The following is a 43,226-nucleotide window of genomic DNA, read 5'->3' on the forward strand; positions in this document are numbered from 1 at the left end:
TGCGGGCCCGAGCACGAAGCGCCTGTTCAAGGCCACGGCGGGCTCGGCCATGGAGCCGGCCCGAGGTTGCGGTGAAGCGGCGTACAACCGCGAACGGTTGTACGCCCTACGCTCCGGCGAGCCCGTCGGTGCTTACAAATGCGCCTCGGCGAACTCCGCCAGCACCGAGCGCGGTACCCCCTGCAGGGTCACGTGCACGCCGTGGGGGAAGTCCTTGAAGCGTTCGGTCAGGTAGGTCAGGCCGGAGCTGGTGGCCGACAGGTAGGGGGTGTCGATCTGCGCCAGGTTGCCCAGGCAGATCACCTTGGAGCCGTTGCCGGCGCGGGTGATGATGGTCTTCATCTGGTGCGGGGTGAGGTTCTGGCACTCGTCGATGAGGATCAGGCTCTGCTGGAAGCTGCGGCCGCGGATGTAGTTCAGCGACTTGAACTGCAGCGGCACCTTGCTGAGGATGTAGTCGACGCTGCCGTGGGTGCATTCGTCGTCCGAATGCAGGGCCTCTAGGTTGTCGGTGATGGCCCCCAGCCAGGGCTCCATCTTCTCGGCCTCGGTGCCGGGCAGGAAGCCGATGTCCTCGTCCAGGCCCTGCACGCTGCGGGTGGCGATGATGCGCCGGTAGCGCTTGGTGACCATGGTCTGCTCGATGGCCGCGGCCAGGGCCAGGATGGTCTTGCCCGAGCCGGCGGCGCCGGACAGGTTGACCAGGTGGATGTCCGGGTCGAGCAGCGCGTACAGCGCCAGCGACTGGTACAGGTCGCGCGGGCGCAGGCCCCAGGCTTCCTGGTGCAGCAGCGGCTCCTGGTGTAGGTCGAGGATCAGCAGCTCGTCCTGCTGGATGCCCTTGATCCAGCCGACGAAGCCCTGCTCGTCGACGATGAACTCGTTGATGTGCACCGCCGGCAGGTTGTCGGTGAGCTGCACGCGGTGCCAGGTGCGGCCGTGGTCCTGGCGCGTCTCGACCTTGCTGACGCGGTCCCAGAACGAGCCGTTCAGCGAGTGGTAGCCGCGCGGCAGCAGGGCCACGTCGTCGATCAGCTGGTCGGTGTGGTAGTCCTCGGCCGCCACCCCGCAGGCGCGCGCCTTCAGGCGCATGTTGATGTCCTTGGTGACCAGCACCACCCGGCGGCTGCTGTTGCGGCTCTGCAGCTCGACCAGTTGGTTGATGATCTTGTTGTCGTTGAGGTGCTCCGGCAGCCAGGTGATGGGCTCGGCGCGCTTGCTCATGAGGATCGACAGGCTGCCGCAGGGGCCGCTCTTGCCACGCTGGATGGGTACGCCATCCTCCACCTGCTCCGGGCTCGCCTCGCCGAGCACCTGGTCGATCAGGCGGATGGCCTGGCGGCATTCGGCGGCGACGGAGTGCTTTCCGGTCTTGAGCTTGTCGAGTTCCTCCAGCACCGTCATCGGGATGGCGACGTGGTGTTCCTGGAAGTTGAGCAGGGCGTTGGGATCGTGGATCAGAACGTTGGTGTCGAGGACGTAGAAGATCGGCTGGCTGGTGCTGGAACGTCCGTGGTCATCCATACGCGTGTCACCTCATTCTGGGGGCGTTACGACGGAATGCCGTGACAGCGCTCCGCCGTGCGGTGAGACGCCGGCTCTCGATGCCGGGGCTCGAGAGAGGTGCAAGCAAGGGACGGGCCGGGGCCGCCACCTGTCTGCAGGGTTCGGCGGTCTACGGCTCCAGAAATACAGGAAAAAACATGACGATAAAAAGTCTTTTTGCTTCTCAGAAAACTTTTTTTCGTCCGACGACGAAATACCTTGGCGAGGGCCCCGCGGAGCGCTAGTTTTAAAAGTCCTACCGCCCGCGAACCCCCTGCCATTTTTCGGCAAATCAGTCCCTTAGCCCGCCGAAGAACGCCTGTGCGTTGCGCTCGAGCGTCTGCAGGTGGTAGCCGCCTTCCTGCACGATGACCTGCGGCAACCCCAGCGACGCCACCTCGCGCCCGAGCCGGGCGAAGCCCTCGGTGCTCACCGCCACCTTGGACTGCGGGTCTTCGCGGTAGATGTCGAACCCCAGGGACAGCACCAGCGCCTGTGCCCCGAACTGGCGCACCGCCTGCAGCGCCTTGCCCACCTGGGCGAAGAACTCCTCCTCGCTGGCGCCATGGCGCATCGGCAGGTTGAGGTTGAAGCCCTCGCCGCGGCCCTCGCCGCGCTCGTCGTCGAAGCCGGCGACCACCGGGTAGAAGTTGGTCGGGTCACCGTGGACCGAGACGTAGAGCACGTCGTCGCGGCCGTAGAAGATTTCCTGGATGCCCTGGCCGTGGTGCATGTCGGTATCGAGGATGGCGACCTTGCCGAACCGCGCGCGCAGCTCGGCGGCGGCGATGGCGGCGTTGTTCAGGTAGCAGAAGCCGCCGGCGCCCTCCTCCCGCGCATGATGGCCCGGCGGGCGGCACAGCGCGTAGGCCGATGGCGCGCCGTCGCGCACAGCCCGCGCAGCCGCCACCGCGCTCTGCGCCGACCAGTAGGCCGCGCGCCAGGTGTGCCGGCCCACCGGGCAGCTGCCGTCGGCGAGGTAGCGCGCCGCCTGGGCGAGGATGCCGCGCAGCGGGTTGCCCTCGCGGATGAACACGTTGGACATCACCTCGTCGCCCCAGTCCTCCGGCACCTGGTGCCAACGCTCATAGGCGTGCTCGAGAAAGTCCAGGTAGGCGGCGCTGTGCGCCGCCAGCAGCGGTTCGCGGCCGAAGTCCCGCGGTTCGTCCAGCGCGAAGCCCAGCGCGCGGACGGCCGCCAGCAGGTGCTCGGCGCGCTGCGGGACCTCCTGCGGGGTGCGCATCTGGCCACGGGAAAAGTAGCTGCGCGGCACGTGCAGCAGCTGGTCGGGGTGGAAGAAGGTCTGCATGGCTGTCTCCTTCAGTCGATCCGGCCGGCGCGGGCCAGCACGGCGTTGAGCAGGACGTCGGCGCCCTGGGCGGCGTGGGCGGGGATCACGTCCTCGGCCTCGTTGTGGCTCAGGCCGCCGACGCAGGGGATGAACACCATCGCGGTCGGGCAGTTGCGCGCCAGGTGGATGGCATCGTGGCCGGCGCCGCTGACGATGTCCTGGTGCGAGTAACCCAGCGCCCGCACCGCCTCGCGCACGTGGCCGACGCAATCGGCGTCGAAGGGCGTGGCCGGGCTGAGCCAGTGCAGGCCCGCCTCCAGCGCCAGCCCGCGGCGCGCGGCGATGGCCTCCAGCAGCGCACGCGCCTCCTGCTCCATGGCGCCTATCACCTCGTCCTGGTGGTGGCGCAGGTCGATGGTGAAGTCCACCTGCCCGGCGATGGTGTTGCGCGAGGACTTGGCGATCGCCAGCTGGCCCACGGTCACCAGGCCGTGGGGCGCGAAGCGCTGGGCCAGCGCCTCCAGCGCCTGGATCATCTCGGCGGCGCCGAACAGCGCGTCGTGGCGCAGCGGCATCGGCGTGGTGCCGGCATGGGCGGCCTGGCCGCCCACGCGCACGTCCAGCCAGCGGATGGCCTGGCCGCCGGTGACCACGCCGACGTCGATGGCGTTGTCCTCCAGGATCGGCCCCTGCTCGATGTGCGCCTCGAAGTAGGCATCCAGCCGACGCCCCAGCGGCAGGTCGCCCTGCCAGCCGAGCGCCCGCAGGGCCTCGCCGACGCTGACGCCCTCGGCATCCCGGGCGTTCAGCGCGGCGTCCAGCGCCATGGCGCCGGTGAAGGCCGCCGAGCCGAGCATGGCCGGGGTGAAGCGCGCGCCTTCCTCGTTGGTCCAGACCGCGACCTCCAGCGGGCGGCGGGTGCGGATGCCCTGGTCATTCAGGCTGCGCAGCACTTCCAGCCCGGCGAGCACACCGTACACGCCGTCGAAGCGGCCCCCCTCGGGCTGGGTGTCGAGGTGGCTGCCCATCACCACGGGGTCCAGCCCATCGTCCTCGCCGGCGCGGCGGGCGAACAGGTTGCCCACCGCGTCGCGGCGCAGGCCCAGGCCGGCGTCGCGGCACCAGCCTTCGAACAGCTCGCGGCCGTGGCGATCCTCTTCCGAAAGCGCCAGCCGGCGCGAACCGCCACGGGCGGTGGCGCCCACCCGGGCCATGTCCATCAGGCTCGCCCACAGGCGCTCGGCATCGATCTTCAGCATCAGGGTCTCCTTGGAATCAGGCGGTGGCCGGCGCGGTACGCACGCGCAGCCGGCGGTCGAGGCCGACGATGCACAGCAGCGAGAGGCCGGCCAGCAGGGAATAGAACAGCGCCAGGGGCAGCCACTGGCCGTCGAAGCGGTGCGCCAGCCAGGTGCCGATCAGCGGGGTGAGCCCGCCGGCGATGGCGCCGCAGACCTGGTAGGCGATGGAGATCGCCGAATAGCGCACGCGGGTGTCGAACACCTCGCTGACGAACCCGGCGATCACCGAATAGAAGCTGGCCATGCACACCACGGCGGTCGCGATACCGAGGATGATCGCCAGCGCATGGCCCTGGCTGACCAGCAGGAACATCGGATAGGGCGAGGCCACCGCCAGCAGCGCGGCCAGCTTGAGGAAGCGCGCCGCGCCCATGACTTCGGCCAGCCGCGCGGCCAGCGGCTGCACGCAGAGCTGGATGACCGCCACGTAGAACAGGCAGTCGAGGATCAGCGCTCGGTCGATGGCGAGGTTCTGCGTGGTGTAGGAAATCATGAAGGTGTTGGTGAAGTAGACGCCGGCGATGCCGATGGTGTTGGCGCCGATGCACAGCAGCAGTGGCCGCCAGGCGTTGCGCAGCACTTCCAGTGCCGGCAGCTTGTGCTGCCGGGCCTGCTGCTTCACCCGGGCGAACTCGGGGGATTCGTTGACGCCCAGGCGAATCGCCAGGCCCACCAGCAGCAGCGCCGAGCTGGCCAGGAACGGCAGGCGCCAGCCCCAGTCGAGGAAGGCCGCGCCGTCCAGGCTGGTGACGGCCTTGAATGCCAGCAGCGAGAGGATCAGCCCGGCCGGGCTGCCCAGCTGGGCGAAGGAGGCGAAGAAGGTGCGCCGGCCGCTGGGCGCGTGCTCTCCGGCCATCAGCACCGCCCCGCCCCACTCGCCGCCCACGGCGATGCCCTGGACGATGCGCAGCGCCACCAGCAGCACCGGCGCCAGCAGGCCGACCTGCCCGTAGGTCGGCAGCAGGCCGATGCACACGGTGGCCACGCCCATCATCACCAGGGTGACCAGCAGCGCCTTCTTGCGCCCGATGCGGTCGCCCAGGTGGCCGAAGATCAGCCCGCCCAGCGGACGCGCGAAGAAGCCCACGGCGAAGGTGCCGAAGGCGGCCATGGTGCTGAGGAACTGGCTTTGCGAGGGGAAGAACAGGGTGCCGAACACCAGGGCGGCGGCGGTGGCGTAGATATAGAAGTCGTACCACTCGATCATGGTACCGATGAAGGCGGCCGTGGCGGCACGGACCGGCTGTGGCGCGGGTTGGGACATGTCAGGCTCCCGATCTTGTGGTTTGTTCTGGGCAGCGGCGGTAGGGCTTGGCGCTCTGCGGCGCCTGTGGACGTTATCGCCCCCGGCTGGATAATCAGTCAATTTTCTAATCATTATTCAAAGAATAATTGCTGCTTATAATCAGTGGATTGCCCCACGGAGCCTCGCGATGGAACTCGGCCGCCACCTCAACGACCGCCTGGACTGGAACCTGCTGCGCACCTGGCTGGTGATCGGCCAGGAACGCAGCATCAGCCGCGCCGCCGCGCGCCTGCACCTGACCCAGCCGGCGGTCAGCCAGGCCCTGCGCCGCCTGGAGGAACAACTCGGCGCCGCCCTGGTGCAGCGGCGCGGGCCGCGCTTCGAGGTCACGGCGCTGGGCGAGGAGATCCTGCGCATCGCCGGCGACGTCAACGGCAACGTCTCGCGCCTGGCCGCCGCCCTGGAGCAACCGGCCGACCAGGTGGTGGGCAAGGTCCGCCTGCTGAGCATCAGCCGGATCCAGTCGGACTTCTACGACGGCTTCCTCGCCGACTTCCACCGCGCCCACCCCGGCGTGGAACTGGACATCGAGGTGATGCGCAGCGCCGACGTGCTCAGCGCGCTGCAGCAGAAGACCGCCACCCTCGGCCTGGCCCTGTGCCGCCAGCCCTCGCCGCGCCTGGAGCAGCGCGCCTTCCTGCGCCAGCGCTACGTGTTCCTCTGCGGCCGCCACCATCCGTTCTTCGGGCGCCGCGACCTGCGCCTGGCCGACCTGCAGGGCGAGAACTACGTGACCTTCACCAGCGACCAGATCGGCGAGGTGCTCTCGCCGCTGACCATCTTCCGCGACCAGCAGGGCTTCACCGGCAAGCTGGTGGCCTCCTCGCCCAGCCTGGAGGAAGTCCGCCGCCTGGTGCACTGCGGTTTCGGCATCGGCTGCCTGCCCCGGCACATAGTCGCCGACGACCTGGCCCGGGGCCGCCTCTGGGCGCTGCCGCCGGAGGACGGCGTGGCCGACGTGGACATCCACCTGCTGTGGAACCGCGAGCAGAAACACACCCAGGCCGAGCGCTGCTTCCTCGGCGAACTGCTCAAGCGCATGGAACAGGTGCCGGTGGAACAGCGCCTCCTATCGTCCCCATAGCTGGAGCCGACGCCCGCGACTCCCTACAATCGCCCGACGCTTCGAGGAGACCGCACGATGCTGATGGTGATTTCCCCCGCCAAGACCCTGGACTACGAGACCCCGCCGGTCACCGACCGCCACACCCTGCCGCTGCACCTGGACGATGCCCAGGAGCTGATCGGCGTGCTGCGCGAGATGACCCCGGCGCAGATCGGCAGCCTGATGAGCCTGTCGGACAAGCTCGCCGGCCTGAACGCCGCGCGCTACGCCAGCTGGCACCCCGACTTCACCCCGGCCAACGCCAGGCAGGCGCTGCTGGCCTTCAAGGGCGACGTCTACACCGGCCTTGCCGCCGAGGACTTCGACGACGCCGACTTCGACTTCGCCCAGCGCCACCTGCGCATGCTGTCCGGCCTGTACGGCGTGCTGCGGCCGCTGGACCTGATGCAGCCCTACCGCCTGGAGATGGGCACCAGGCTGGCCAACGCCCGCGGCGCCAACCTCTACGAGTTCTGGGGCGAGCGCATCAGCGCCTGGCTCGGCCAGGACCTCGCCGAGCAGGGCGATGCCGTGCTGCTCAACCTGGCCTCCAACGAATACTTCGGCGCGGTGAAGCGCAAGGCGCTGGACGCCCGCATCATCGACACCGAGTTCAAGGACCTGAAGAACGGCCAGTACAAGATCATCAGCTTCTACGCCAAGAAGGCCCGCGGCCTGATGGCCCGCTACGTGATCAAGGAGCGCCTGACCGACCCCGAGAGCCTGAAGGACTTCGACTACGCCGGCTACCGCTTCGCCGCCGAGGCGTCCTCTGCCGACCGCCTGGTGTTCCTGCGCGACCAGCCCGACGCCTGATTCGCCCCCGAAAGTGGCGGCCAAACGGCCGCCACACCCTCCCCGCGCTACCGTCGATCCCCTTCCGGGCGCCCCGCGCCGTCGAATTACCCACACGGCGAAAATGGTCAAGGCTACCGTTCGTCGGTAACCGTGGGGACTTTGAAAAAATTTTTCTCGCCCCCACGCGCCATCACCGCCGTGAAAAAGCGCCAGTTTTGCCATCGCGGATGTAATCCATTGGCCATTAAAAGCATCCCGCCATTACATGCAATTCAAGATTGCAAGTTGCACGAAATACCTTGAAACACCCTCCCGGGCATCCTGAACGGTAGCTGAACGAAGTGTAAAACGACTGAATCACTGCGGAACTTTTCCCAACCGTTGCATTTTGCAAGCCCGCCGAAAACGACGTTCGCGTTACAAGCTGATATCAAAAGCGCGCTATTTGATGGCCAATGGATATTTAATTCCGACGGCCTCACAGGATGGGTGGCAGGAACTATCGAGCGGCGTCGAACATCCTACTTCCGCAACGCCCAATCATGGGTTTGTTGCCCATAACAGGTTTTTCGAAAACGCATCGAGCGGCGCTCGACGGCCTCGTTCAACCTGAATAATTTCAATGGCTTATGAAATTAATGCAGAACTCCAAAGCAAACTTTAGTGCATCAGAAGAGTGCAATTAGTTCTAACTTTGCAATCCTCCTGAAACATTAAAGTGCATGCCGCGGAACTCTGCCCGAATTGAGTGCAGAAAATTCGAGTCACTCACGGACTGCCTGAAGCGGCGCGCCTGAAAGGGGCGCCGCGACAAAAGGGAATTGGCCAGACGGCCAACTTTTAACAGCTCGACAAAGCAGAGGTGAATACGATGCGTATCAGCATCTTTGGTCTTGGCTACGTCGGTGCAGTATGCGCCGGTTGCCTGTCCGCCCGTGGTCACGAAGTGATCGGCGTGGACGTTTCCACCACCAAGATCGACCTGATCAACCGCGGCAAGTCGCCCATCGTCGAACCGGGGCTGGAGCCCCTGCTGGAACAGGGCATCCGCACCTCGCGGCTGTCGGGCACCACCGACTTCAAGCAGGCGGTGCTGGACAGCGACGTCTCCTTCATCTGCGTCGGCACCCCGAGCAAGAAGAACGGCGACCTGGACCTGGGCTACATCGAGAGCGTGTGCCGCGAGATCGGCTACGCCATCCGCGAGAAGGCCGGCCGCCACACCGTGGTGGTGCGCAGCACCGTGCTGCCGGGCACCGTGAAGAACGTGGTGATCCCGATCATCGAGGACTGCTCGGGCAAGCAGGCCGGCGTCGACTTCGGCGTCGGCACCAACCCGGAATTCCTCCGCGAGAGCACCGCGATCAAGGACTACGACTTCCCGCCCATGACCGTCATCGGCGAGCTGGACGCCCAGACCGGCGACCTGCTGGAGGAAATCTACCGCGAGCTGGACGCGCCGATCATCCGCAAGTCCATCGAGGTCGCGGAAATGATCAAGTACACCTGCAACGTCTGGCACGCGGCCAAGGTCACCTTCGCCAACGAGATCGGCAACATCGCCAAGGCCGTCGGCGTCGATGGCCGCGAGGTGATGGACGTGGTCTGCCAGGACCGCAAGCTGAACCTGTCGCGCTACTACATGAAGCCCGGCTTCGCCTTCGGCGGCTCCTGCCTGCCCAAGGACGTGCGCGCCCTCACCTACCGCGCCGGCCAGCTGGACGTCGAGCACCCGATGATCGGCTCGATCATGCGCAGCAACGCCTACCAGGTGCAGAAGGCCTTCGACATCATCACCGCCCACGGCAGCCGCAAGGTCGGCCTGCTCGGCCTGTCGTTCAAGTCCGGCACCGACGACCTGCGCGAGAGCCCGCTGGTGGAACTGGCCGAGATGCTCATCGGCAAGGGCTACGAGCTGCAGATCTTCGACCGCAACGTCGAGTACGCCCGCGTCCATGGCGCGAACAAGGAGTACATCGAGTCGAAGATCCCCCACGTCTCCTCGCTGCTGGTCTCCGACCTCGACCAGGTGGTGAAGACCTCCGACGTGCTGGTGCTGGGCAACGGCGACGAGCTGTTCGTCGACGTGGTGAACAAGGCGCCCGAGGGCAAGAAGGTGGTCGACCTGATCGGCTTCATGGCCCACGGCTCCGACGAGCGCGCCGAAGGCATCTGCTGGTAAGCGCCACCGGCTCTTCGTAGGAGCGAGCTTGCTCGCGAACGCTGTTCCCCGGCGACAACCGGAGCCGGGGCGGTTCGCGAGCAAGCTCGCTCCTACGGGAGCCACCTGCCCCTTCGACGCAACGACGGACCTCATCATGGATGCATACAAACGAGCCCTCGGCGAAGCCACCGGCTGGCTGGCCTTCCTCTGCCTGCTGATGGGCCTGGCGCTGGTCGTGCCGCCGACGGTGTTCGACCCCAATGCCCGCGACTTCCTGCTGATCATCGGCGCGGTGGGCATCTGGCGCTACTCCATGGGCGGCCTGCACTTCCTGCGCGGCATGCTCTTCCTGCACGTCGTCTACCCGCACTACAAGCGGCGCCTGCGCAAGCTCGGCAAGGCGGCGGACCCGTCCCACGTCTACCTGATGGTCACCAGCTTCCGCATCGACGCCATGACCACCTCCATGGTCTACCGCTCGGTGATCCAGGAGGCCATCGCCTGCGGCTACCCGACCACCGTGGTCTGCTCCATCGTCGAGATGTCCGACCAGGTGCTGATCAAGCAGCAGTGGCACAAGCTCAACCCGCCGGCCCACGTGAAGCTGGACTTCGTGCGCATCCCCGGCACCGGCAAGCGCGACGGCCTGGCCCACGGCTTCCGCGCCATCTCCCGGCACATGCCCGACGAAGGCTCGGTGGTGGCGGTGATCGACGGCGACACCGTGCTCGAACCCGGCGTGGTCAAGGCCACGGTGCGCTGGTTCAAGCTGTTCCCCCGCGTCGGCGGCCTGACCACCAACGAATTCTGCGAGGTGCAGGGCGGCTACGTGATGAGCCAGTGGCACAAGCTGCGCTTCGCCCAGCGCCACATCAACATGTGCTCCATGGCCCTGTCCAAGCGCGTGCTGACCATGACCGGGCGCATGTCGGTGTTCCGCGCCGCGGTGGTCACCGACCCCGACTTCATCGCCGACGTCGAGGCCGACCACCTGGACCACTGGCGCCTGGGGCGCTTCCAGTTCCTCACCGGCGACGACAAGTCCAGCTGGTACAGCCTGATGCGCCTGGGCTACGACACCTTCTACGTGCCGGACGCGGCCATCAACACCGTCGAGCACCCGCCGGAGAAGAGCTTCGTCAAGGCCAGCCGCAAGCTGATGTTCCGCTGGTACGGCAACAACCTGCGGCAGAACTCCCGCGCCCTGGCCCTGGGCCCGCAGCGCCTGGGCTGGTTCACCACCGTGGTGCTGTTCGACCAGCGCCTGTCCATGTGGACCTGCCTGCTCGGCCTGGTGGCGGCGATCATCGCCAGCATCAAGTACAGCATCACCTTCCTGCTGGTGTACCTGCTGTGGATCGGCATCACCCGCCTGATCCTCACCCTGCTGCTGTCGCTGTCCGGCCACCCGATCGGCCCGGCCTACCCGCTGATCCTCTATTACAACCAGATCGTCGGCGCCCTGGTGAAGATCTACGTGTTCTTCCGCCTCGACCAGCAGTCCTGGACGCGCCAGAGCACCAAGCTCGAGCGCGGCCTGAACAGCTACCAGCGCTGGTTCAACACCTGGTCCTCGCGCGCCATGACCTTCTCTGCCGCCAGTGTGTTCGTCGCCGTACTCCTGACGATCGTATGACCCCTTGAGCAACCGGCCCGCGGCCGATCCGACCCGTTTCGAACATAGGACCGACTTCATGAATACCGCCGTCAACGTCAACGTCGTGCACGAATCCGAAGCCCAGCGCCAGCATGCGCGGGTCAAGCTGCCCGCGCGCATCCGCTACATCGGCGCCAACCGCGAGGGCGTCGACGCAAGGCTGCTGGACCTTTCCGCCGGCGGCTTCGCCTTCACCGCCAGCGGCGCGCCGATCCAGGTCGGCGACATCCACAAGGGCAAGCTGCTGTTCCAGATCGACAGCATCAGCTTCGCCCTGGAGGTGGAGTTCCAGGTGCGCTCCTTCGACCCGGACAGCCGCCGCACCGGCTGCGAGTTCCAGCACCTGAAGCCGCGCGAGGTCGCCGCCCTGCGCTACCTGATCACCGCGTACCTGGCCGGCGAGGTGGTCAGCGTCGGCGACATGCTCAACACCCTGCAGCGCGAGAACTTCACCAAGGCCCGCAAGCACGGCGGCGCGGGCGGCGGCATGGGCTTCTTCGGCCGCGTCCGCGCGGTGACCCTGAGCACCGCCATCTTCGTGGTCGGCGTCGGCGCCTTCGCCTTCATCCTCAACCAGCTGTACAACCTGTACTTCGTCACCCATGCCGACTCCGGCGTGGTCAACATCCCCGCCCAGCAGATCACCATGCCCCGCGAGGGCACCGTGGACAGCCTGGTGCAGCTGGACGCCGAGGTGGCCAAGGGCGCGCCCATCGCCACCTTCTCCACCAGCCTGCTGGACCTGCTCAAGGGCAACCTGTCCGACGAGCAGCTCAACCCCGGCAACATCGAGAAGCTCTTCGGCCACCAGCTCAAGGGCACCCTCACCAGCCCCTGCGACTGCCGGGTGATCGAGCAGCGCGTCGCCAACGGCCAGTACGCCAACAAGGGCGACGTGATCTTCACCCTGGCCCCGCGCGAGGCCAGCGCCACCGTCGAGGCGCGCTTCGCCTACCGCAACGCCGCCGAGCTCTCGCCGGGCACCCTGGTGCACTTCCAGGTCGCCGGCGACAGCGAGGTGCGCAGCGGCCGCATCCTGCGCACCGCGCCGGTGGACGGCGACCTGTCTTCGGAAATCCGTGCACAGATCCAGCCCGAGCAGCCGCTGGACAGCCAGCTCGCCGGGCGTCCGGCGGAAGTCAGCATCGGCGGCCTGCCCGGCCGCACCCTGCTGAACAAGGCCATGGCCATGGCCACCGCGCGCTGAGGACCGAACCATGAACGCCATCGCCCACCATCCGCTGCGCGGCGCCGCCCTGGCCCTGGCCATCGGCCTGGCCGCCAGCTGCGCCGGCCTGCCGGACCAGCGCCTGGCCGACGAGGCCATGGCCCGCGGCGACATCGCCACCGCCCAGGCCAACTACCAGGCCCTGGCCACCCTCGGCTACACCGACGCGCAGATCGGCCTGGCCGACATGCAGGCCGCCAGCGGCGACAGCGCCGCCCAGGCCAAGGCCGAGAAGCTCTACCGCGACGCGGCCGAGACCTCGCCGCGGGCCCGCGCGCGCCTGGGCAAGTGGCTGGCGGCCAAGCCCGGCGCCAGCGACGCCGAGCACCGCGAGGCCGAGCAACTGCTCAACCGCGCCTTCGACGAGGGCGAGGACAGCGCCCTGGTGCCGCTGATCGTGCTCTACCTGCAGTACCCGCAGGCCTGGCCGGGGGTCAACCCGCAGCAGCGCATCGACCAGTGGCGCGCCCAGGGCCTGCCCCAGGCGGACCTGGCGCAGATCATCCTGTACCGCACCCAGGGCACCTACAACCAGCACCTGGGCGAGATCGAGCAGGTCTGCCAGCGCTGGCTGACGCGCATGGACGTGTGCTGGATGGAGCTGGCCACGGTCTACCAGGTGCAGGGCGACGCGGATAAGCAGAAGGCCCACCTCGACCGCCTGCGCGCCGCGCACAAGGCCGGCCGGGTGCCGCCCGAGCGCGTGGAATCGGTGGCCCAGGTGCTGGCCGACGCCGACCTCGGCAAGCCCGACCCGCAGACCGCCCAGGCCCTGCTCAGCGAACTGGCGCCGAGCTATCCCGCGGCCTGGGTCGACCTCGCCAAGCTGCAGTACGACTACCCCGAGCTGGGCGACGTCGACCAGATGCTCGACTACCTGAAGAAGGGCCAGGACGCCGCCCAGCCACGCGCCGAACTGCTGCTGGGGCGCCTGTACTACGACGGCAAGTGGATGCCCCAGGACCCGCAGAAGGCCGAGCAGCACCTGCTCAAGGCCGCCGCCAGCGAACCCCAGGCGCACTACTACCTGGGGCAGATCTACCGCCGTGGCTTCCTCGGCAAGGTCTACCCGCAGAAGGCCGCCGACCACCTGCTGATCGCCGCCCGCGCCGGCCAGGCCAGCGCCGACATGGCCCTGGCGCAGCTCTGGTCCCAGGGCCGCGGCGTGCAGCCCAACCGCGTCAACGCCTACGTCTTCGGCACCCTGGCGCAGCGCCAGCAGATACCCCAGGCCGGCGACCTGATGAGCGAACTGCAACCGCAGCTGCAGCCGGCTGAACTGAGCCAGGCGCAGCAGCTGCTCAAGCGCGAGGAACAGGCCCGCGGCGCCAACTGGCAGGCCACCGTCAGCCTCATGCAGAACGAACAGGAACAAGAAAGCCTATGAAGCGCCCCGACCCGACCTCCGCCCCGCTGTTCCAACCGATCCGCCTGGCCCGCGCCATCCGCCGCGCCCGGCTGTTCCCGGCGATGCTCGGCGCCGGCATGAGCCTGGCCGGCACCCTGTTCGCCGCCGGCGCCTGGGCCGACGACACGCCGCCGAAGAACTACGGCATCGACATCAAGATCACCGCCGAGTCCGAGGATGACCGCGACCTGGGCACCGCCCACGGCGGCGACCTCAACGGCATCGGCATCGACCTGCGGCCCTGGGCCTTCGGCCAGTGGGGGCAGTGGAGCGCCTACGTGATGGGCCAGGCGGTGGCCGCCACCGACACCATCCAGACCGACACCCTGCAATCCGACGAAGTCGACGCCAGCGGCCGCGACAGCAGCGACCACAAGCGCGAACCGGACGACGCCTACCTCGCCCTGCGCGAGTTCTGGGTGGACTACGCCGGCCTCACCCAGTACCCCGGCGAGCACCTGCGCTTCGGCCGCCAGCGCCTGCGCGACGACAGCGGCATGTGGCAGGACACCAACATCGAGGCGCTGAACTGGACCTTCGACACCACCCTGCTGCGCGCCCACCTGGGCGCCGCCCAGCGCTTCTCCGAGTACCGCACCGACATCACCGACCTGGCGCCGGAAGACGAGGACCGCACCCACCTGTTCGGCGACATCTCCACGCAATGGGCGCCGCACCACTGGGTGGGCCTGCGCCTGCACCACAGCGACGACAGCGGCAACCTGCCGGACCCGGGCGAGACCATCGACTCGCTGGACAAGCGCTCCACCGGCGACCTCACCTGGGTCGGCGTCGAGGCCAATGGCGACGGCTACAACTACCGCTCGCAGATGCCGCTGAACTACTGGGCCAGCGCCACCTGGCTGACCGGCAACCGCGACCGCCTGACCAGCGCCGCGGTGGACGGCGAGCGCGTGGCCACCGGCAAGCAGAGCGGCGACGTCAACGCCTACGGCATCGACCTGGGCCTGCGCTGGAACATCGACGAGCAATGGCGCGCCGGCGTCGGCTACGCCCGCGGCAGCGGCGGCGGCCACGACGGCGAGGACCAGTACGAGCAGACCGGCCTGCAGAGCAACCGCTCCAACTTCACCGGCACCCGCGCCCGCGTGCACCGCTTCGGCGAGGCCTTCCGCGGCGAACTCTCGAACCTGCAGGACGCAACCCTGTTCGGCGCCTGGCAGCTGCGCGACGACTACGACGCCAGCGTCGTGTACCACAAGTTCTGGCGCGTGGACGGCGACTCGGACATCGGCAACAGCGGCATCAGCGCGCCGCTGGAGAACAACTCTAAGGACATCGGCCAGGAAGTCGACCTGGTGGTCACCAAGTACTTCAAGCAGGGCCTGCTGCCCGCCTCGATGAGCCAGTACATCGACGAGCCCTCGGCCCTGGTGCGCTTCCGCGGCGGCGTCTTCAAGCCCGGCGACGCCTACGGCAGCCACGTCGACTCGACGATGCACCACGCCTTCGTCGATTTCATCTGGCGCTTCTGAGGAGCAGGGCGATGCGAGCTGGCAGTCACTGGTTCCCCGCGTTCGCGGGGATGACGGAAAACCCCTCCCGTGTGCGAACGGGCACGGGGAGCGCGGGGGTTCGTATCCCCCGCCCGGCGACCGTCACTCCCGCGCACGCGGGAACCCAGCGCCTTCCGGCTCCACGCCCACAGGGAGAACCCACCATGAACCGCCCCCCGCTGCCCCTGGCAGCCCTGCTGCTCGGCGGCCTGCTGGTCGCCACGGGCCCCGCCTGGGCCTCCACCCCGGCGGCCAACGCCAAGGACCACGAGGCCAGCGAGCAATCCTCGCCGGCCAACCAGCCCGGCCACGTCCAGGGCCTGAAGGAAACCGGCAACTACACCGTGACCGCGCTGCCCGAGGGCCCGCTGCACCTGGAGCCACCGAAGCTGCCGGACCTTTCCGGCTACACCGCCGCGGCGGTGGAGCAGAAGATCGTGCGCAAGCCCGGCGGCAAGGCCGTGGTGCAGCGCATGGTGCAGCAGCAACCGCTGAAGGAATTCACCGGCGGCCAGAACCGCCTGGCCGAGTGGGTCAAGCGCCAGCGGCAGATGCCCCAGGCCATCTTCATCGAGGGCGGCTACGTCAACCTCGCGCAGCTCGCCGGCAAGCTCGGCAAGGCGCTGGAACAGGTCGAGCCCGGCGTGTTCGTCGCCCGCCTGCCGATCGTGGTCAGCCAGGGCGCGACCCTCGAGATCGACGGCAAGGTCAGGGAACTGCGCCTGTCCCAGGACCGCGGCGCCTTCCTGGTCAACGACGGCAAGCTGTTCGTGCGCAACACCAAGGTCACCGCCTGGAACGAGGCCAGGGGCGAGCCGGCCTGGTTCAAGAGCCCCAACGAGTTCCGCCCCTTCCTGATCTCCTGGGGCGGCGCCGAGGCGTACCTGGTCGACAGCACCTTCCAAAGCTTCGGCTACAACGCCTCCAAGGCCTACGGCATCTCCATCTCGCAGTACAGCCCGGGCATGGACAAGACCATGAAGCGCCCGCGGCCCAAGGGCTGGGTGATCGGCTCCACCTTCGTCGACAACTGGTACGGCTTCTACTGCTACGAGGCCGACGACCTGGTGGTGCGCGGCAACACCTACCGCGACAACGTCATCTACGGCATCGACCCGCACGACCGCTCGCACCGCCTGATCATCGCCGAGAACACCGTGTACGGGACGAAGAAGAAGCACGGCATCATCGTCTCGCGGGAGGTCAACGACAGCTGGATCTTCCACAACAAGACCTACGACAACCACCTCTCCGGCATCGTCCTGGACCGTAACTCCGAACGTAACCTGGTGGCCTACAACGAGGTGTACCGCAACCACTCCGACGGCATCACCCTGTACGAGAGCGGCGACAACCTCATCTACGCCAACCAGGTGCTGGGCAACCGCCGCCACGGCATCCGCATCCGCAACAGCGTGAACATCCGCCTGTACGAGAACCTCGCCGCCGGTAACCAGCTGCTGGGCGTGTACGGGCACATCAAGGACCTGTCCAACACCGACCGCAATATCGACCTCGACCCCTTCGACACCAAGGTGTCGCTCATCGTGGTCGGCGGCAAGCTGGTCGGCAACGGCTCCGGCCCGCTGTCGGTGGACTCGCCGCTGTCCCTGGAACTGTACAAGGTGGCCATGCTCGGCCCGACCAAATCCTCCGGCATCAGCTTCAACGGCGTGCTCGGCGAGAAGCAGGACCAGATCCTCGACCTGCTCGTGCGCCAGCAGCGCGCCGTGCTGATCGACCCCGTGGAAAGCCAGGCCGAACTGCAGAATTGAGGACCCGTACCATGACCATCCACCCCCATCATCTGCTGCGCCTGTCGACTCTGGCCGCCGGCCTGCTGCTGGCCCACGGTGCTCTCGCCGCCGGCGCGCCGACCTACAGCGCCCTGCCGGCCGCCGGCCTGTGCCCGGCCGCGGCCGACGACAAGGCCTACAACACCAAATACCTGGGCTTCTTCACCCACCTGGTGCCGGCCCAGGAGGACTGGCTGTTCCGCACCACCTACGACCTGCGCACCGACTTCGGCACCACGCCCGAGGGCTGGCGCGAGCTCAAGGCGCTGAACGAGGCGCTCAAGCGCCGCGGCGTCGAGCTGATGGTGGTCTACCAGCCCACCCGCGGCCTCATCAACCGCGAGAAGCTCAGCCCCGAAGAGAAGGCCGGCTTCAACTACGAACTGGCGAAGAAGAACTACCTGGCGACCATCGCCAGGTTCCGCGAGGCCGGCATCTACACCCCGGACTTCTCGCCGCTGTTCGACGAGAAGGAAGCGCACCCCTACTACTTCAAGGGCGACCACCACTGGACGCCCTACGGCGCCATGCGCAGCGCGAAGATCGCCGCCGAAACCCTGAAAGAGATGCCCGCCTACGCGGACATCCCGAAGAAGGAATTCGAGAGCAAGCGCGTGGGCCTGCTGTCCAAGCTCGGCACCTTCCACAAGGCCGCCGCCCAGCTGTGCGGCAGCAGCTACGCGCCGCAGTACGTCGACCGCTTCGAGACCGAGCCGGTGGGCGACAGCGGCGGCGTCGACCTGTTCGGCGACGGCGGCGACCCGCAGGTGGCGGTGGTCGGCACCTCCAACAGCGGCCCGGCGTACAACTTCGTCGGCTTCCTGGAGCAGTACGGCAAGGTCGACATCCTCAACAACGCCGTCTCCGGCGGCGGCTTCGACAGCTCGCTGCTGGCCTACCTGACCAGCAAGGAGTTCCACGACAAGCCGCCGAAGATCCTGGTCTGGGAATTCGCCACCCACTACGACATGGCGCAGAAGAGCTTCTACCGCCAGGCCATGCCCCTGGTGGCCAACGGCTGCGCCGAGCAGAAGGCCGTGCTCAGCCGCAAGGTCAAGCTGCACGCCGGGCGCAACGAGGTGCTGCTCAACAGTGGCGCGCTGCCGATCCGCAGCGGCAGCTACACCGCCGACGTCACCTACAGCGACCCGGGCATCCACGAACTGAAGAACACCGTCTGGTACATGAATGGCCGCCGCGAGCAGCTGAAGATCGAGCAGTCCAAGGCCGTGGACACCGGCGGTCGCTACGTCTTCGAGCTGCGCAACGACGAGGACTGGCCGGACCAGCAGTTCCTCTCCCTGGAAATCGAGGCGCCCGACGACATGCCGGCCGGCCTCGAGGTCGAGGCGAAGCTGTGCCAGACGCCGCAGATCAAGGCCACCGACAGCCGCGTGGCCGGGAGGTAGAACCATGTCCATCCAGCGACTTTCCCGCAGCAAGACCCTGCGCCTGCTCTGGCCGGCCATGGCCCTGGGCAGCCTGGCCAGCCTGTACGGCCAGAGCAGCCAGGCCGCCGACCTGGTGCCGCCGCCGGGCTACTTCGCCGCGGTCGGCGAGCGCAAGGGCGACGCCGACAGCTGCCCGGCGGTGCCCGCGCCCTACACCGGCTCGCTGCAGTTCACCAGCAAGTACGAGGGCTCCGACTCGGCGCGCGCCACCCTCAACGTGGCCGCCGAGGGCAAGTTCCGCGAGCAGATCAAGGACATCACCGACATGGAGCGCGGCACCACCAAGCTGATCACCCAGTACATGCGCAGCGGCCACAAGGGCGACCTGGACTGCGCGCTGAACTGGCTGACCACCTGGGCCCGGGCCGACGCCCTGGAGAGCGCCGACTTCAACCACACCGGCAAGTCCATGCGCAAATGGGCCCTGGGCAGCCTGTCCTCGTCCTACCTGCGCCTGAAGTTCAGCAGCAGCCGCCCGCTGGCGGCCTACCCGCAGCAGGCGGCGCAGATCGAGCAGTGGTTCGGCAAGCTCGGCACCCAGGTGGTCAGCGACTGGAGCAACCTGCCGCTGAAGAAGATCAACAACCACAGCTACTGGGCGGCCTGGTCGGTGATGTCCACCGCCGTGGTGACCAACCGCCGCGACCTGTTCGACTGGTCGGTGCGCGAATTCAAGGTGGCGGCCAGCCAGGTCGACGCCCAGGGCTACCTGCCCAACGAACTCAAGCGCCGCCAGCGCGCCCTGTCCTACCACAACTACAGCCTGCCGCCGCTGGCGATGATCGCCGCCTTCGCCCAGGTCAACGGCGTGGACCTGCGCCAGGAGAACGGCGGCGCGCTGCAGCGCCTGGCCGAACGGGTGATGCAGGGCGTGAACGACCAGCAGGACTTCGACCGCCGGACCGGCAACGACCAGGACATGACCGACCTGAAGGAAAACAGCAAGTTCGCCTGGCTGGAGCCCTACTGCGCGCTCTACAGCTGCGCGCCGAAGACCCAGGACTGGCGCAGGAAGATGGAGCCGTTCAACAGCTTCCGCCTCGGCGGCGACGTAACCAAGGTGTTCAACCGCGGTAACGGCAGCTGACGCAACGGCGGATAACCGCGAACGGTTATTCGCCCTACGTTCGGACTGCCCCTGGCGTAGGGCGAATAACGCTCCGCGTTATCCGCCGCCTGACCGCCCTTCCCGCACACGCGGGGCCCAGCAGTACCCCGACCCAAGCGCAAAAAGACGCCGGGCGGGCGCACCACCTTAGCGACACAACGGGGAGGAACTGGCGGGTGACACCGGCCTTTTCCTTGCGCGCCAAGCGGCGCCGGAAGGGCTGGAGCCACCCAGGGTACGAAGCTCCAGAGCGAGACGGGCAATGGTCTTTTCTTCCAACGTGTTCCTGTTCCTGTTCCTGCCGATCTTCCTCGGCCTGTACTACCTGAGCGGGAACCGCTACCGCAACCTGTTGCTGCTGGTGGCCAGCTACATCTTCTACGCCTGGTGGCGCGTGGACTTCCTCGCCCTGTTCGCCGGGGTGACGCTGTTCAACTACTGGATCGGCCTGCGCATCGGCGCGGCCGGCGTGCGCACCCTGGCGGCCAAACGCTGGCTGATCCTCGGCGTGGTGGTCGACCTGGCCGTGCTGGGCTACTTCAAGTACGCCAACTTCGGCGTCGACAGCCTCAACCAGATCATCACCTCGTTCGGCCTGCAGCCCTTCGTGCTCACCCACATCCTGCTGCCCATCGGCATCAGCTTCTACACCTTCGAGTCGATCAGCTACATCATCGACGTGTACCGCGGCGACACCCCGGCCACGCGCAACCTCATCGACTTCGCCGCCTTCGTGGCGATCTTCCCGCACCTGATCGCCGGCCCCGTGCTGCGCTTCAAGGACCTGGTCGACCAGTTCAACCACCGCACCCACACCCTCGACAAGTTCGCCGAAGGCTGCACCCGCTTCATGCAGGGCTTCGTCAAGAAGGTGTTCATCGCCGACACCCTGGCGGCCCTGGCCGACCACTGCTTCGCCCTGCAGGACCCGACCACCGGCGACGCCTGGCTGGGCGCGCTGGCCTACACCGCGCAGCTGTACTTCGACTTCTCCGGCTACAGCGACATGGCCATCGGCCTGGGCCTGATGATGGGCTTCCGCTTCATGGAGAACTTCAACCAGCCCTACATCAGCCAGTCCATCACCGAGTTCTGGCGGCGCTGGCACATCAGCCTGTCCACCTGGCTGCGCGACTACCTGTACATCAGCCTGGGCGGCAACCGCGGCAGCACCTTCCAGACCTACCGCAACCTGATCCTGACCATGCTGCTGGGCGGCCTGTGGCACGGCGCCAACGTCACCTACGTCATCTGGGGCGCCTGGCACGGCGTGTGGCTGGCCATCGAGCGCGCCCTGGGGGTGAACGCCGCGCCGCGCGCGCTCAACCCGCTGAAGTGGGCCTGCACCTTCCTGCTGGTGATCGTCGGCTGGGTGATCTTCCGCGCCGAGAACCTGCACGTGGCCTGGCGCATGTACGAAGCCATGTTCAGCTTCGGCGACTGGAGCCTGTCCGAGCAGAGCCGCGCCAGCCTCACCGGCCTGCAGGTCGGCACCCTGGTGGTGGCCTACGTGGTGCTGGCCATCTTCGGCCTGCGCCAGTTCTACAACCAGCCGCTGCAGGCCAAGGCGCCGAAGGCCGCGGCCAAGGCCGACGAAGTCGCCGCCGACGGCCCGGCCAGCGCCCAGCCGCGCAGCCCGCAGGACGCCGAGGGCGACCCGGCGGCCATCGCCTACTCGCGCAGCGGCGCCGCGGTGTACCGCCCGCACTGGCTCACCCAGCTGCCCGTGCTGGCCACCCGCGCGGTACTGCTGGCGCTGTTCGCCGCCTCGGTGCTGAAGCTCTCCGCGCAGAGCTACTCGCCCTTCCTCTACTTCCAGTTCTGAGCGAGGCCGGACCATGCAACCGACTATCTCCAGACCTCTGCAATACGCCTACGTCGCCGCCTTCGGCGCTCTGCTGGTCGGCCTGGCCGGCGGGTCGCTGAAGGCCTTCCCGAGCTTCGCCGCCGCCGAAGGCACCAGCGTGCTCAATGGCAAGCTGGCCCACGCCTTCGAAGGCCACTACGACGACCAGTTCCCCATCAAGCGCCTGGGCACCAACCTCTGGGCCGCGCTGGACTACGCCCTGTTCGACGAAGGCCGCCCGGGCGTGGTGATCGGCAAGGACGGCTGGCTGTATACCGACGAAGAGTTCAAGCCGGCGCCCAGCCTGACCCAGCTGGACGACAACTGGGCCCTGGTGCGCGGCGTGCAGCAGGAGCTGGAGCGCCGCGGCGTGAAGCTGGTGCTGGCGATCATCCCGGCCAAGGCGCGCATCTACCCCGAGTACCTCGGCAAGGAGCAGCCGGCGCAGCTGCACGTCGGCCTCTACGACGAGTTCCTGCAGCGCGCCCGCCAGGCCGGCATGGCCGCGCCCAAGCTGCTGGACACCCTGGAGCAGGCCAAGGACAACGGCCAGGTGTTCCTGCGCACCGACACCCACTGGACGCCGCTGGGCGCCGAGGCCGTGGCCCAGCGCCTGGCCCAGAGCATCCGCGAGGGGCAGAACCTCGACCTGCCGCAGCAGACCTTCATCACCGACGCCAGCAAGGCCGCGCCGCACAAGGGCGACCTGCTGACCTTCCTGCCCCTGGACCCGCTGTTCAGCGACCTGCTGCCGGCGCCGGACCAGTTGCAGGCGCGCCAGACCCACCCGGCCGAAGACGCCGCGGCCGGCGGCGACCTGTTCGGCGACGGCGCCGAGCCGCAGGTGGCCCTGGTGGGCACCAGCTACAGCGCCAACCCGCACTGGAACTTCGCCGGCGCGCTCAAGCAGGCGCTGTCCACCGACCTGATCAACTACGCCAAGGAAGGCAAGGGCCCCCTCGAGCCCATGCTCGAGCTGCTCAAGGACCCGGGCTTCCAGCAGAAGCCGCCGCGCCTGCTGGTGTGGGAATTCCCCGAACGCTACCTGCCGATGCACAGCGACCTCAGCCAGTTCGATGCCGACTGGCTGGCCCAGCTGCGCGCGGCCGGCAACCGTGACGAACGCCTGGCGGCCAACCCGCCGGGCCTGACCGCGGCGCATTGAGCGCCACGCACAGGGCGCCAGCGCGCCCCATGAAAACAGTGAAGACGGAGGTACACCCCATGACTCGTTCCAAGACCCTCGGCTGGAAGTCCCCTGCCCTGGCACTGGCCCTGGGCCTGGCCGCCTTCGGCGCCCACGCCGGCGAAGCCGCCCTCTACGGCCCGCAGGCGCCCAAGGGCTCGGCCTTCGTGCGGGCCTACAACGCCGGCAGCGGCGAACTCTCGGTGAGCGTCGGCAACGCCCAGCTCAATGACGTCTCGCCCCTGGGCTCCAGCGACTTCAAGTTCCTGCCGCCGGGCAACTACACCGCCAAGGTCGGCAGCCAGAGCCTGCCGGTGAAACTCGACCCGGACGCCTACTACACCCTGGTCAGCCAGCCCGGCGGCCAGCCCAGGCTGGTGCCCGAGCCGCCCTTCAAGAACAAGCAGAAGGCCCTGGTGCGCGTGCAGAACCTCAGCGGCCAGGCGCTGACCCTGAAGACCGCCGACGGCAAGACCGAGGTGGTCGGCAACGTCGCCCCGCAGAGCCACGGCGACCGCGAGATCAACCCGGTGAAAGTGAACCTGGCGCTGTTCGAGGGCGGCAAGAAGGTCAGCGACCTCAAGCCCGTCACCCTGGAGCGCGGCGAAGTGGTGTGCCTGTACGTCACCGGCGAGGGCGGCAAGCTGTCGCCGGTGTGGGTCAAGCGGCCGGTGAAGGCGGACTGAGGCTCACTCCATGACACCCCGGCGCGAGGCCCTAGCCCTCTCCCCCCGCCCTCTCCCTGAAGGGAGAGGGAGCTATCCGTGCAAGCGGAAAGCTCCGCGCAAGCCGGCGAGCGAGGTGGCGCCCCTTCACGCCGAACAACTCCCTCTCCCTTCAGGGAGAGGGCTGGGGAGAGGGGCTCTTAACCACCCCCCCACAAAAAATCACCAAAAAGAACACCACAAGAAGACCGGCCACACCGGCACCCAAAAATCAGCGAGCTGCCAAGACGGCCCGCACGGAGAGGTCACCCGAAACGGTAACGGCGCCCGGCGCCCCACAGAACGCATGAACGCTTTAAGGAGAAACCCCACATGATCCCCGTCATTCTTTCCGGTGGTAGCGGCTCGCGACTCTGGCCCCTTTCCCGCAAGCTGTATCCCAAGCAGTTCCTGGCCCTGGCCGGCGAGCACACCTTGTTCCAGCAGACCCTCGAGCGCCTGGCTTTCGAAGGCATGGAGCCGCCGCTGGTGGTGAGCAACAAGGAACACCGCTTCATCCTCCAGGAACAGCTGGAGCAGCTGAAGCTCAAGACCCAGGGCATCCTGCTCGAACCCTTCGGCCGCAACACCGCCCCGGCCGTGGCCATCGCCGCCATGAAGCTGGTCGCCGAAGGCCGCGACGAACTGCTGCTGGTGCTCCCGGCCGACCACGTGCTGGAAGACCCCCGCGCCTTCCAGCGCGCCCTGGCCCTGGCCACCGTCGCCGCCGAGAAGGGCGAGATGGTGCTCTTCGGCGTGCCGGCCAGCCGCCCGGAAACCGGCTACGGCTACATCCGCGCCAGCGCCGACGACAAGCTGCCCGGCGGCGTCTCGCGGGTCGAGCGCTTCATCGAGAAACCCGACGAGGCCCGCGCCCGCCAGTTCGTCGAGCAAGGCGGGCACTTCTGGAACAGCGGCATGTTCCTGTTCCGCGCCAGCCGCTTCCTGGAAGAACTCAAGCGCCACGACGCCGACATCTACGACACCTGCCTGCTGGCCCTGGAGCGCAGCCAGCACGAGGGCGACCTGGTCAACATCGACCCGGCCACCTTCGAGTGCTGCCCGGACAACTCCATCGACTACGCGGTGATGGAGAAGACCCAGCGCGCCTGCGTGGTGCCCCTGGCCGCCGGCTGGAACGACGTCGGCAGCTGGTCGTCGATCTGGGAAGTGCACGACAAGGACGCCAACGGCAACGTCACCAAGGGCGACGTGCTGGTGCACGACAGCCGCAACTGCCTGGTGCACGGCAACGGCAAGCTGGTCTCGGTGGTCGGCCTGGACGACATCGTGGTGGTGGAAACCAAGGACGCCATGATGATCGCCCACCGCGACCACGTGCAGGACGTGAAGAAGGTGGTCAACGAACTGGACGCCGCCGGCCGCAGCGAAACCCAGAACCACTGCGCCGTCTACCGCCCCTGGGGCAGCTACGACTCGGTGGACATGGGCGGCCGCTTCCAGGTCAAGCACATCACCGTCAAGCCCGGCGCGCAGCTCTCGCTGCAGATGCACCACCACCGCGCCGAGCACTGGATCGTGGTCTCCGGCACCGCCCAGGTGACCTGCGACGACAAGGTGTTCCTGCTCACCGAGAACCAGTCCACCTACATCCCCATCGCCTCGGTGCACCGCCTGGCCAACCCCGGCAAGATCCCGCTGGAGATCATCGAAGTGCAGTCCGGCAGCTACCTGGGCGAAGACGACATCGAACGTCTGGAGGACGTCTACGGTCGAACCGAAGAGAGCGGCATCCGTGCCCAGGTGGCCGCTCGCTAGTTGAAGGACGGCGTCTCCCCCATCGATGCCAATCGCCCCCAGGCCATGTGCCTGGGGGTTTTTCTTTGTGCGCGGGGAATGGCGTGGGTGGGGCGGCGATGGGTATCGCTTCGCTCAACCCATCCTACGGGGCTGCCTTGCAGGCCACGCCGGGGCTCTTCGTAGGAGCGCGCCCTGCGCGCGAATCGCGGGCAGGGCCCGCTCCTACAACTCAGGCCCCCCGCAGGGCGCATAACGCCAACAGTTCCCGGGAAGCACGGTCGTAATTGGATGGACTCACCCTCACCGAGGCGTCGAAGCGCCACGGTGGCATTCTAAGAAGCCAGCGACAGTGAGGGTGAGGCCATGAAAAAGCATACGACGACGACGAAGCCCATGTCTGCAGTGGATGTGTCGGCTTGCACGACAGTCGCCGTGGATTTGGCGAAGCAGGTATTCCAGGTGGCCGGGGAAGATGCCCAGGGCCAGTTGGTGTACGAGCAGCGGATCAAGTCGCGTGAAGCGTTTCAGGTGTTCCTGCAGAAGCTGCCGAGGGGCGTGACGGTGCTGGTGGAAACCGGTCCGGGTGCGCAAGCCTGGGCCCGGTTGCTGCAGATGCAGGGCAACCCGGTGCGTATCCTGCCGGCCCAGCGTGTGGCCGAGCATCGTAGCGGGGCAAAGAATGATCGCAATGATGCCCATGCCATTTTGCGAGCGGGACGGGATTGCAGCATCGCGTCGGTGCCGGTGAAGAGTGTCGCGGCGCTGGCGATGCAGGCCTGCCACCGGATTCGGCGTGGCTATGTGCGGCGGCGTACGGCCACGGGTAATCAGATACGCGGGCTACTGCTGGAGCAGGGCATCGCCCTGGCTCAGGGGGAGGCTGCCTTGAGCCAAGGTGTCCCCCGAGTGCTGGAAGACGCCAGCCAGCCCTTGCCGGATCTGCTGCGTGAGCTGATCGACGAGATGCTGAGCGAGTGGAAGCGACTGGGCGAGCGCATCGCAGCGCTGACCGAGCGTCTGGAAGCGTGTGCCGATGCGGACCAGGCAGCGAAACGGCTGATGACGGTGCGTGGCATTGGTCCGATCACTGCCACGGCGCTGCTGGCCAAGCAGACCGAACCGGAACGTTTCGCCAATGCGCGCCAGTTCGCCGCCTACTTCGGTATCGTGCCCGACCAGCACAGCAGCGGGCAGAAGGTGCGACTGGGCAAGATGACTAAACGTGGCGACGCCTATGTGCGCAGCCTGATGGTGGTGGGCGCGCATGCGGTATTGAAGCAACTGCGGCCGGATTCCGAGCACCCGGACGACCGTCGCCTGCAACGCTGGCTACAGCGCCTGGGGCGCAAGGGGGCGGCCGTGCGACTGGCCAACCGCAACCTGCGGATCGCCTGGGTACTGTTGCGCAGCGAGCAGACCTACCAGCGCAAGCCGAACGCTTGCCAGGAGATTGAGATGAGTCACTGATCCAACGAGTTCCCGCCACCGGGGCGCCAAGCCGCTCCAACCCCTGCTGAAGAACATTGACCCCTGGTCAGACCGTCGCGGATTGATGCCTACGCTCCTACTGGCCTTCGAGGCCTCTTTGTAATCGGCATTCCGCGGGCTTACCCAATGTTGGCCAGAAGCCCGACGTGGCTTCCTCGAACAGGCCTAATACATAGATGCAATCGGGTTCCTCTGTTCAAAAGCGGGTTGACGGTGGGGGTGAGTCCATACATAGGAGCGGGCCCTGCCCGCGATTCGCGCGCAGGGCGCGCTCCTACAGGTTGCCGTGAAGCCTGGCATTCTCACCGGTAGGAGCGGATTCATCCGCGATTACGCCGGCAAGGCCGGCGTCTGGCTTATTGCGGATACATCGGACCGAACGGCTCAGCGCGACTGCGCCACCTGCGCCGTGGCCGCCGCTTCCTGCTGGCGCTTGGCGTAGCGCTGGGCCAGCACCGCGCAGACCATCAGCTGGATCTGGTGGAAGAGCATCAGCGGCAGCAGGATCACGCCGATGCTGCCGGTGGCGAACAGCACCTGGGCCATGGGCACGCCGGTGGCCAGGCTCTTCTTCGAGCCGCAGAAGACGATGGTGATCTCGTCCTCCTTGTCGAAGCCCAGGCGCCGGCTGAGCTGGCTGGTGGCGAACAGGGCGAGCGCCAGCAGGATGCAGCACACCACCACCAGGCCGGCCAGCGCGGCCAGCGGCACCTGGTGCCACAGGCCCTGGATCACCGCGGCGCTGAAGGCGGTGTAGACCACCAGCAGGATCGAACCCTGGTCGACGTAGCGCAGCACCGGCTTGTGCCGGTCCACCCAGCCGCCGATCACGCCGCGCAGGGCCTGGCCGGCGATGAAGGGCACCAGCAGCTGCAGGGTGATCTTGCCGATGGCGTCCAGGGTGGAGACGCCGGTGTCGCCGTGCACGCCCAGCAGCAGCTGGACCAGCAGCGGGGTGAGGAAGATGCCGATCAGGCTGGACGCCGAGGCGCTGCATACCGCCGCCGGGATGTTGCCGCGGGCCAGCGAGGTGAAGGCGATGGACGACTGCACGGTGGCCGGCAGGGCGCACAGGTACAGCAGGCCCAGGTACAGGTCCGGGGTCACCAGCGGCGAGAGTACCGGCTTGAGCACCAGGCCGAGGATCGGGAAGAGGATGAAGGTGCAGGCGAACACCAGCAGGTGCAGGCGCCAGTGGGTGGCGCCGGCGATGATGGCCTGGCGCGACAGCTTGGCGCCGTGCAGGAAGAACAGCAGGCCGATGGCCAGGTTGGTGATCCAGCCGAAGGCGGTGGCCACCGGCCCCTGGCAGGGCAGCAGGCTGGCGATGGCCACGGTAGCGACCAGGGCCAGGGTGAAGTTGTCGGGGAGCAGACGTGGACGAGCCATGGCGATCATCTCGGGCAAGGTACGAAGAATGCGGTCGCCGCCTCTGACGGACGGATGACGGTTCCGACTCTATGCCCGTGCCGGCCTTCCGGCTAACGCGAGAAAGCCAGCCTGTATCGCTGAACGGACAGATTGCGCCGTCAGAAGCTGCTGAACGCCAATTCCACCGTCGCCACGCTGACCAGCGAGCGCATGCGCTCGGCCATCACCTCGCCACGCTGCTCCGGCATACCCGGTACGCGCAGGTCCACCTGCAGCCATTCGCCCGCCTGCACGGCATGCACTTCGGCCGGCAGCCAGCCCTGCAGGGCGAACAGGTTCAGCAGCTTGCACAGCACGTCGGCATCGGCCTCGGCGCGGATGGCGAAGTGCGCCTGGCGCGCCGCGTCGGCCGGGCGGCGGGTCCAGCCGTCGGGGCGCTCGCCGGGGCCGGCGTCGAGCAGGCTGGCGGGCAGGACGGCGGTGCGGGTGGGCAGGGAAACGGCTTGGTTCATGGCGGTGACCGGCAAGGCTGGGAGGTGGCTCATTGTCGGTGGCCCGGCCGGGTTTTGCTTTGCGAAATGAGCGGCGATGGAGATGGTTTGCGAATAGACTATGCGTGAACGCATGGATTGGAGAATAGATAATGTCGATCGAGCTGGATGCCTACGACAAGCGCATCCTCGCCCTGCTGCAGGAGGAGGCGACCCTCTCCACCGCCGAGATCGCCGAGCGCATCGGCCTGTCGCAGTCGCCGTGCTGGCGGCGTATCCAGCGCCTGAAGGAAGAAGGGGTGATCCGCCGCCAGGTGACCCTGCTGGACCGCAAGAAGATCGGCCTGAACACGCAGATCTTCGCCCAGGTGAAGCTGAACACCCACGGGCGCAACAACCTCACCGAGTTCGCCGCGGCCATCCGCGAGTTCCCCGAGGTGCTGGAGTGCCATGTGCTGATGGGCGCGGTGGACTTCATGCTGCGCATCGTCACCGAGGACATCGAGGCCTACGAGCGCTTCTTCTTCGAGCGCCTGTCGCAGGTGCCGGGCATCCAGGAGATCAACTCCATAGTCGCGCTGTCGGAGATCAAGTCGACCACCAGCCTGCCGCTGCCCGGGCGCTAGGGAAGGGTGCCGGCGTGGCCGGCACCGGGCGGGCTCAGGCGCCGCCGAGGAAGTCCATCTTGCCCAGCTCCACGCCGTTGTGGCGGAGGATGGCGTAGGTGGTGGTGACGTGGAAGTAGAAGTTGGCGTTGGCGAAGCCGAGCAGGAAGTCCAGGCCCTTGAAGTGCAGCTCGCGGCTCGGCGTCTTGATGTGGATCTCGCGGTTCTCGGCGCCTTCGAACTGCTCGGGCTTGAAGCCCTTGAGGTAGTCGATGGTCTTGGCGATGCGCGCCTGCAGGTCGGCGAAGCTCTGTTCCTCGTCGGCGTAGCTGGGAATCTCCACGCCGGCCAGGCGGGCGGCGCAGCCCTTGGCGGCGTCGCTGGCGATCTGTACCTGGCGCGTCAGCGGGAACATGTCCGGGGCCAGGCGGGCGTTCAGCAGCACCGTCGGGTCGATGGACCTGGCCTGGGCATAGGCTTCGGCCTTGGCCAGGATGGCCGAGAGGTTGCCGAGCGTGCGGATGAACACCGGAACGGAAATCTGGTAGATCGACAGGGACATGCGAGGTACTCCAGACAGGGGAAAAGAGGCCTGCGCGACAGGGTGCGCCCGCTGAGTCTACTGCCAGGCGCGACGGCCGTCGCCTGGCTTTCAGCGCCCGGCGACGCTGGCCGCGGTGCCGCAGCCCTGCAGGTCGATCTTGCCCACGTACGGGTTGCCCCAGCCCATCACGCAGCCGACCATCTGGTTGCGCTGGCGCTCCCAGGCTTCCACCGGGTACTGCTTGCTCCAGGCCTGGTACAGCTGGCGGTCCTGTCTGGACAGCCTCAGGCCGTAGCGGTCGCTCATGTAGAAGTAGGTGCGGGCGATCATCCCGCGGATCTGCGGGCGCGGCATGGCCTTCTTCGCCTTGAAGTCGATGACCATCGGGCAGGCGCCATACTGCGGCGCCTGCTGCGGCAGCCAGCCGTAGCCGAAGTTGTTGCGGTCGCCGTTGACCTCGCCGATGCTCGGCACCAGGTTGAACAGGTCGGCCTCGGCGCGCTGGTACACCGGGTCGTGCCGCGAGCAGTTGCTGCGCCCGCCGCTCTGCCAGCACTGGCGCTGGTGGCCGATGACCCAGGCCGGGACTATGTGCTCCCACTCGATGCGCCCGGCGCGCTTGGCGTTCTTGCGCGGCACGTAGCCGCAACTGGCCAGGTCGACGCGGTTGCCCTTGTAGCGGCAGCCGCAATAGAACTCCACCGACTGGCGGGCATAGAGCTTCCAGCCGATCTTCTTGGCTTCCTGGAAGGTGCGCGGGGCGGCGGCGGAGGCGGCCAGGGGCAGGACCGCAATCAAGAGGAGGAAGGCTGTGCGACGAATATTCATCAGAAACTTCTTTCAGAAATCGTCGCATCTTACTGATATGAAACGATCTGCCAATCGTGGCAATCGAATAGCAAGGGAAAGAGTGCGTAGGAAACTGGAGTTGTTAGACTGGGGGCATTTCCAGCCTAACCGGAGGTTCAGCCAGCATGACCAGCATGAAGAGCCGAGCGCTTTGCGGCCTGCTCGCCAGCCTGCTGGCCGGGGCGGCGCTGGCCGGCCAGCCGCCGGTGCGCAGCATCGAGCGCATCTACGTCAGCCCCGGCGCCAGTGGCAGCATCGGCAGCTCGTCGAGTGTGCAGCGCTATGACGGCTACGGTGGCGTGCAGGTTCCGCGCAGCTACGAACAGGGCTCCAGCCGGGTGATCATCGACAACAGCGGCGGTGGTACCAACGGTGGCATCCGCCAGAGCATCGAATACCCCAACGGCGTGCAATTCGACGTCACCCCGGGGACGACGCGCTCGAACGGGCAGCGGCAGTCGTATCCCTGAACGGGCGCCGTTCGCCGACGCTCGGGCTCAATCGTAGGGCGAATAACCGTTCGCGGTTATCCGCCGTTGGCCGAGGCACCGGTGCCCGATGGCGGCGGCGGATAACGCCGTAGGCGTTATGCGCCCTACGGATTGGCTCCGTGAGCGCGGGAAGCTCGACGTCAACCTGTAGGAGCGGGCCCTGCCCGCGATCGCGCGCAGGGCGCGCTCCTACAAGGGGCGCGGCGCTAACCGTAGGAGCGGACTCCGTCCGCGATGAGCCGCCTCAGGACTCCTTGCGCACCAGGCGCGACTTGCGCAGCCCGCCCTTGCAGTAGAAGGGGCCGGTATCGCCGCGCAGGTGGTAGAGGGTGGCGAGGAAGGCGGAGCTGGTGCGGCCGACCGCGAGGCTGCGGAGTTTCTGGTAGGCCCACAGCCAGTCCTGGGGGAGCGTCTTGCTCATGGACTCGTCCTTGATTCAGCGTGGTGGTGCGTAACTGCCCCAAGGACATTAGTGGCCGAACTCCTTCAGCGCAAGTCCGGCCGCTCTGCGGCAAGCCTTTGCGGCCTTTTGCCATCCCCGCGGCGGGGTAATGTTCAGGCCCCCGCCGCCTCGCTGCGGGCCTCCTCCACGTATTCCTTCAGCCAGCGCAGCACCTCCACCGCATCCCAGCGCGTGGGGTCGAACATGGCGTAGGCCTGGCCCTGGTAGCCCACCACGTCCAGCGGGCGGTGGTAGCCGGCGCGCTGCAGCAGTGCCTCGATCTCGGCGAAGCAGGTGTTGAAGTGGGTGCGGGAGAAGGGCGTCTTGCCCTCGGTGACCAGGCCCTCGAGGTGCAGTTCGGCGACCGCTTCGCTGACTTCCTCCACGCCCATGTGGTTCACGGTGTATTTCATCTGGCGGATGTCCACCATCGCTTTCGCTCCTGTTCGGGTCCTTGCCTGCCACCTGTTGCCAGGGTGCCTTTCGTCGATGACAGAAGGATAATCGAAAAATACTGTATGCATGAACAGTATTTTGTGGCTACCATGGTTTCCGCTGGCTCACTGAATCCATGGCCGCCGCGAAACCGGGCCCCGCCCCGCGGCGACGACGAAGAAGAGGAACGCGTGATGAAGCAAGTCAAAGCCCTGCTGGTGCTCACCCTCCTGGCCCTGCTCGCCGGTTGCGCCCAGCCGCAGGCCGAGGGGCCCAAGGCCAATGGCGCCTACCTGGTGATCGACGGCCGCGAGGCCTGGGCGGTGCTGGTGGCCGACGGCAAGCGGGTGGAGGAACACGGCATCGTGCGCGACGCCATCCGCGTGCCGCGCTCGCGCTCGGCGGTGGTGGCCAGCTATGTGATAGACACGCCCAACTGCGGCCGCCTGCAGACGCTGACCGAGGTGCACGACGACGGCACCGGCGCCACCCGCCTGCTGAGCGTGGGCGAGGAGGGCGGCGACCTGTCCGCCTGTCGCATCCGCGACGACCTCAGCCGTGCCTGGACGGCATTGGATTATTCAGGTTGACTCAAGGTTCTTCACGAAATTTTCACGCTTCGGGGGCGATGGTAGGCACATCGCTAAAGGACTAGCGCCCCAGTAAAGAACCCGCCACCGGCGGGTTTTTTATTGCCCGCGATTCCCCTGCGGCGCAAGGTCGGCTCGCGGCGGCGCGGCGGGCGGGCTAAGGTTGCCTGGCGGGTCCGTTTCATGGACTCCTTCGATCGAGGTGCAGCATGCTCGCCAGCCAGATGACCAGGGCCCTGTGGCAGGCCCTGGAAGAGAACGCGGCCCTGCCCGCGCCCCTGTCCTTCCAGGCCGAGGGCGGGCTGCCCTCGACCTTCGCCGTCACCGACCTCGCCAGTGCCTCCATCGCCGCTGCCGGCCTGGCCACCGCGGCCTTGCTGAAGCGCGCCGGCCAGACGCCGGGGGCGCTGCAGGTGGACCGCCGCCTGGCGTCCTTCTGGTTCGCCTGGACGCTGCGGCCCCAGGGCTGGGCGCTGCCGCCCATGTGGGGCGACATCGCCGGCGACTACGCCACCCGCGACGGCTGGATCCGCCTGCACACCAACGCCCCGCACCACCGCGCCGCGGTCGTGCGCGTGCTGGGGCCGGTGGCCAGCCGCGAAGAGGCGGCGGCCCGCGTCGCCACCTGGAACAAGGCCGAACTGGAGCACGCGGTGGTGGCCACCGGCGGTTGCGCCGCGGAGATGCGCTCCATCGACGAATGGAAGGCGCACCCCCAGGGCCAGGCCCTGGCGGAGCAGGACCTGATCTGGAGCCAGGAGCAGGCCATCGCCCCCGCGCCGGCCTGGGCGCTGGCGGCGGACCGGCCGCTGGCCGGGGTGCGGGTGCTGGACCTCACCCGGGTGCTCGCCGGGCCGGTGGCCAGCCGTTTCCTTGCCGGCCTGGGCGCCGAGGTGCTGCGCATCGACCCGCCGGGCTGGGACGAGCCGGGGGTGATCCCCGAGGTCTGCCTGGGCAAGCGCTGCGCGCGCCTGGACCTGAAGGACCTGCCCGGGCGCGAGCGCTTCGAGGAACTGCTGCGCCACACCGACGTGCTGATCCACGGCTACCGCGGCGACGCCCTGGAGAACCTCGGCTTCGACGCCGAAGTGCGCCAGGACCTGGCGCCGGGGCTGGTCGACGTGAGCCTGAACGCCTACGGCTGGAGCGGCCCCTGGCGCAACCGCCGGGGCTTCGACAGCCTGGTGCAGATGAGCACTGGCATCGCCGAGGCCGGCATGCGCTGGCGCCAGGCCGACAAGCCGGTGCCGCTGCCGGTGCAGGCCCTGGACCATGCCACCGGCTACCTGATGGCCGCCGCCGCGCTCTGTGGCCTGGGCCGGCGCCTGGGCAGCGGGCGCGGCAGCACCTGGCGCCTGTCGCTGGCGCGCACCGCGCAGTTCCTGGTGGAGCAGGGGATGCGGGCCGACGCCTTGCCGGCCCTGGCCGAAGAGGCACCGGCCGATCTCGACCCGGCCATCGAGACCACCGCCTGGGGCCCGGCGCAGCGCCTGCGCCCGCCACTGCTGCTGGAAGGCACGCCGTTGCAGTGGGCCCTGCCGGCGGCGGCGCTGGGCTCGTCGAAACCGTACTGGAGCTTCGAGACGACCGCCTGAGTATGCTCAGCGCTGCTGCGGCGCCAGCAGGCCGCCGCGGGCCTGGCGCCAGGCGCGGAAGCCGGCGGCCAGGCGCGAGAACCACAGGTAGATCACCGGCGTGGTGTACAGCGTCAGCACCTGCGACACCAGCAGGCCGCCGACGATGGCGATGCCCAGCGGCTGGCGCAGCTCGGCGCCGGAGCCGGTGCCCAGGGCCAGCGGCAGGGCGCCGAACAGCGCTGCCAGGGTGGTCATGAGGATCGGCCGGAAGCGCAGGGTGCTGCCCTCTATGGTCGCCTGTTCCGGCGTCATGCCGCCGCGTTCGGCCACCAGGGCGAAGTCGATCATCATGATGGCGTTCTTCTTGACGATGCCGATCAGCAGGATGATGCCGATCATCCCCATCAGCGACAGGTCCTGGCCGCACAGCAGCAGGGCCAGCAGCGCGCCGAGGCCGGCCGAGGGCAGGGTGGAGAGGATCGACAGCGGCAGCAGCGGGCTCTCGTAGAGCACGCCGAGGACGATGTACACCGTCACCACCGCCGCCAGGATCAGCCACGGCTGGCTGCGCAGCGAATCCTGGAAGGCCTGGGCGGTGCCCTGGAAGGTGCCGCTGACGCTGTCCGGCAGGCCGGCCTGGCGGGTGGCCTGGTTGATGGCGCTCACCGCATCGCCCAGCGCGTAGCCCGGCGCCAGGTTGAACGACAGGGTGACCGCCGGGAACAGCCCCTGGTGGTTGATGGTGATGGGCGCCAGGTCCGGCTCCAGGCGGCCGAGCACGCTCAGCGGCACCAGGTCGCCGGTCAGGCTGGAGCGCGCATAGAGGTGCCTGAGGCTTTCCTCTGAAACCTGCCAGCGCGGGTCCAGCTCGAGGATCACGTGGTACTGGTCCAGCGCGGTGAACAGGGTCGCCACCTGGCGCTGGCCGAAGGCGTCGTAGAGCACGTCGTCGATGGCCTGCACGTTCACGCCCAGGCGCGCGGCGCTGTCGCGGTCGATGTGCAGGGTGGCGCGTGGCGCCGCCTGCTGCTGGTCGGTGGCCACGTCGCGCAGCTGCGGCAACTGCTTCAGGCGCGCCAGCAGCACGCCGGCCCAGTGGTCCAGCTCGTGGCTGTCCGGGTCCTGCAGGGTGTACTGGAACTGCGTCTTGCTCGGCCGCCCGCCGATCTGTACGTCCTGGCGCACCTGCATGTACAGGGCGATGCCCGGCACCGCGGCCAGCTCGCGCTTGAGCCGCGCCACCACCTGGTCGGCCTTGGCCGCGCGCTGCTCGTAGGGCTTGAGGTTGATCATCACCCGGCCCTGGCTGAGGGTGGGGTTGGGGCCGATCCAGTAGTAGACGTTGGCCACGTCCGGGTCGCGCCGGATCACCTCGCTGAGCGCGGCCATGCGTTCGCGCATGGCGGCGAAGGAAACGTCCGCGTTGGCCTCGGCCACGCCCATGATCACCCCGGTGTCCTGCTGCGGGAAGAAGCCCTTGGGCACCTCGACGTAGAGCACGGCGGTGACCAGCAGGGTGAGCAGGGCCACGGCCAGGGTCAGGCGCTCGTGCCGCAGCACCCGCCGCAGGCTGCGCCGGTAGCCGTCGAGCAGGGCCTCGAAGGTGCGCTCGCTCCACTGCAGGAAGCGGTTCTGCACGCCGTGCAGGTCGTGGCGGATGAACCAGGCGCAGAGCATCGGCGTGACCGTCAGCGAGACCACCCCGGACATCACCACCGCCACGCTCACGGTCACCGCGAATTCGCGCAGCAGGCGGCCGATCACCCCGCCCATGAACAGGATGGGGATGAACACCGCCACCAGCGAAACGGTCATGGAAACGATGGTGAAGGCCACCTCGGCGGTGCCCTCGATGGCCGCCTGCAGCGGCGGCTTGTGCATCTCCAGGTGGCGGATGATGTTCTCCATGACCACGATGGCGTCGTCCACCACGAAGCCCACGGCGATGCTCAGGGCCATGATCGACAGGTTGTCCAGGCTGTAGCCCAGCACGTACATCACCGCGAAGGTGGCCACCAGCGACAGCGGGATGGTCAGCGCCGGGATCACCGTGGCGCTGACGTTGCGCAGGAACACGAAGACCACAGCCACCACCAGGGCGATGGACAGCAGCAGGTTGAACTGCACCTCGTCGATGGAGGCGTTGATGGTCTGGGTGCGGTCGCCCACCAGGTGCACCTGCACGTCGCGCGGCAGCTGCAGCAGCAGCGAGGGCAGGCGGTCCTTGATCGCCTGGGTCACCGCCAGCACGTTGTAGCCGGGCTGCTTGTGGATGTCGACGATCACCGTCGGCTGGCCCTGCAGGCCGGCGGCCTGGCGCACGTCCTCGGCGCCGTCGATCACCGTGCCCAGGTCGCTGATGCGGATCGGCACGCCGTTGCGGTAGGCGATCACCAGCGAACCGTACTGCGCGGCGCGGGTGAGCTGGTCGGTGGTGTCCAGGGTGATGGCCCGCTCGGCGCCGTCTAGGTTGCCCTTGGGCGCGTCCACCGTGGCGCTGCCCAGCACGCCGCGCACGTCGTCCAGGGTCAGGCCGCGGGCGGCCAGGGCGTCGGGGTCGATGCGCACGCGCACCGCCGGGCGCTGCTCGCCGTGGAAGTCCACCAGGCCGACGCCGGGGATCTGTGACAGCTGCTGGCCGAGGTAGTCGTCGGCGTAGTGGTCCAGCTCCGGCAGGGTGCGGGTCGGCGAGGTCAGGGCCAGGGACAGGAAGGTGAACTCCGCCGGGTTGACCTTGTGGAAGGTCGGCGGCGCCGGCAGGTTCTTCGGCAGGTTGCCGCCGGCGGCGTTGATCGCCGTCTGCACGTCCTGGGCAGCGCCGTCGATGTTGCGCTCCAGGTCGAACTGCAGGGTGATCTGCGTCAGCCCCAGCGAGCTGGAGGAGGTCATCTGGGTGACCCCGGGGACGCTGGCGAAGGCCCGCTCCAGCGGTGTGGCCACCGACGAGGCCATGGTCTCGGCGCTGGCCCCGGGCAGGGTGGCCTGCACCTGGATGGTCGGCATGTCCACCTGCGGCAGCGGCGCCACCGGCAGCAGGAAGTAGGCGGCGCCGCCGAGCAGCAGCACGCCCAGGGCCAGCAGGGTGGTGGCCACCCGGCGGCGGATGAAGGGCTCGGAGAGCGTCATGGCCGCTGCTCCGCGCTGGCGGTCTGGCGGGCGTCGGCCAGGGCCGCGACCTTCAGCCCCGGAGCCAGGCGGTACTGGCCGCCGGTGACCACGGTCTCGCCGGGCGCCAGGCCCTGGTGGATCCACTGCAGGCCGTCGACCACGGCGCCGGCCTTTACCTCGCGCACCTGGGCCTGCTGGTCGCGCCCGACCACGTACACGAAGCTGCCCTGCGGCCCCTGCTGCACGGCGCTGGCTGGCACCACGGTGGCGGCCTTCTCGGTGCGCAGCAGCAGGCGCACGCTGAGCAGCTCGCCGGGCCAGAGCTTGCCGTCGGCGTTGTCGAAGTCGGCCTTGAACAGGATCTGCCCGTTGCCGGTGGAGACCTGGCTGTCGATGAAGCTCAGCCGGCCGGTGGCGATGTGCTGGCAGCCGTCGCGGCTCAGCGCCTCGACCTGCAGCGCCTGCCCGGCGCTGGCCTGCAGCACTTCGGCCAGGTCCTCCTGGGGCAGGCTGAAGGCCAGGGAGATGGGCGCCATCTGGGTGAGGGTCAGCAGGCCAGTGTTGTCGCCGGCGTGGACGATGCTGCCGGCGTCCACCAGGCGCTGCCCGGTGCGCCCGGCGAAGGGCGCGGCGATGCGGGTGTAGCCGAGTTGCAGCTGGGCGGTGTCCAGCGCCGCCTGGTCGGCCTGGATCGTGGCCTGCAGGGTGGCCACCTGGCCGCGCAGGGTGTCCACGTCCTGGCTCGGCCCGGCATGGGCGGCGGCCAGTTTGCCGGCGCGCTCGAGGTTGACCCTGGCCACCGCCAGCTGCGCCTCGTCGCGCGCCTTGTTGGCCTTGGCCTGCAGCACCTGGGCGGCATAGGGGCGCGGGTCGATCTCGGCGAGCAACTGCCCGGCCTTGACCATCTGGCCCTCCTGGAAGTGCAACTGCTGCAGCTCGCCATCCACCCGCACCTTGATGTCCACCGCGTTCAGCGCCTGCACCGTGCCGATGGTCTGCAGCCAGATCGGCAGGTCGCGCTGGTCGGCCACGCCCAGGCTGACCGGCACCGGCGCCTCGGCTGGCCTGGCCGTCTTGGCGGCCTCGAAATGGCGCCAGGCGAAGGCGGCCAGCGCCACGGCCAGGAAGAGGAATGCCAGGCGCCAGTAGCGGCGCTGGGAGGAAGCGGGGGACGGGCTCACGGTCGGGTCGCCTGTGCGGGAGGTGGGTTGCTGGCCAACTGGGCCTGCGGTGCCTGGAAGCCGCCGCCGAGGGCGCGGTTCAGCCCTACGGAGGCCTGCAGGCGTTGCAGGCGCACCTGCAACAGGCTGTCTTCGGCCTGGTACAGGGTGCGTTGCACGGTCAGCAGGGTGAGGAAGTCGGTGCTGCCCAGGCGGTAGCGCACCTGGGCCAGGTCGGCGGCCTTGCGCGCCGAGTCCACGGCGGCCTGGTCGAGGCGTTGGGTCTGCGCCAGGCGGGCGTTGGCGCTGAGCTGCGTCTCCACGTCCTGCAGGGCCTGGAGCACGTTCTGCCGGTAGTCGGCGACCAGCTCGCGGGCATGGGCGCGGTCGGCCTGCAGCTGGCCCTCCAGCAGGCCGCCGTCGAACAGCGGCTGGCCGAGGCTGGCGGCCAGTTGCCAGAGCCCGCCGCCGGTGTGCACGTCGCTGCCGGCGAGGGCGCCCAGGGAAATGTTCGGCAGGAAGGCCGCCCGCGCCGCGCCGACGTCGAAGTTGGCCGCCACCAGCCGCGCCTCGGCGGCCTGGATGTCCGGGCGCTGGCCCAGCAGGCTGGCCGGCAGCCCGGCGCGCGCCTCGGGCAGCTGGATGCCGTCCAGGCCGCGGTGCTGCAGGGCGAAGCCTTCGGGTGCGGCGCCCACCAGTACCGCCAACTGGTAGAGCGAGGCATCGCGCTGCTGGGCCAGGACGCTGACGTTGGCCTGGAAGTTCTGCAGGGCGTTGCGCTGCTGTTCCACCTCGAGGTCCGAGGAAGAGCCCAGGCGCGACTGCGTCTGCACCAGTTGCAGGATGTTCTCGGCGTCGCTGGCGATGCGCTGGGCCACGGCCAGGCGCTCGTCCAGCGAGAGCACCTGGAAGTAGGCGTCGGCGATGTCCGCCTGCAGGCCGATGCGCACCGTCTCCAGGTCGTAGGCCGTGGCCTGGGCCTGCGCGGTCGCGGAATCGGCCAGGGCGCGGTTGCGGCCCCAGAAGTCCAGCTCGTAGCTGGCCTGGGCGTAGAGGTCGTGGGCGTTCTTGCTGCTGTCATGGTCGTGGACGTAGCTGCCGCCCAGGCTCAGGTCCGGGTAGAGCGCGGCCCCGGCAACGCGGGCATTGGCCCGGGCCTGGTCGACCCGCGCGATGGCCGCCTGCAGGCTCAGGCTGTCGCTGCCGGCGCGCTGGATCAGTTGGTCCAGTTCGGCGCTGGCGTAGTCCTTCCACCACTGTTGCGGCACCTGGGCACCAGGGGCGGCGGCGTTGTCCCAGTGGCTGGCGACGGCGACGCCGGGCCGCTGGTACGGCGGCACCAGCGAACAGGCCCCGAGCAGGGCCAGGGAGAGGGCGGCGGCCAGCCGGGGCAGGGCGCCGGCGGTGGATGGGGGCATGGGCTACGTCCTTCTGCGTCCCGCGTGCTGCGGGCTGCTGTGGAGGACGAGCCTAGCGCCAGGCAGCTACCGGGCGGTTCTTCCCAAGCTGAATAAAAGTTTAGGTGGGGGTTGGGGGCGATGCTGCTTGGCGCGGTGGGTGTGATCCGAGCCGGTGTGTGGAATCCATTGTAGGAGCGGGAATGGCATGGCTGAAGACGCGTAGGAGCGGACTCTGTCCGCGATCCCGTCGGCAGAGCCGGCGTTCGGTTGGGGTGATGGGTATCGCTTCGCTCAACCCATCCTACGAAAAGCGCCTCGGCGTAGGGCGTATAACTGCCGCTGCCGGGTCGCGCGAGCGCCTGGAAGCCGGCCTGAAGCGGTGCCTGGCCGCTTGACGCGGGGCTCTTCGTAGGAGCGAGCTTGCTCGCGAATGGGGCTCACCCGTGGCTACGGTGTGTTGGGGGGCGCCTTTCCCTCTCCCCAGCCCTCGGCTGCGCGCCCCGCCCTGAAGGGAGAGGGGGCTTGTCCGTGCCGAGAGAAGGAATGGTTTCAGCCGGAAACCTTCGGTGCCGGCTAACTCCAGAACACCCAGTTCTGCCCAATGGTCCCCTCTCCCTTCAGGGAGAGGGTTAGGGAGAGGGTGCTCTTCAGGCCACACACCACGCCCAGCCTGGAAACTGGTTCGCGAGCAAGCTCGCTCCTACGAAGAGCACCTCGGCGCGGCCTATTCCGGCGGCGTCTCGCTGAGCATGTAGCCGGCGCCCGGCACGGTGTGGATCAGCGGGTGCTCGAAGCCCTGGTCGACCTTTTGCCGCAGGCGGTGGATGTGCTTGTCGATGACGTTGTCGCGCGGGTCGAAGTCGTAGTCCCAGGCGCTTTCCAGCAACATGCCGCGGGTCACCACCTGGTCGGCGTGGCGCATGAGTTTTTCCAGGATCAGGAATTCGCGCTGCTGCAGCACCATGCTGCGGCCCTGGCGCTGGGCCACGCGGCCCTCGCAGTCCAGCAGCAGATCGCCGACCTGCAGGCGCGCGCCGAGCAGCTGGCGGCCGGGGCGGCGCAGCAGCGCGGCCAGGCGCGCGTGCACCTCGACGAAGGCGTAGGGCTTGGCCAGGTAGTCGTCGCAGCCGGCCTGCAGGCCCTCGACGCGGTGGTGGGTGGAGGCCAGGGCGCTGAGCATCAGCACCGGCGTGTCGGAGCCCGCGGCGCGCAGCCGGCGCACCAGCTCCAGGCCGTCCAGGCCGGGCAGGCGGCGGTCCAGCACCAGGGCGTCGTAGAGGTTTTCCAGGGCCAGGTCCAGGCCGTGGATGCCATCGCTCGCGGCGTCGACTATGTGCCCGCTCTCGCGCAGGCCGCGCACCAGGTAGCCGGCGGCCTGCGGTTCGTCTTCGATGACCAGGATTCTCAAGGGCGCACCTAAACTTTTGTTCATCTTGGCGCGAGGCTGGCGTTCGCCCGCACCTGGCGAAATATACTGCCGGACACTTCCCGCCGCCGCCACGGACCGCTGCCCATGACCCAGGTTCTCGTCGTCGAAGACGACCCCGCCACCGCCGCCGAGATCGGCGCCGCGCTGCACGACCACGGCTACCAGGTCAGCCTGGTCGGCAACGGCCGCGACGGCCTGGTGCGGGCCCTGAGCGAGAGCTTCGCGGTGATCGTCCTGGACCGCATGCTGCCCGGCGGCATGGACGGCCTGGCCATGCTCACCGCGCTGCGCTCGGCCGGGGTGGAGACGCCGGTGCTGATCCTCAGCGCCTTGTCCGACCTCGACGAGCGCGTGCGCGGCCTGCGCGCCGGCGGCGACGACTACCTGACCAAGCCCTTCGAGTTCATCGAGCTGACCGCCCGCCTGGACGCCCTGACCCGCCGGGCCGCGCGTGGCAGCGAGGCGCGCGACAGCCGGCTGCGCATCGGCAACCTGGACATCGACCTGCTGCGCCGCTCGGTACGCCGCGGCGAGCGGCAGATCGACCTGGTGCCGCGCGAGTACCAGCTGCTGGAATACCTGGCGCGCCACGCCGGGCAGATCGTCACCCGCACCATGCTCTTCGAGGCGGTGTGGAACTACCGCTACGACGAGCGTACCAACGTCATCGAGGTGCACATCGGCCGCCTGCGGCGCAAGGTCGACGTGGACGGCGAGCCGCCGATGATCCACACCGTGCGGGGGGCGGGCTATGTTCTCCGGGCGCCTGAGTGAGATTCCGCGCACCACCAGCTTCCGCGTGGCGCTGCTGTTCCTGCTGCTGTTCGGCGTGGCCTCGCTGGCGCTGTTCGGCTACGTGTACTGGCGCACCGCCGGCTACCTGCGCGCCGAGGTGCAGGCCAACCTGACGCGGCAGGTCCACAACCGCGCCGGCCTGGAGCTGCCCGAGCTGCTGCGCGAGGTGCAGGAGCACGCCGCCAAGGACCCCGAGCAGCACTTCCCCCAGGCGCTGTTCGACGCCAGCGGCCGGCGCCTGGCCGGCACCCTCGCCGAGCAGCCGCCGACCCAGGTGCTGGACACGCCCATCGAGTTCAGCCGGCGCAGCCTCTCCGGCGGCGAGCGGCGCGTGCGCGGCATCGTCCACCGCATGCCCTCGGGCGAGGTGCTGGTGATCGGCCAGGACATCCAGGACCTGCTGGAATTCGACGAGCTGCTGGTCAGCGCCATGGCTTCCGGCGGGGTGCTGATCCTCATCCTCGGCCTGGCCGGCGCGATCATCGCCGGGCGCACCTCGCAGCAGCGCCTGGACGCGGTGACCGGGGCCATCGAGCGCATCGTCAAGGGTGACCTCAGCGAGCGCCTGCCGGTGCGCGGCAGCTCCGACGACGTCGACCGCCTGGCGGTGGTGGTGAACCGCATGCTCGACGAGATCGAGCGGCTGATGCACGAGGTGAAGGGTGTCTGCGACGACGTCGCCCACGACCTGCGCACGCCGCTCACGCGCCTGCTGGCCGGGCTTGAGCGCGCCCAGCGGCGCGACTGCAGCCAGCAGGAGTACGCCGCCGCCATCGACCAGGCCATCGAGGACGCCCACGGCCTGCTGCTGACCTTCCGCGCGCTGCTGCGCATCTCCGAGATCGAGGACAGCGCGCGGCGCACCGGCTTCGTCGCGGTGGACCTGACCCAGGTGGCGGCCGACGTGGTCGAGCTGTTCGAGCCCCTGGCCGAGGAGCGCGGCCTGCACCTGAGCTACAGCGGCCCGGTGCAGCCGGCCTGGCTGCAGGGCGACGCGCACCTGCTGTTCGATGCCCTGAGCAACCTGGTGGACAACGCCCTGAAGTTCACCCCGGCCGAGGGGCGCGTCGAGGTGCGGGTGGAAGCGGGCGAGGAGTGGGTGGAGGTGCAGGTGCGCGACGACGGGCCGGGGATTCCGGAGCACGAGCGCGAGGCGGTGCTGCGGCGCTTCTACCGCTCCGAGCGCAGCCGCCACACGCCGGGCAACGGCCTGGGGCTGAGCCTGGTGGCGGCGGTGGCGCGGCTGCACGACCTGGCGATGAGCGTGGGGGATGGGGCG

Annotated in this window: 35 protein-coding genes; 21 read left to right on the top strand and 14 right to left on the bottom strand. The window is 68.4% G+C overall.

The features are described from left to right. Positions 1 to 132 precede the first annotated feature (132 nt). The 4 genes from DK254_RS03525 to DK254_RS03545 all read right to left on the bottom strand — a co-directional run bounded on the left by DK254_RS03525 (position 133) and on the right by DK254_RS03545 (position 5,401). Positions 133 to 1,524, bottom strand: coding sequence for a PhoH family protein (locus tag DK254_RS03525; protein ID WP_089389571.1), 1,392 nt, complete (start codon positions 1,522 to 1,524; stop codon positions 133 to 135). Positions 1,525 to 1,837: 313 nt separating this feature from the next. Continuing rightward, on the bottom strand, positions 1,838 to 2,854 hold the full coding sequence (locus DK254_RS03535) for a histone deacetylase family protein (protein ID WP_109932254.1): 1,017 nt from the start codon (positions 2,852 to 2,854) through the stop codon (positions 1,838 to 1,840). 11 nt (positions 2,855 to 2,865) lie between these two features. After that, positions 2,866 to 4,095: a Zn-dependent hydrolase gene (locus tag DK254_RS03540; protein ID WP_109932256.1), complete on the bottom strand. Its 1,230-nt coding sequence runs from the start codon at positions 4,093 to 4,095 to the stop codon at positions 2,866 to 2,868. Between the two features lie 16 nt (positions 4,096 to 4,111). Beyond that, positions 4,112 to 5,401 (bottom strand): MFS transporter, encoded by a 1,290-nt coding sequence (locus DK254_RS03545; protein WP_109932258.1) that lies wholly within the window; start codon positions 5,399 to 5,401, stop codon positions 4,112 to 4,114. A gap of 169 nt (positions 5,402 to 5,570) precedes the next feature. On the opposite strand from DK254_RS03545, the gene DK254_RS03550 reads away from it, so the two are divergent. The 15 genes from DK254_RS03550 to DK254_RS03620 all read left to right on the top strand — a co-directional run bounded on the left by DK254_RS03550 (position 5,571) and on the right by DK254_RS03620 (position 26,639). Next, complete coding sequence (locus DK254_RS03550) at positions 5,571 to 6,527, top strand: LysR family transcriptional regulator (protein WP_109932260.1); 957 nt, start codon at positions 5,571 to 5,573, stop codon at positions 6,525 to 6,527. Positions 6,528 to 6,584: 57 nt separating this feature from the next. Then, a complete protein-coding gene (gene yaaA / locus DK254_RS03555) occupies positions 6,585 to 7,364 on the top strand; it encodes a peroxide stress protein YaaA (RefSeq protein WP_109932262.1) in 780 nt (259 codons plus the stop codon). 853 nt (positions 7,365 to 8,217) lie between these two features. Beyond that, positions 8,218 to 9,528, top strand: coding sequence for a GDP-mannose 6-dehydrogenase (algD, locus tag DK254_RS03560; RefSeq protein ID WP_109932264.1), 1,311 nt, complete (start codon positions 8,218 to 8,220; stop codon positions 9,526 to 9,528). A gap of 133 nt (positions 9,529 to 9,661) precedes the next feature. Then, positions 9,662 to 11,146, top strand: coding sequence for a mannuronan synthase (gene alg8, locus DK254_RS03565; protein WP_109932965.1), 1,485 nt, complete (start codon positions 9,662 to 9,664; stop codon positions 11,144 to 11,146). Between the two features lie 58 nt (positions 11,147 to 11,204). Continuing rightward, a complete protein-coding gene (locus tag DK254_RS03570) occupies positions 11,205 to 12,374 on the top strand; it encodes an alginate biosynthesis protein Alg44 (RefSeq protein ID WP_109932265.1) in 1,170 nt (389 codons plus the stop codon). 10 nt (positions 12,375 to 12,384) lie between these two features. After that, a complete protein-coding gene (gene algK, locus DK254_RS03575) occupies positions 12,385 to 13,782 on the top strand; it encodes an alginate biosynthesis TPR repeat lipoprotein AlgK (RefSeq protein WP_109932267.1) in 1,398 nt (465 codons plus the stop codon). Positions 13,783 to 13,865: 83 nt separating this feature from the next. Then, a complete protein-coding gene (locus tag DK254_RS03580; protein WP_109932967.1) occupies positions 13,866 to 15,299 on the top strand; it encodes an alginate export family protein in 1,434 nt (477 codons plus the stop codon). Positions 15,300 to 15,484: 185 nt separating this feature from the next. Next, the gene (gene algG, locus DK254_RS03585; RefSeq protein WP_109932268.1) at positions 15,485 to 17,095 is read left to right on the top strand and encodes a mannuronan 5-epimerase AlgG; all 1,611 of its coding nucleotides are present in this window, start codon (positions 15,485 to 15,487) and stop codon (positions 17,093 to 17,095) included. 11 nt (positions 17,096 to 17,106) lie between these two features. Continuing rightward, positions 17,107 to 18,525, top strand: a complete 1,419-nt coding sequence (locus DK254_RS03590; protein ID WP_109932270.1) for an alginate O-acetyltransferase — start codon at positions 17,107 to 17,109, stop codon at positions 18,523 to 18,525. A gap of 58 nt (positions 18,526 to 18,583) precedes the next feature. Continuing rightward, positions 18,584 to 19,654 carry a mannuronate-specific alginate lyase gene (locus DK254_RS03595; protein WP_371921102.1) on the top strand — a complete coding sequence of 357 codons (1,071 nt, stop codon included), beginning with the start codon at positions 18,584 to 18,586 and terminating at the stop codon, positions 19,652 to 19,654. Positions 19,655 to 19,937: 283 nt separating this feature from the next. Continuing rightward, positions 19,938 to 21,500, top strand: a complete 1,563-nt coding sequence (locus DK254_RS03600) for an MBOAT family protein (RefSeq protein ID WP_109932274.1) — start codon at positions 19,938 to 19,940, stop codon at positions 21,498 to 21,500. A gap of 13 nt (positions 21,501 to 21,513) precedes the next feature. Next, positions 21,514 to 22,686 carry an alginate O-acetyltransferase gene (locus DK254_RS03605; RefSeq protein WP_109932276.1) on the top strand — a complete coding sequence of 391 codons (1,173 nt, stop codon included), beginning with the start codon at positions 21,514 to 21,516 and terminating at the stop codon, positions 22,684 to 22,686. Positions 22,687 to 22,715: 29 nt separating this feature from the next. Next, positions 22,716 to 23,393 carry an alginate O-acetyltransferase AlgF gene (gene algF / locus DK254_RS03610; protein ID WP_109932278.1) on the top strand — a complete coding sequence of 226 codons (678 nt, stop codon included), beginning with the start codon at positions 22,716 to 22,718 and terminating at the stop codon, positions 23,391 to 23,393. Positions 23,394 to 23,744: 351 nt separating this feature from the next. Continuing rightward, positions 23,745 to 25,190, top strand: coding sequence for a mannose-1-phosphate guanylyltransferase/mannose-6-phosphate isomerase (locus DK254_RS03615; RefSeq protein ID WP_109932280.1), 1,446 nt, complete (start codon positions 23,745 to 23,747; stop codon positions 25,188 to 25,190). A gap of 390 nt (positions 25,191 to 25,580) precedes the next feature. Continuing rightward, positions 25,581 to 26,639 (top strand): IS110 family transposase, encoded by a 1,059-nt coding sequence (locus DK254_RS03620; RefSeq protein WP_109932969.1) that lies wholly within the window; start codon positions 25,581 to 25,583, stop codon positions 26,637 to 26,639. 405 nt (positions 26,640 to 27,044) lie between these two features. Here DK254_RS03620 and DK254_RS03625 read toward each other — a convergent pair whose 3' ends face one another. Both DK254_RS03625 and DK254_RS03630 read right to left on the bottom strand, forming a co-directional pair. Next, positions 27,045 to 28,049, bottom strand: a complete 1,005-nt coding sequence (locus DK254_RS03625; RefSeq protein ID WP_109932971.1) for a bile acid:sodium symporter family protein — start codon at positions 28,047 to 28,049, stop codon at positions 27,045 to 27,047. Positions 28,050 to 28,189: 140 nt separating this feature from the next. Then, on the bottom strand, positions 28,190 to 28,543 hold the full coding sequence (locus tag DK254_RS03630) for a hypothetical protein (RefSeq protein WP_109932282.1): 354 nt from the start codon (positions 28,541 to 28,543) through the stop codon (positions 28,190 to 28,192). A gap of 131 nt (positions 28,544 to 28,674) precedes the next feature. Between DK254_RS03630 and DK254_RS03635 the strand changes: the two genes are divergently transcribed. Continuing rightward, positions 28,675 to 29,148 (top strand): Lrp/AsnC family transcriptional regulator, encoded by a 474-nt coding sequence (locus tag DK254_RS03635; RefSeq protein ID WP_109932287.1) that lies wholly within the window; start codon positions 28,675 to 28,677, stop codon positions 29,146 to 29,148. Between the two features lie 34 nt (positions 29,149 to 29,182). On the opposite strand, the gene DK254_RS03640 is transcribed toward DK254_RS03635, so the two are convergent. Beyond that, positions 29,183 to 29,689: a DUF1993 family protein gene (locus DK254_RS03640; protein WP_109932289.1), complete on the bottom strand. Its 507-nt coding sequence runs from the start codon at positions 29,687 to 29,689 to the stop codon at positions 29,183 to 29,185. A 90-nt stretch (positions 29,690 to 29,779) separates the two neighbouring features. Then, positions 29,780 to 30,499, bottom strand: coding sequence for an endonuclease (locus tag DK254_RS03645; protein ID WP_109932291.1), 720 nt, complete (start codon positions 30,497 to 30,499; stop codon positions 29,780 to 29,782). 146 nt (positions 30,500 to 30,645) lie between these two features. Here DK254_RS03645 and DK254_RS03650 point away from each other — a divergent pair, with 146 nt between their 5' ends. Continuing rightward, positions 30,646 to 30,990: a hypothetical protein gene (locus tag DK254_RS03650; protein WP_109932293.1), complete on the top strand. Its 345-nt coding sequence runs from the start codon at positions 30,646 to 30,648 to the stop codon at positions 30,988 to 30,990. 265 nt (positions 30,991 to 31,255) lie between these two features. Here the strand turns inward: DK254_RS03650 and DK254_RS34290 are convergent, their stop codons facing one another. Together DK254_RS34290 and DK254_RS03655 are read right to left on the bottom strand one after the other, a co-directional pair. Further along, positions 31,256 to 31,432 (bottom strand): hypothetical protein, encoded by a 177-nt coding sequence (locus DK254_RS34290; RefSeq protein ID WP_167364811.1) that lies wholly within the window; start codon positions 31,430 to 31,432, stop codon positions 31,256 to 31,258. 134 nt (positions 31,433 to 31,566) lie between these two features. After that, the gene (locus tag DK254_RS03655; RefSeq protein ID WP_089391338.1) at positions 31,567 to 31,884 is read right to left on the bottom strand and encodes a transcriptional regulator; all 318 of its coding nucleotides are present in this window, start codon (positions 31,882 to 31,884) and stop codon (positions 31,567 to 31,569) included. A 198-nt stretch (positions 31,885 to 32,082) separates the two neighbouring features. Between DK254_RS03655 and DK254_RS03660 the strand changes: the two genes are divergently transcribed. Together DK254_RS03660 and DK254_RS03665 are read left to right on the top strand one after the other, a co-directional pair. Beyond that, positions 32,083 to 32,478: a hypothetical protein gene (locus DK254_RS03660; protein ID WP_089391337.1), complete on the top strand. Its 396-nt coding sequence runs from the start codon at positions 32,083 to 32,085 to the stop codon at positions 32,476 to 32,478. A 209-nt stretch (positions 32,479 to 32,687) separates the two neighbouring features. Then, positions 32,688 to 34,073 carry a CoA transferase gene (locus tag DK254_RS03665; protein ID WP_371921092.1) on the top strand — a complete coding sequence of 462 codons (1,386 nt, stop codon included), beginning with the start codon at positions 32,688 to 32,690 and terminating at the stop codon, positions 34,071 to 34,073. Between the two features lie 6 nt (positions 34,074 to 34,079). Here the strand turns inward: DK254_RS03665 and DK254_RS03670 are convergent, their stop codons facing one another. From DK254_RS03670 to DK254_RS03685, 4 genes are all read right to left on the bottom strand, one after another. Then, entirely contained in the window at positions 34,080 to 37,181 is a 3,102-nt protein-coding gene (locus DK254_RS03670) for an efflux RND transporter permease subunit (protein ID WP_109932295.1), read from the bottom strand. Further along, a complete protein-coding gene (locus DK254_RS03675) occupies positions 37,178 to 38,344 on the bottom strand; it encodes an efflux RND transporter periplasmic adaptor subunit (RefSeq protein WP_109932296.1) in 1,167 nt (388 codons plus the stop codon). The genes DK254_RS03670 and DK254_RS03675 overlap by 4 nt, the downstream gene beginning before the upstream one ends. Then, a complete protein-coding gene (locus DK254_RS03680; protein WP_109932298.1) occupies positions 38,341 to 39,741 on the bottom strand; it encodes an efflux transporter outer membrane subunit in 1,401 nt (466 codons plus the stop codon). The genes DK254_RS03675 and DK254_RS03680 overlap by 4 nt, the downstream gene beginning before the upstream one ends. 706 nt (positions 39,742 to 40,447) lie before the next feature. Beyond that, a complete protein-coding gene (locus DK254_RS03685; protein ID WP_109932300.1) occupies positions 40,448 to 41,131 on the bottom strand; it encodes a response regulator transcription factor in 684 nt (227 codons plus the stop codon). A gap of 105 nt (positions 41,132 to 41,236) precedes the next feature. Here DK254_RS03685 and DK254_RS03690 point away from each other — a divergent pair, with 105 nt between their 5' ends. Both DK254_RS03690 and DK254_RS03695 read left to right on the top strand, forming a co-directional pair. Beyond that, positions 41,237 to 41,926, top strand: coding sequence for a response regulator transcription factor (locus DK254_RS03690; RefSeq protein ID WP_109932975.1), 690 nt, complete (start codon positions 41,237 to 41,239; stop codon positions 41,924 to 41,926). Then, a partial coding sequence (locus DK254_RS03695; RefSeq protein WP_256595793.1) for an ATP-binding protein occupies positions 41,904 to 43,226 on the top strand: 1,323 nt, incomplete at its 3' end. The genes DK254_RS03690 and DK254_RS03695, both read left to right, overlap by 23 nt.

The sequence above is a fragment of the Pseudomonas sp. RW407 genome (assembly GCF_003176655.1).
GTDB lineage: Bacteria > Pseudomonadota > Gammaproteobacteria > Pseudomonadales > Pseudomonadaceae > Pseudomonas > Pseudomonas delhiensis.

Bases quoted from the DNA above. Each gene is read 5' to 3' on its own strand.
- DK254_RS03525 (WP_089389571.1), bottom strand. From the start codon at position 1,524: ATGGATGACCACGGACGTTCCAGCACCAGCCAGCCGATCTTCTACGTC.
- DK254_RS03535 (WP_109932254.1), bottom strand. From the start codon at position 2,854: ATGCAGACCTTCTTCCACCCCGACCAGCTGCTGCACGTGCCGCGCAGC.
- DK254_RS03540 (WP_109932256.1), bottom strand. From the start codon at position 4,095: ATGCTGAAGATCGATGCCGAGCGCCTGTGGGCGAGCCTGATGGACATG.
- DK254_RS03545 (WP_109932258.1), bottom strand. From the start codon at position 5,401: ATGTCCCAACCCGCGCCACAGCCGGTCCGTGCCGCCACGGCCGCCTTC.
- DK254_RS03550 (WP_109932260.1), top strand. From the start codon at position 5,571: ATGGAACTCGGCCGCCACCTCAACGACCGCCTGGACTGGAACCTGCTG.
- yaaA (WP_109932262.1), top strand. From the start codon at position 6,585: ATGCTGATGGTGATTTCCCCCGCCAAGACCCTGGACTACGAGACCCCG.
- algD (WP_109932264.1), top strand. From the start codon at position 8,218: ATGCGTATCAGCATCTTTGGTCTTGGCTACGTCGGTGCAGTATGCGCC.
- DK254_RS03570 (WP_109932265.1), top strand. From the start codon at position 11,205: ATGAATACCGCCGTCAACGTCAACGTCGTGCACGAATCCGAAGCCCAG.
- algK (WP_109932267.1), top strand. From the start codon at position 12,385: ATGAACGCCATCGCCCACCATCCGCTGCGCGGCGCCGCCCTGGCCCTG.
- DK254_RS03580 (WP_109932967.1), top strand. From the start codon at position 13,866: ATGCTCGGCGCCGGCATGAGCCTGGCCGGCACCCTGTTCGCCGCCGGC.
- algG (WP_109932268.1), top strand. From the start codon at position 15,485: ATGAACCGCCCCCCGCTGCCCCTGGCAGCCCTGCTGCTCGGCGGCCTG.
- DK254_RS03590 (WP_109932270.1), top strand. From the start codon at position 17,107: ATGACCATCCACCCCCATCATCTGCTGCGCCTGTCGACTCTGGCCGCC.
- DK254_RS03595 (WP_371921102.1), top strand. From the start codon at position 18,584: ATGGCCCTGGGCAGCCTGGCCAGCCTGTACGGCCAGAGCAGCCAGGCC.
- DK254_RS03600 (WP_109932274.1), top strand. From the start codon at position 19,938: ATGGTCTTTTCTTCCAACGTGTTCCTGTTCCTGTTCCTGCCGATCTTC.
- DK254_RS03605 (WP_109932276.1), top strand. From the start codon at position 21,514: ATGCAACCGACTATCTCCAGACCTCTGCAATACGCCTACGTCGCCGCC.
- algF (WP_109932278.1), top strand. From the start codon at position 22,716: ATGAAAACAGTGAAGACGGAGGTACACCCCATGACTCGTTCCAAGACC.
- DK254_RS03615 (WP_109932280.1), top strand. From the start codon at position 23,745: ATGATCCCCGTCATTCTTTCCGGTGGTAGCGGCTCGCGACTCTGGCCC.
- DK254_RS03625 (WP_109932971.1), bottom strand. From the start codon at position 28,049: ATGGCTCGTCCACGTCTGCTCCCCGACAACTTCACCCTGGCCCTGGTC.
- DK254_RS03630 (WP_109932282.1), bottom strand. From the start codon at position 28,543: ATGAACCAAGCCGTTTCCCTGCCCACCCGCACCGCCGTCCTGCCCGCC.
- DK254_RS03635 (WP_109932287.1), top strand. From the start codon at position 28,675: ATGTCGATCGAGCTGGATGCCTACGACAAGCGCATCCTCGCCCTGCTG.
- DK254_RS03640 (WP_109932289.1), bottom strand. From the start codon at position 29,689: ATGTCCCTGTCGATCTACCAGATTTCCGTTCCGGTGTTCATCCGCACG.
- DK254_RS03645 (WP_109932291.1), bottom strand. From the start codon at position 30,499: ATGAATATTCGTCGCACAGCCTTCCTCCTCTTGATTGCGGTCCTGCCC.
- DK254_RS03650 (WP_109932293.1), top strand. From the start codon at position 30,646: ATGACCAGCATGAAGAGCCGAGCGCTTTGCGGCCTGCTCGCCAGCCTG.
- DK254_RS34290 (WP_167364811.1), bottom strand. From the start codon at position 31,432: ATGAGCAAGACGCTCCCCCAGGACTGGCTGTGGGCCTACCAGAAACTC.
- DK254_RS03655 (WP_089391338.1), bottom strand. From the start codon at position 31,884: ATGGTGGACATCCGCCAGATGAAATACACCGTGAACCACATGGGCGTG.
- DK254_RS03660 (WP_089391337.1), top strand. From the start codon at position 32,083: ATGAAGCAAGTCAAAGCCCTGCTGGTGCTCACCCTCCTGGCCCTGCTC.
- DK254_RS03665 (WP_371921092.1), top strand. From the start codon at position 32,688: ATGCTCGCCAGCCAGATGACCAGGGCCCTGTGGCAGGCCCTGGAAGAG.
- DK254_RS03670 (WP_109932295.1), bottom strand. From the start codon at position 37,181: ATGACGCTCTCCGAGCCCTTCATCCGCCGCCGGGTGGCCACCACCCTG.
- DK254_RS03680 (WP_109932298.1), bottom strand. From the start codon at position 39,741: ATGCCCCCATCCACCGCCGGCGCCCTGCCCCGGCTGGCCGCCGCCCTC.
- DK254_RS03690 (WP_109932975.1), top strand. From the start codon at position 41,237: ATGACCCAGGTTCTCGTCGTCGAAGACGACCCCGCCACCGCCGCCGAG.